The sequence below is a fragment of the Micrococcus sp. 116 genome (assembly GCF_902506395.1).
Taxonomy (GTDB): domain Bacteria; phylum Actinomycetota; class Actinomycetes; order Actinomycetales; family Micrococcaceae; genus Micrococcus; species Micrococcus luteus.
This window is the reverse complement of sequence record NZ_LR732370.1, coordinates 1,902,138-1,947,395: the sequence shown is the minus strand read 5'-3', so window position 1 is coordinate 1,947,395 and position 45,258 is coordinate 1,902,138. Positions and strand designations below refer to the sequence as shown.

The window sequence follows — 45,258 nt, the reverse complement described above, 5'->3', positions numbered from 1 at the left end:
GCCCACCACCGCACCACCCACGCCCGCACCCCGGAGAGGACCCGATGAGCCACGCCACCCTTGTCCCGAGCACCGTGCCCACCCGCGTGGACGACCTGACGTTCAGCATCCACACCACGCCGTTCGACGAGGACTACACGCCCGCCGCCAGCACGCGCGCCACCACGAACTTCGCGAACCTCGCCCGCGGTGCGGACCGGCGGGAGAACCTGCGCGCCGCCCTGGCCATGATCGACGGGCGCCTCAACGACCTCGCCCCCTGGGACAACCCGGAGCGGGACCGCTACACGGCACGGATCGAGATCGTCTCGATCGACGTGCACTTCACCGCCGACGACGGCGCGGATGTCGACTTCCCGCTCATGGAGATGCTCGACGTGCGGGTGGTCGAGCGTGCGACGGGCGCTGTGCTCGGCCGCAGTGTGGGGAACAACTTCTCCTCCTACGTCCGCGACCACGACTTCTCCGTGGTGCTGCCCGCGCACGCGGCGACGTCGCCGGGGACCGAGGAGCCCGACGGCTTCGGCGACCTGCACGGGCGGCTGTTCCGGCACCTGCTCGACTCGCAGGCGTACCGGGAGCGGTTCCCGCAGCCGCCCGTGATCTGCATCAGCGTGTCCACGAGCCGCACCTACCGGCGGCTGACGAACGAGCACCCGGTGCTCGGGGTCGAGTACCGCCAGGACGAGCCCTCCCGCACGGACCGCTACTTCGGCCGGATGGGCCTGGGGATCCGGTGCTTCCTGCCGCGCGGGGCCGTGGCGCCGCTGGCGTTCTACTCGCGGGGCGACCTGCTCAACGACCACGCGAACCTCTCCCTGGCCGGGCTGATCGCCACCATGGAGACCTTCCAGCGGATCTACCGGCCGGAGATCTACAACGCGAACGCCGGGGCCGGCGAGGTCTACCGGCCGCGCCTGGACCACGGCGACTTCTCGCAGACCCGGATCGCCTACGACCGCGAGGAGCGGGCCCGCCTCGGCCGGGAGCAGGGGGAGTACACGCAGGAGCACTTCGTGGGCCCGCACCGCGACCTGCTGGAGCGCTGGGCCGCCGCCCACGCCGCACGAGACACCGAGGAGACCCGATGACCACCCTGATCCCCACCGCCCTCGTCGGCAGCCTGCCGAAGCCCGGCTGGCTCGCCGAGGAGGAGACGCTCTGGTCGCCCTGGAAGCTCGAGGGGGAGCAGCTGCGCGAGGGCCAGCTCGACGCGCTCGCCCTCGCCGTGGCCGACCAGGAGCGCGCGGGCGTCGACATCGTCTGCGACGGCGAGCAGACCCGCCAGCACTTCGTCACCACGTTCATCGAGCACCTCGGCGGTGTGGACTTCGACCGGCGGGAGACGGTGCGGATCCGCGACCGGTACGACGCGAGTGTGCCGACCGTCGTCGGGGAGGTGGGCCGGCCGGCGCCGGTGTTCGTGGACGACGCGAAGGCTCTGCGCGCCCGGACGGACCGGCCCATCAAGTGGACCCTGCCCGGGCCGATGACCATGATCGACACCCTCGCCGACCGCCACTACGGCAGCCGCGAGAAGCTCGCGTGGGAGTTCGCGCGCATCCTCAACGAGGAGGCGCGGGAGCTGGCGGCGGTGGGCGTCGACGTCGTGCAGTTCGACGAGCCCGCGTTCAACGTGTTCTTCGACGACGTCCGCGACTGGGGCGTGGCGACGCTCGAGCGTGCGGCCGAGGGCCTGACGTGTGAGACGGCCGTGCACATCTGTTACGGCTACGGAATCAAGGCGAACAACGACTGGAAGGCCACGCTCGGGGAGGAGTGGCGCCAGTACGAGACGTCGTTCCCGCTGCTGCGCGAGTCCACGATCGACACGATCGCCCTGGAGCGGCACCACTCCCGGGTGCCGGCGGAGCTCATCGGCCTGCTGCGCGGCAAGAAGGTGATGGTCGGCGCGATCGACGTGGCGAGCGACGAGATCGAGACGCCCGAGGAGGTCGCGGCGACCCTCCGGGAGACCCTCGAGTTCGTGGACGCGGACAAGCTGATCGCGAGCACCAACTGCGGCATGGCGCCGCTGGCTCGCTCCGTGGCGCGGGACAAGACCGCCGCGCTCGTGGCCGGCGCGCGGATCCTCCGGGAGGAGCTGGGCGGGGAGTGAGGGGGGCCTGGTGGCCTTGCCTGGCCGGCGGGGCCCCGTCAGGATCGTCTGCATGGATCCTGATGCGAGCCCCCGTGTCCGGCTCACCGCTGACGATCCCCGGCCGGGCGGTCGTCCCGCGACGTCGACCGAGGGGCCCCACCGACAGCTTGATCAGCGATCATCGCCGGAGCTGTGGGGCCGTCTGGTCGCTGCGGTGTTCGCCCTCGACGGCGTCGAGGAGGGCCACAGCACCGTCTCGCCAGCAACGTCGCGCGCCGTCCACCTGACAGGCCGGCCGGAGGAGCGCACCCCGGAGGTCAACCTCTCACCAGGCCGGCGCTGGGAGCCGGTGCACCTGCATGGGGTGGACGACACGTCAGTGCACCTCGTCCTGGCGCCCGAGCGCGGCGTCCGTCTGGCCGAGCTCGGATGGCTCGAACCGCATGGCTACGCGGACTTCGGCACGGAGTGGATGCTCTACGGTCCGCGGGACGAGGCAGAGCTGGCCGTCGTCGTCGGGATCATCGAGGAGTCGCTCGCCTACGCGCGCGGCTGACGCAGCGCCCGGGGCGGGGGAGCGGAGGCGGGAGGAAACTGCGAATTTTTCGTTTTCGCGGGTAGTCTTGTTCCATGACTGCGACGGTGAATGACAAGCACACGGTGCTGCCGCCGACGGACCTCGAGGAGATGCTCGACGTCGGCAGGTTCCTCGACGGCCTGACGCAGCCGGCTGCCCTGGTCGGCCCTGATGGGCAGAAGGTCCCCCTGCCGCCAGAGGCTTTCAACGTCCTGCGGGACGTCGTCGAGGCGATGCGGGTGGGCAAGGCGATCACGGTGGCGCCCGTCGACCAGCTGCTCACGACGCAGGAGGCGGCGAACTTCCTCGGCATCAGTCGTCCCACGCTGGTGAGGCTGCTCGAGGAGGGCGCGTTGCCGTACGAGAGGACGACCGGTGGTCGGCACCGACGCATCCGGCTCCAAGACGTCGTGTCCTATCAGCGGCGAAAGCGTGGGGAGCGGCGCGCCTCGCTGAGCGACCTCGTCGGGGAGGCCTCGTCTGCGGGGCTCTACGACCAGAATGCGGAGTCCTACCGCGAGGCGTTGCGTCAGGCTCGCGCCGGCCTCCGGGGTGAGCGCGGGTAGTGGCTCGTGCCGGAGGCGCGCTCGGGCGTCTGCCTGCTCACCCCCACACGCCGGAACCGGCGATGAGCCGGACCGCGAGCACCGCCATGACCACCGCGATCACCACGTCCACCACGCGCCACGCCTTCGGGTCGGCGAGCACCCGGGCCAACAGGCGCGCACCGTAGCCCAGCCCGGTGAACCACAGCACCGAGGCGGCGACGGCGCCGGCGGCGAAGACCCACCGCGCGTCGGGACCGTGCTGGTTGGCGAGGCTGCCCAGCAGCACCACGGTGTCCAGGTAGACGTGCGGGTTGAGCCAGGTCAGCGCGAGCGTGGTGGCGATGACCGAACCCGCGGTGCGCGGCGCCTGCTCGGCGACGAGCCCCTGCGGGCGCAGGGCGGCACGCAGGGAGGAGACCGCGAACCAGAGCAGGTACAGGGCGCCGCCCCAGCGCAGCACCTCGAGCAGCCACGGCACGGCCTGCACGAGCGCGCCCACCCCGGCGGTTCCGGCCAGGATCAGCACGGCGTCCGAGGCCATGCACACCAGCACGACGGCGCCCACATGCTCCCGGCGCACGCCCTGGCGGAGCACGAAGGCGTTCTGGGCGCCGATGGCGACGATGAGGGCGAGTCCGGTGAGCAGGCCGGTGCCGGCGAGGGTCCACATGGGTGAGGACGCTAGAGCCCGGCCGGGCCTGAGCCAAACGAAGAGAACTGCAGGTGCCTAAGCTCTGCTTCATGAACCTGGATCAGCTGCAGGCGCTACGTGCGATCGCCGACGAGGGCTCGTTCGAAGCGGCCGCGTACGAGCTCGGCGTCAGCGCCTCCGCGGTCAGCCAGCGCATCCGCGCCCTGGAGCGGGAGGTGGGCCAGGTGCTGCTCCGGCGCGGCACACCCTGCGAGCCGACCGAGGCCGGCATCGGCCTGGTGCGCGTGGCCCGGCACATGCGGGTGCTCGAACAGGAGGCGTGGGCCGGGCTGGGCCGCACGGCGGCCGGGCGCAGCGTCACCTCCCTGGCCGTGCCCGCCGACGTGCTGGGCACGTGGTTCGGGCCCGTCCTGGCGGAGGCCGCCGACTGGGAGGACACGGTCCTCGACCTGCACGTCGAGGACCAGGACCACAGCGCCCGGCTGCTGCGCCGGGGCGAGGTGCTGGCCGCCGTCACCACGGAGCCGCAGCCGGTGCAGGGGTGTGCGGCGGAGCCGCTGGGGAGCATGCGCTACGTCCCGCTCGCCTCGCCCGCCCTGCTCGCCCGGCACGCGGCGGGCGACGTCGTCGACCTCGGCGCGATGCCCATGATGCGCTACAACGCGAAGGACGACCTGCAGCGCCTCGCGCTGAGCGGCGCCGGGCTGGACGTCGCCCCGCCCACGCACCTGGCGCCGTCGTTCGACGGGTTCCACCGGTCCGTCCGGGCCGGCCTGGGGTGGGGGATGCTCGTGGACGCCCAGGCCGTCGAGGACGTGCGCGCCGGCCGGCTGGTCCGCGTGCCCGGGCTCGACGACGTCCTCGTGCCCCTGTACTGGCAGGCGGCCACACTGCCCGTGACGCGCCTGGTGCGGCTCACGCGGGCGGTGCGGGAGGCGGCCCAGCGGACGCTCGAGCGGGGGTGAGGCGGCGCCGCGGGTCGCGGGCCGTCAGCGACGTCGCAGCGGTGCCGGCGCTTCCATGGACGCCTCGGCCAGCACGGGCCGGAAGCCCAGCGCCTCGTTGACGTCGAGCATGTGCCGGTTCTCCTCGGCGTTCCACGTGATGATCGCGCGGGCCCCGGGCAGCGCGTCGCGCACGGCGATGAGGTTCGCCGCCTTCACGCGCATGCCGAGGCGGTGGCCGCGGTGCTCGGGCAGCACGATGGTGTCCCACTGGTCGATGAGCCCGTCCGGGCGCGAGCGGGGCGCCACCAGCTCGCTCAGGGCAACGATCCGACCGGTGGCGCGGTGCCGCGCCACCGCGCGGAAGAGGCGCCCGGTCGTGAGGATCTGCTCGTCCATGCGACGCACGCGGGCCGCGTCCCACACCTGCTCCACCACGGTGCGTTCCCCGGAGGGCACGTCCGTGGCCATGCGGGCCTTGAGGACGGCAAGGTCGTCCTGCAGGGACGCGTCGGCCGCGCCCTCCCAGGCGTGGAGCTCGTAGTCCGACGAGACGCGTTCGGCCTCGGCCAGGGCGACGGCGGGGTCGATCCCCGGATCGGCGAAGTCATACCGGCTCACCCGCTCGATCTGGACGAGCGCGAAGCCGTAGGACTGGGCGAGACGCACACCCGGATGTTCGGCGGACACCGCGCCGGCGCCGTTGGGCGGGGTGAGCGTCCGTTGCCCGGCCACCGGCCGCGGCGTCAGCGGCCAGGTCTCGAAACGGGTGAGGCCGGCGGTGTCCAGGACGAGCCGCTCGGCCAGTGCCCGGCCGTGGCCGCGTCCGCGGTGCCGCGGGTGGACGTAGACGTTGAGGGCGGCCGCGTCAGGGTCGTCGACCTGGTTGATCAGGACGCGGGCGTAGCCGACCGCCTCGCCGTCGACGTACGCCAGGTAGCGGCGCAGCGTGTGGTCGGTCTCGGCGGCGGCCTGGATGAGCGCGTCCGTGGGGGTCTCGTCCCACTCGGTCGTGCCGATCAGTTCGTGGTTGTACTCGTCTCCGAGCTGGCAGTAGGCCCGCCAGTGGGGGTCGTCCGACGAGACGGGCAGGGGGAATTCGATGATGTCAGGCATGCGGTGACTGCTTTCTGAAGAAAGGGGTGGGCGCAGAGGCACCCGTCGAGCCGTGCTCGAGACGGGCGCGCGGGGAGGCCGGTGGTGGGTCGTCGGACCCACGGCGTCACTGCTGCTGCATCATGGGGTGAACTGTGTCACGATGCGGATCGGTGGGCAAGGGCCTTTGCTGTCGAGATGCAGGCAAGGTTCCACACGACGCGCGGTGGACTCTTCGCGTATCGGGCGGGATCCGGTCGGCGTGACACTGGGTGTCCAGGTGGGCGCCCCCGCGCACCCCAGGGCTCGCTCGAAACGTACGGACGGCTGCCGCTCTAGCGGGTTGGTTGTGGCGAGCCGTGCGGCGGGCGGGCAGGGCCGGAGGTGGCGCACACGGCGCATGGCGGGGCCCCTCGTCACTAACGACCGATTTAGCCGGATGAGCGTGCTCTGATCGACCGGACATCCTCAACCAGGCGGCTCGCCTGGTCGTGATCGTCCACTACGACGTTGAAGAGCGACCCGTCACGGGTCCGGATCGTGACGCGGGCCCGACCGCCGTTGTTGATGCGGACCCCGCCGGGGGCTGAAGCGCGGCCCGTGACGAACCAGTTGAGGAGTCCGTGGTTCATGCCGTCATCACTGGCTGAAGTGATGTCGGAGATCTCCGAGACGGGAATCGCTCGCCTGCAGAACGGCGCGTGAATCCGCACCTCTGGCGTCGGACCCTCAGGGACGTCGACAGTGATTCGAGCCCCTAGGCTCACCAAGCGGTTTCCACGGACTGTCACTCTCATGCGCCCACGATCCGGCATGATGCGGTTCCGACACCAGGGCGGAGGGCAACAACTCACCCGCCCCAACTTCTCCAGCTGAGGTTATGCCGGACAGCGATCTGTGCGAGATACCGGACATTCATCGGCGCAAGTCACACCGCCTAGCAGGCGACGTGGGGAGACTGCCGGAGACATCTGGGGCGCGTGCCACAAACGACCGATTGTGCCGCCTGGGCGAGCTTGCCGGACGGGCGGGGCGATCCGTCGGCGCCCCGATTCTCTGATGGTTTAGCTCTGGGCGGGTTCGATCGCCCCGTTGACGAGCCGCACGACCTCGTGGGGGTCCTCGACCGTGACCATCACGCGCTCGTACTCCTCCTCCGGGCTCAGGGTGAAGACGACGACCTTCTCGTAGCCTGAGATGTTCCAGAACTGCTTGTTCCCGCCAGCGTGGAAGGTGCCGGAGAGCTTGTTCGGCAGACCCAGTCCGGGGCCACGCCACCCCTTGGGCTCGTTGCGCAGGTCTGGATCGTAGGTCGCGCCCAGGACGTGCTCCAGGGGGAACTGCAGCTTGCCAGTGAAGGACCACAGCTTGTCTAGGCCGGTGGGCTCAATGGTCAGGGTGCCATCCTTGATGGTGACCGTGTTGTTGCTCATGAGGTGCTCCTTTTCTGCGGGGTCGAGATGCCGGCTCGGGTGAACAGGCGCTCGGCGAGGACGGCGGGGGTGATGTGGAAGCGGGCGAGGACGGCGGCGACCTTCTGCTGTATGCGCTCATCGGACGGAGCAAGATCGGTCAGCGCCACCAGGCAGAGGTCCAGTCGGGTGGCGGGGTCGACTTCTGGCTCGCATACGTGGTCGAGGGCGCGCAGGAACAGGCCTTGCTTGCTGCCGAAGACGCCGTAGAGGCTGCTGCGGTTCACGCCCGTGGCCCGCACGAGGTCCTCGACGGAGGTGGCGTGGAACCCGCGGTTGCAGAAGACGTCTACCGCCGCGGCAATGGCGGTCGCTTCGTTGAACTCTCTGGGCCTGGGCATGGTTACAGAATGATCGTTCCAGAACGATCAGTCAAGACCGGAATGGCCTAGGGCGTGTCTGAGAATAGATGCACGAGTCAGCTGAGACCCTGGGGACATGTCCCGGTTCCAGATGCTCTCCGACGCCCAATGGGAGTTGATCGCCCCGATGCTCCCGACCCGGACCGGCCGCGCCGGCAGGCCGTTCGCCGACGCCCGCGCCATGGTGGAGGCGATCATCTACCGGTACCGGTGCGGAATCGCTTGGAGGGACCGGCTCGTCGAAGGCCAGGCCGTCACGAACTGGAAGCAGGCCCTCGCCCAGCTCGCCGCGGCCTACCCCGACCGGATCAACCCCTACCTGTGACCACCCCGCTTACACAGACAAGTTGACACGCCCGACTGCCGCACGCTCTCCCCGTGAGCCCCCGGCCTCCTTGGAGGAGCCGGGGGCTATCGCGTCCGCCCTCGCCGCTACCGTGAAGGCTCCAGTACACAGCACGGCGGGGTAGTGACCCGCCACGACAGAACAGCGAGGTCTCGTGCGACCCACGATCTTCACCCTCCGCGTCCTGAACTACGTCCACACCAACGGCCTCGTCGGCCAGCACCTGCGGGACATCCCCACTGAGGTGTGCCCACCCGACCGTGTCCAAGTCGCCGCCCGAGAGCTCATGCAGCTCGAGATGATCCCCAAGAACACCCCCTTGGCTGGCTGTATCCCGATTGCTGTCCTGCCCCGGTGTGCCTTCGACGCCGAGCGGGTTGCTCGGGCATACCCGCGCGTCGAGGCCCAGTGGCTGCTTCTAGAAGCAGCCGAGGCATGTCCCAATGATGCCGGCGTCTACGACGACCTCCAGGCCCTGGACCTCACCGATCGCCAGATTCAGAAGGCGTCTTCGGACCTCGAGGCTCATGGTTACCTCGAGCCCGGTAGTACCAGTTCGTACCGGCCCGTACTCACGTCCGCAGGCCTTGATCTCGTGGCCGCCTACCAGACTCCCTTCGTGTGGCCGCCGGCAGAAAGCGGGTTCTCAGTGACCAACCACCACGACAACTCCGTTACTCAGAACGTCCAGACCGGCAACGGGTCGAACGTGGCCCTAGCCGGCCACAGGAGCAACGTCACCCTCACCGTCCAGAGCCAGGACCGCCCGGCGCTGGCGGGACAGTTCGAGCAGCTGCGCGAGGTGCTGCACGCGGAGGAGGGCCTCAGCGATTCTGACGCCGTACGTGACCTGCTGACGCGCGTGAACATGCTTGAGGAGCAGGTGGAGGACGGCGACGGCAAGATCCCAGCCAGCCTGCTCGAGCGCTTCCTAAACAAGGCCGTCGAGACCCTCGCGGACGAGTCTGCACAGCGCATCATCCCGGTCCTCAGCACGATCTACGTCCTGTTCGGTCTACCGCCGCTCCCTGCCTGACCGCTCATCCACCGGTGCCCGCCGCATGGCGCTACGGTGCTCCTCAGCGCGTCAGGACGATTCCCCTCCTGGTCAGCGCGCTTGGCCACCGATCCTGATCTCTCATGCAGGGTGGCTCCGTTGCCCGCGCTCGTCCTATTGGCCGTCGAGCCGGGTATACCCCTTTACACGCCCTGCCCTGTGGCTTCGTTCGCTTGGTGGCGGGGTTTTTGCAGCGCTCCGTGGCGGTCTTGTTGCCGCGATCACGCAGGACTGGCTGCAGGTAGGTGTCGCGGTCTGAACCGAGAGGGGTGCGCCCGGTCGGGGCCGTTTGGATCGCTGCCGCTACGTCAGAGTCCGAAGGCTCCGCCGCTGACGAGGATCACGATGCCGAGGCCGATGAGAACGATGGGGAAGAGGATGTTCNCTGTGGCTTCGTTCGCTTGGTGGCGGGGTTTTTGCAGCGCTCCGTGGCGGTCTTGTTGCCGCGATCACGCAGGACTGGCTGCAGGTAGGTGTCGCGGTCTGAACCGAGAGGGGTGCGCCCGGTCGGGGCCGTTTGGATCGCTGCCGCTACGTCAGAGTCCGAAGGCTCCGCCGCTGACGAGGATCACGATGCCGAGGCCGATGAGAACGATGGGGAAGAGGATGTTCTCCCAGCGTTCGAGCACTTCGGCGATCGGGGGGCGGGTGGCGACGAACTTTGCCAGGGCCACCAGGACCGCGACGAGCGCGAGGAAGACGATGCAGTAGGCGACTACTGCGAGAGGTTCCACGCTGAGGAAGACAGGGGTGTAGACGCCGATGTTGTCGCCGCCGTTGGCAAGGGTGACGCCTGCGACTGTCCACACGCCGACCTTCTTGCCGGCAACCTTGGCCTCGTCGTCATCGTCGTCATCGTCTCCGCGCCAGGCCTGCCATGCGGCCCAGAGGCCGAGGCCCAGAGGGATGAGGCCGAAGTACGGGATGGCTGCCGGGGGCAGGAATGCTCCGGCGCCGATGGTCACCAGGACCGCGGCACCGAGGATGCCGGCGAATCCGAGGTACTGGCCGGCCAGAATGCGGGCGGTAGTGCCGCGCTGGCCTGCCCCTCGCGCGAAGAAGAGGGAGAGCACGATGATGTCGTCGATGTTGGTCGCTGCGAACAGGCCCATCGCCTGCAAGACCGAGGTGAGGCTCATGCGCCCTCCCCAGCTGCGTCGCATCCGGGAAGCGAGCAGGCGGGATCGATGCACGGGGCGTCTTCGTCCACTGCCAGGGTGGCATCGACCAGTGCCGTCAGCGCCTGCGCCAGGTGCGAATCGGCGATCTCATATCGTGTCCGACGACCCTCGGGCTCGGAGACGACGATCCCGCAATCGCGCAGGCATGCCAGGTGGTTGGACACGTTCGGGCGTGTCAGGTCCAGATCTCGGGCCAGTTCCGCCGGGTAAGCGGGATGGTCGAGCAGGGTCAAGATGATCCGGGATCGAGTGGGGTCGGCCAGTGCACGACCCAGGCGGTTCAACACGTCGAGACGCGAAGCAATAGTCACCCTGAGGCTTTCAGCTGCTCGACCAGGTCCTGGCCCGAGGGCTCGCCTGGGTTCTTCTCGTCGATCATGGTCATGATTCTTACCGTTCCTCTCGGTACGGCTTACACAGACCATCTGACACGCCCCCCGCTCTGGGAGGCCGACGACCAGGCGAGATCCCTGCTGGCCAGCTTCGCCGCCTCCTTCCCCCTCCGGAAACCATCGGTGATCGACACCGAGGACATGGCCCGCTACCTGCTGGCCCGCAGCGAGGGCACCATCGGGGAGCTGGCCCACCTGCTGACCGCGGCCGCGGTGGCCGCCGTCGAGTCCGGCCTCGAGGCCATCGACCACCGGACCCTGACGATGGCTAACTACACCGGGCCGGCCGAACGCCGCCGGGTCTTCGAACGCGAGCTGCTGTGAGCACTCGGTGGCCGGTGCACCCGGCCCCGGTCACCGGTGAGGCACTCACCTCCTGGCTGCGCCGGATAGCCCACCGCTACGGGGCCGAGGTCGAGGACCTCGTTCTCGATACCGGGTTCTGCATCTCCCGCCCCGGGGACCTGGACGTGGCCGCCCCGGAGGAATTCATCAACCAGCTAGCCGGCCGCACCAGAACCGGAACCGACACCATACGGGCCATGACTCTCGGCGGGCAGACCCCCTGGCTGCTGGACCAACTCGAGCCAGCGGCGAAGGCCTACACCACCTATACCCGCCAGCTGGCGGTACTGCTGCCCCGGGGAAGGAGACGCGACCGTACCGTGGAGGACTGGCGGGCCTGGTTGCCCACGGATGCCGGCTGGCAACACCGGGCCTGTCCGCGCTGCACCATGGAATCCACCCCTCCCTGCCCCTACCAACTGGCGTGGCTGGTGCCCCTAATGCTCTCCTGCCCCGTCCACCACTGCCGACTCGAACGCCACAACGGCCCGGTGGGCTACCACGACTTCTGGCACGTCTCGCCGGGTAGGCCCGAGCCGCGACCGGTCGGGGCGGCGATCCGGAGCATGGACCAGCGGACCTGGCAGGCCCTGACCACAGGATCCGTCGCCCTTCCCCGACACCGGGTGCACGCAGGCCTCTGGTTCCGACTACTCAGGACGCTGCTCGACGAGCTCGGCGCGACCATCATCGAATGCGGCGCACCCGGCCGGCTGACACGACAGGTGTGGGACCGCACCGGCCACCCGGTCCGCGCCGGACAGGGCCCGTGGCGCCCCTACGAGGAACTCTCCGATCAGCGCCAACTCCAGTCCCTGGAAGCCGCCGCCACCGCGATACACCTGCTCGAAACCCGGGCCATGACCTGCCCCGGACGCGAAGCCGAGGTGTTCCTGCCCCAACCGGACATTTCCCGCGACCCCGGCAGCACCGAACAAACCACGGACCCCACCGCCATCCGTTGGCAGGAGATCAAAAAGAACTTTCAGGCCGTCGTCGAGGAAGCCCGGACCACCCCCGAGACCGCCCGCCAACTCTTCAACTTCTGCACGATGTACCGCCGCGACAACGACGAAGTGATCCAAGGCGTCCGGAGCAATTTCACCGAGCTCGGCATCCCTTCGGACTACCTGTCACCATAGCTGCGCCTTGACCGTCTGCGAGACGTAGAATAAATGACCGGTTACGTGACAATATTTCTCAACACCTCGCTCTGCGGGCCTCGTGTCACATAAACGATCGAATAAATGACAGGGGTGGTGGGCGGTGCTCGTGGGGTACATGCGGGTGTCTAAGGCTGACGGCTCCCAGGCCACCGACCTGCAACGCGACGCCCTGCTCGAAGCCGGCGTGGAACCGGAGGCTCTGTACGAGGACAAGGCCTCCGGCAAGAGCGATGACCGTCCCCATCTGGCCGCGTGCCTGAAAGCGCTGCGGGCCGGGGATACCCTGCTGGTGTGGAAGCTGGACCGACTCGGCCGGGACCTGCGCCACCTGGTCAACATCGTGCACGAGCTCACCGAGCGGGGCGTGGGCCTGAAGGTGCTCACCGGCCAGGGGGCGGCGATTGACACCACGACCGCCTCCGGCAAGCTGGTGTTCGGGATCTTCGCCGCCCTGGCCGAGTTCGAACGCGAGCTGATCTCCGAACGCACCAAGGCCGGCCTGGCCTCGGCCCGGGCCCGAGGCCGCAAGGGCGGCCGGCCCTACAAGATGACCCCGGCCAAGATCCGCCTGGCGATGGCCTCGATGGGGAACAAGGACACCAACGTCGGTGCCCTGTGTAAGGAACTGGGCATCACCCGCCAGACCCTCTACCGCCACGTCTCACCCACGGGGGAACTGCGCGAAGCCGGACAGAAGGTGCTGGCCCAACGCCGATGACCACCGCGGGCTGCGGAGCTGTGTGCCGCCGATGGTGACCCACCCGGGGGCGTGTCGTATGACGTGCCGTCGCGGGACGGACCACCGGACGGGTCATGCGGGATGTCCCTAGTGGCGTGCCACTGTTCATCCATGTCGGCTGCGGGTGTGTCCGGTGGGGGGTTCCTCCTGCGGACGCGTCTATTGCTCAACCAGCCCCACTGGGTCAGTGGTGGGTGGGGTGTTCGTGGTGGGCGTGGGCGGCGGGTTCGAGTTGGAAGGTGGAGTGGTCGATCGCCACGTCGAAGTGCTCGGCGACGCAGTGTTGGAGCTGGTCCAGGATCTGGGGGGCGTGCCCGTCGTGGAAGCAGTGGTCCTCGACGACGACGTGGGCGCTGAGCACGGGGACCCCGGTGGCGATCTGGGAGGCGTGCAGGTCGTGCACGGACACCACGTGCGGCACCGCTTCAAGGTGGTCCCGAACCTCGGCGAGGTCCAGGTCCCGGGGGGTGGATTCGAGCAGGATGTGCGCGGCCTCGGCCAGGATCTTCAGGGTGCGGGGCACAATCAACACGGCGATGAGCATCCCGGCCACGGCGTCGGCCTGCGCCCAGCCGGTGGTGGCGATGACCAGGGCGCTGGCGATCACGGCCACCGAGCCCAGCGCATCGTTGAGGACCTCCAGGAACGCGGCGCGCATGTTCAGGTTGGCCCCGCGGCCGGAGCCGAGGACGGCCAGCGAGGCGAGGTTACCGGCCAAGCCGAGGATCCCGAACAGCAGCAGAGGGCCGGAGGCTACCTCGGGCGGGGCGAACAGTCGCTGCAGGCCCTCGATGAAGGCGTAGAGACCCACGGCCAGCAGGATGGCGGCCTGGGCCAGGGCGGCCAACACCTCGGCGCGCAGGAACCCCCAGGTGCGCCGGGCCGTGGGCGGCCGGGCCATCAGGGTGGAGGCCAGCAGGGCCATCAGCAACCCGCCAGCGTCGGTGAGCATGTGCGCCGCGTCCACCAGTAGGGCCAGGCTGCCGGTGATCAGCGCCCCGGCCACCTCGGCCAGCAGCACCGCCGTGGTGATGGCGAAAGCGACCGCCAGCCGCCAGCGGTGCGCCGGCGAGGCGTGGTGGTGTGCACCCATTAACTGTGTCCTCCTTCTCCGGGACCGGGCTCAGGCCGCGGCGGGGCCGTCGGGGCCCGGGGTGCCGGAGTGTGGGCAGAGCTCGACCGCGTGCCCGGTGACCGTCAGCAGCCGCTCGGCGGCGGCCAGCACCTGAAGCAGCTCGGGCTCGGCGGCCAGGGCGTACAGCGAGGCCCGGCCCACCGGCCGGGAGGCCACCAACCCGCAGCCGGCCAGGCAGGCCAGGTGCGCACTGACCGTGGACTGGGCCAACCCGAGGTGCTCGGTCAGCTCGCGCACCTTGTGCTCCCCGGTGGCCAGGTGCCGCAGGATCGCCAACCGGGTGGGGTCGGAGAACCCGTGGAACAGCGCCGCCGCCGGGCCCAGGCCCGCCGCCGGGGACACCCCCGGCTCCTTAATCATCGTCATACGACGATGATAGCGCCTTCAGTCGATAATGGCGAGGTCGCGCCCCAGGACCGGTCAGAAGCCGGTGAAGGCGGGGAGGAACTGGACGAAGACCGAGCCGGCGACGGCGACGTAGGCGACGGCGATGAGGGTCCCGGCCCAGCCGGTGGCGAACCGGACCACCCCCGGCGGGGCGGGGATCACGCCGTGGGCGAGGTTGCGGGCGGTGAGCAGGAGGAACAGGGGGATCATGGCCGCCCAGACGATCATGCAGTACAGGCAGAGGATGTAGATCTCGTACAGGGCCTGGAACCACAGCCAGGCCACGAACCCTATCCCGAGGGTGACCCCGGCCTGCAGCCCGAGCCAGTACCCGCGGCCGGGCCGGGCCCCGGAGAGCACGACCATCGCGGTGGAGATCACCACGGCGAAGGCGACGATGCCGATCAGCGGGTTGGGGAAGCCGAACAGCTCGGACTGCCAGGTGCCCATGACCCGTCCGCAGGACACCCAGGGGTTGATGTCACAGCTGGTGGTGTGGCCGGGGTTCTCGTAGAGGGCGAGGCGTTCGAGGACCAGGGTCGCCGAGGCGATCCAGCCGACGGCGCCGGTGACGAGCAGCACCAGGCCGAAGGCCCGGCGCCCGGTGAACCACGCCGGGGCCGGCGCCGGGCCGGCTGCCGATACTGGGGAGGCGGCGCTCGGGGCGGTGGGCTCGGTGAGCCGGTCGGTCATGGGAAGTCCTTTGCTCTCGGTCCTCTGCTCTGGCCCGGGTGGCCGCGGATGGTCCGGGCGGTCAGTCCTGGGTGGCGGCCTCGACGGCGGCGGTGAACTCTTCCAGGCTGTTCACGGTGAGCGGCTCACCGTCGAGGTAGAAGGTCGGGGTCCCGGCCACGCCCAGGGCGGTGCCGTCGGCCACGTCCAGCTCGACCCGGTCCCGGGTGGCCGGGTCGGCCACCGCGGCATCGTAGGCGGCCATGTCCAGGCCCAACTCTTCGGCGTAGGCCCGGAAGACCGGGCTGCGGTCCTCCGTGGTGTGGCTCCACTCGGTCTGGGTCTCGAACATCTTCTGGTACATCGACTCGTAGGCGCCCTGCTGGGCAGCGGCCTCCACGGCGATGGCCGCGGTGACCGAGTTCGGGTGGCCCGGCAGCGGGAAGTACCGGTGCACGAAGGTCACGGTGTCCGCATACTCGGCGCGCAGGTCCTCCACGAAGGGGTAAGCCGCCGCGCAGGCCTCGCACTCGAAGTCCAGGAACTCCACCAGCACGGCCTTCTCATTGGGGGCCTGCGAGAGCACCCGGCTATTCTCCCGCACCAACTGACCGGCAGACCCAGTCGACTGCCCGGTGGACTGGGCGGTGGACTGGTTGGGGTCCTGCTGCTGGGCGGTGGCGGTCCCGCGGGCCACAAGGTAACCGATGAGGGCGGCGGCCACGACCAGGCCCAGCAGCACCCAGACCACGATCTTGGCCCGGCGCTGCCGGGACGGGGTGGAAGCGGTGGGGTCAGGGGAAGTCACGAGCGGTCCAATCCGTGAGGTGGGGGGCGTGTGCGGGCGGGGTTAGACGGGGGTGGTGAAGGTGCCGGCCAGGTTCTGCAGCTGGTAGATCCACAGGGTCCAGATCCCGGTGACCATCAGCACCCCGACGAGCACCAGCAGTACCCCGCCGATGATGTTGAAGGCGCGGATGTGGCGGCGGACGAAGCCCAGCGTTCGGGTGACCCAGTCCAGGCCCATCGCCACCAGCACGAAGGGGATGCCCAGGCCCAGACAGTAGAGGAAGCCCAGCAGGGCCCCGCGCCAGGGGTCCCCGGTGGTGGTGCTCAACGCCAGCACGGCGCTGAGGGTCGGGCCCATACACGGGGTCCAGCCCAGGCCGAAGACCACCCCGAGCAGCGGGGCCCCGGCGATCCCGGTCCTGGGCTGGAAGGACATCCGCCGGGTGTTCTGCAGGAACGGCAGCCAGCCGATGAGCACCAGGCCCATCAGGATCACGAACACCCCCAAGGCCCGGATCAGCGCGTCCTGCCACTGCAACAGCCACCCGCCGATCACCCCGAAGGCGGCCCCGTAGAGGGTGAACACCGCGGCGAAGCCCATAATGAACAGTCCCACCCCGGTCATCACCCGGCGCCGGTTGTCCGCCCGGCGCGGGTCGGCCAGCCCGGAGACATACCCCAGGTATCCGGGCACCAGCGGCAAGATGCACGGGGAGAGGAAGGACACCAGCCCGGCGACCACGGCCAGCGGCATCGCCACCAGCAGTGCCCCGGACTGGACCATCTCGGCGAAGAACCCACCCAGGCTCATGGCCGTCCTCCTCGGCCCCGGCAGCGGCGATGCGGGAAGGTGGGGCAGCAACGGGCAGTCACGGAGGGTCCTCACTGATTCAATCGATCGGGGTCGCCCGGCCCGGGCGAAACCCCGCAAGAGACTACAGTGCAGGCTGTATAGTTCACCACATGCTGACGATTGCGACACGGTTGGACGTGATGAACCGGCTGGGCCGGGCGATGGCCGACCCCACCCGATCCCGGATCCTGCTGTCCCTGCTGGAGGGCCCCGGGTATCCGGCCGAGCTGGCCCAGGCCCTGGGGCTGAGCCGGTCGAACGTGTCGAACCACCTGGCCTGCCTGCGGGACTGCGGGATCGTGGCCGTCGAGCACCAGGGCCGCCGCACCCGGTACGCGATCGTCGATGCGCACCTGGCCCGGGCGCTGAGCAGTCTGCTCGAGGTGACCCTCGCGGTGGATGCCTCCGCGCCCTGCCTGGACCCGGGCTGCCCGGTACCCGGGTGCTGCGACACGGCGGAGGTGGCCTCGTGAGCGCCGCCTGCGGCTGCGAGGCCCCGACCCCCACTCCCGGTGCACCCGAGGAGCACGAGGAGCACCGGCCGTGGTGGCGCGATGCAGCCATCCTGCTCCCGGCGCTCTCCGGGCTGGCGTTCCTCACCGGGCTGGTCCTGGAATGGTCCGGGGCCGGTCTCGTGGCCACGGTGGTGTTCTGGGTCGGGCTGGTGCTGGGCGCCTGGACCTTCGTGCCCGGGGCGCTGCGCGGATTGTTCACCCGGGGCCGGCTCGGGATCGGACTGCTGATGACGATCAGCGCCATCGGCGCGGTGATCCTGGGCTACATCGAGGAGGCCGCCGCCCTGGCGTTCCTGTACTCCATCGCCGAGGCCCTGGAAGACAAGGCCATGGACCGGGCCCGGGCGGGCCTGCGCGCCCTGCTGAAACTGGTGCCCGAGACCGCGACCATCCGGGCCGGCGGGGCCACGGTGGAGGTCGAGGCCAAGGACCTGCGACCCGGGCAGGTGCTCGTGGTCCGGCCCGGGGAACGGGTCGCCACCGACGGGATCGTGCGTACCGGGCGCAGTTCCCTGGACACCTCGGCGATCACCGGCGAGTCCATCCCGGTCGAGGTCGGCCCGGGAGACACCGTCTCGGCCGGGTCGATCAATACCGCCGGGGCCCTGGAGATTGACGCCACCGCCGCCGGCACCGACAACTCCCTGACCACCATCGTGCACCTGGTCGAACAGGCCCAGGCCGAGAAGGGGGACCGGGCCCGGCTGGCCGACCGGATCGCGAAGCCCCTGGTGCCCGGGGTGCTCATCCTGGCCGTGCTCGTCGCGGCCCTCGGGTCCCTGCTCGGGGACCCGGAACTGTGGATCACCCGCGCCCTGGTGGTGTTGGTGGCCGCCTCCCCCTGCGCCTTGGCCATCGCGGTCCCGGTCACGGTGGTCTCCGCGATCGGCGCGGCCAGCCGGTTCGGGGTCGTCATCAAGTCCGGGGCCGCCTTCGAGCGCCTCGGCGGGATCCGCCACCTGGCCGTGGACAAGACCGGGACCCTGACCCGCAACCAGCCCACCGTCACCGCCGTGCTCACCACCCCCGGCCTCACCGAGGATCAGGTGCTGGGCTGGGCCGCCGCGCTGGAACAGCACAGCACCCACCCGCTGGCCGCGGCCATCATCGCCGCCGCCCCCGACGCACCCGGGGCCAAGGCCGTCACCGAGACCGCCGGGCACGGCATCACCGGCCGTATCGACGGGGCCACGATCACGGTCGGCAGCCCCCGCTGGCTCGACCCCGGGCCCCTGGCCGCCCAGGTCCAGCAGCTGGAGGACCAGGGCATGACCGTGGTCATCATCCACCGCGACGGGACGGTCGCCGGAGCGATCGGGGTCCGTGACGAACTGCGCCCCGAGGTCCCCGCCGTCGTGACCACCCTGACCGGCCAGGGCATCGGCCTGACGATGCTCACCGGGGACAACGCCCGCACCGCCCGGGCGATCGCTGCCCAGGCCGGCATCGGCGACGTTCGCGCCGAGCTGCGCCCCGAGGACAAGGCCGCCGCCGTCGGTCAGCTGACCGGCACCCGGCCCACCGCGATGATCGGGGACGGCATCAACGACGCCCCCGCCCTGGCCGCCGCCGAGGTCGGCATCGCCATGGGCGCCACCGGCTCGGACGCGGCCATCGAGTCCGCGGACGTGGCCTTCACCGGTCACGATCTGCGCCTGATCCCCCAGGCCTTGGCCCACGCCCGCCGCGGCCGGGCCATCATGAACCAGAACATCGTCCTGTCGCTGCTGATCATCGGAGTGCTGCTGCCGTTGGCCATCACCGGCATGCTCGGCCTGGCCGCCGTGGTCCTGGTGCACGAGGTCGCCGAGGTCATCGTCATCGGCAACGGCCTGCGTGCGGCCACCACCCGACGCACCGCCCTGGCATCCCTCACCGACCGGCAGGCCCAACGCTCCACCGTGGGATGAGCTCCCACCGTGCCTGCGGGGTAGATGCTCCGCAGGCACGGTGAGACCCGGCCTGCCCGCGCCGTCCGGTACCTTCCAGTGACTGCGTAGGTCGTGCGGAGGTCGGTCAATCCACTGAGGCGCCGGGAAACGGGCGCACCGCGAAAGGACACGAATGAACCATCGGCGCAGGTACCCCCTGGTGCTCTTGACCATTGCGATCGGGGCCGGCGTAGTGGTCCTGGACCAGGTGACCAAGTGGTGGGCGGAGAACAGCCTGTCCACGGGCGAGCGAGTCCCGCTCCTGGGTGAGCTGCTCGGGCTCCAGCTGGCCTACAACCCCGGGGCGGCCTTCTCGTTCGGGGCCAACTCGACCTGGATCTTCACCATCATCTCGGCGGTGGCGGTCGCCGCGGCGATCTGGTTCACCCTCCGGGTCCGTACCGTGTCCTGGGCGATCGTGATCGGGTGTCTCGGCGGCGCGGTGACTTCCCACCTGGGTGACCGGCTCCTGCGCCCACCGTCATTCGGGCAAGGCCACGTGGTGGACTTCCTCGCCTACGGGAACTGGTTCATCGGCAACATCGCGGACATCTTCATTGTCGGCGGGGCGCTGGCCGCGGTCCTCCTGACCGCCACGGTGCCCGACCGGGGCACCGTCGACGCCGCGCGATAACCACTACTAGGACTCCCCTCCGCGGCCCGCTGCAGTCGGTCCCCCCTAGGGAGTCAACCTGCCGGCGCCGTACGAGACCACACGGTGATCTTGGCGGGGTGGGGCGGTGCGACAGGTGGGTGGCACGCCTCGACGCCGGTCGGCGATGGAGCAGAAGCCCCGGCCCTGGGAACGACAGACCATATCCGCGTCCCGACCCCGGTGCTCCTGACCCCTGTGGTCAAGGGGCCGATCGTGCACAGGCCGACGGCCGAGGGAGGGACTGACGCACGTACAGGTGACATACGATCTGTGGTGTTCCCACACCAAAGGGAAGGATGTGCACCATGCCCGCCCCCTACCCCAAAGAGTTCCGCGATGATGTCGTCCGGGTCGCGCAGAACCGTGAGCCCGGCACCCATCTGAAAGACATCGCGAAGGACTTCGGCATCTTCGAGTCCTGCCTGACGAACTGGATTCGCCAGGCCGATATCGAAGCAGGCAACATCCCAGGCACCACCAAGGCCGAGGCCGAAGAACTCCGCGCAGCCCGCCGCAGGATCCGGCTCCTCGAGCAGGAGAACGAAGTCCTACGCCGCGCCGCGGCCTACCTCTCCCAGGCGAACCTGCCGAAAAAATGATGTACCCGCTCGTGTCCGAGCTCGCCGCCGACCAGATCCCGGTCGCGGTGTCCTTGCGGGTCCTCAAGCTCGCCCGCCAGCCCTACTACCGCTGGCGGGACCAGCCCGTCGCCGTTTCTGAGGTGGAGCAGGCCTACCGGGCCAACGCCCTGCACGCCGCTCACCTGAACGATCCGGAGTTCGGGTACGGGCTGCTGCGGGACGAGGCCGAGGCGGCCGGGGAGCGAATGGCCGCCCGTACTGCCTGGCGGCTCTGCCGCCAGAACGGGTGGCACTGCGGGTTCGGGGCCAAGCGTGGCAAGTACGGGACCCGCCCAGGCCCACCCGTGCACGACGACCACGTCCGCCGGGACTTCTCTGCCGAAGCTCCGAACCGGCTGTGGCTGACCGACATCACCGAGCACCCCACCAGTGAGGGCAAGCTCTACCTCTGCGCGATCAAGGATCTCTACGCCGGCAGGATCGTGGGGTACTCCATGGCCGGGCGTATGCAGGCCTCGTTGGCCGTGAACGCCCTCGAGCAGGCCGTGGCACGCCGCGGCGGCACCGATGCGGTGGCCGGGTGCATCGTGCACTCGGACCGCGGCTCCCAGGGTGGATTCAATCGGTCGTCGCAACACCCTCTCGGAATCACTGGAGGTATGGGCGATGGCAAGCAAGGACTGGGCGAGGAAGATCAGTGACGTGCCCGAGGGGACACGGCGGCAGTGGAGAGCGGATCGGGCCTTGCGGGCCCCGATGCGCTCTCCTGGCAGGCCGCAGCCCTCACGGGAGGTCCAACGCCAGTTCTGGCGTGTGATCGCCACCGGTGTCACCACGGTCGAGGCATCCCTGACTGTGGGCGTGTCCTGGCCCGTCGGGGCGCGCTGGTTCCGTCACGCTGGCGGGATGACCCCGCTGTCCTTAGCCGAGCCCACCGGCCGGTAGATCTCGGGCCAGTTCCGCCGGGTAAGCGGGATGGTCGAGCAGGGTCAAGATGATCCGGGATCGAGTGGGGTCGGCCAGTGCACGACCCAGGCGGTTCAACACGTCGAGACGCGAAGCAATAGTCATCATGGACTGAACTATACAGTGCGAACTGAACACTCGGTCACAGGCGTCAGCCCAGATCGCATGCCCGTAAGGGGATCCTTCACCGTACGTCGAGCGAGCTCAGTCCTCGAGTCATTTTCAGAAGTCGACTGCGCTCTCGGGCCCGTCCTCTCGGGGGTGGTGTCGTCGACTCCCGAGCCCTGGTCGTTCAGTAGTCCTGTGCACTAGCGTCGCATCTGCTCAGTAGTCCTGTTCTCTATGAGGAGGCGGGCGTGGACGGCGACCAGGATGAGATGGCTGGACCGGGCGTGCTTGCGGTGCCCGAGCGTGAGTGGGAGCAGGCCCGGTTGCGGGCCGGGGTGATCGGTCGCCTGGCCGAGCACGATCCAGTGGGACTGGCTGTCGTCGACGAAGCCGCGATGGAGCTGGGGATCTCCCGGCGCCGGGTGTACGTGCTGCTGGAGCGGTACCGGCGGGGCTCGGGCCTGGTCACTGATCTTGTCCCCCGGCGATCGGATGGTGGCAAGGGTGGGGGCCGGCTGACGGAGCCAGTGGAGCAGATCATCCGTGAGCTGGTGCGCCAGCGGTACTTGACCCGGCAGAAGCGCAGCATTGCCTCCCTGCATCGGGAGATCACGCGGGCCTGCGCCGTGTAGGGGCTGCCGGCTCCGGCACGGAACACGGTGGCCGCGCGGATCGCTCGGATGAATCCGGTCGAGGTGGGCCGGCGGCGCGAGGGGGCCGAGAGCGTCCGGCCGTTGCAATCGGCCGGGGACGAGGTTCCGGTAGTCGAGTCGATCCTGGACCAGGTGCAGATCGATCACACGGTCATGGATCTGATCGTGGTCGATGACCGTGACCGTCAGCCGATCGGACGGCCGTATCTGACGGTGGCCATCGACGTGCGCAGTCGGTGTCTGGTTGGAATGGTGGTGACCTTGGAGCCGCCCTCGGCGGTGTCGGTGGGGTTGTGCCTGGCCCATGCGGCCGGTGACAAGCGGCCCTGGCTGGAGCGGCTCGGAATCGACGCGGCCTGGCCGATGAGTGGCAAGCCGAAGGTCCTGTATGTGGACAATGCTCGGGAGTTCAAGAGCGAAGCGCTCACCCGCGGGTGCGACCAGCACGGTATCAGCCTCGACTACCGCCCGCTGGGCCGGCCGCATTACGGCGGGATCGTCGAGCGGGTCATCGGCACGGCCATGCGACAGATCCACGAGCTGCCGGGGACCACGTTTTCGAACCCAGTCGAGCGTGGAGCGTACGACGCCGAGAAGATGGCCGCACTGACGATTGCCGAGTTGGAGCGGTGGCTGGTGTTGGCTGTGGCGACCTACCACGGCACGGTGCACTCCACGCTGGGCCAGACCCCGGCCGGACGGTGGGTCGAGTCGGTCGCAGCGACCAGTACCCCGATGACGACGGCCAACCCAACGGCGTTCTTAGTGGACTTTCTGCCCGTGTTCCGCCGCAAGCTCACGCGCACCGGGTTTGTTCTAGACCATGTCCACTATTTCGCCAATGCGCTCAAGCCGTGGATCGCACGCCGCGAGGCCCTGGAGCGGTTCCTCATCCGGCGGGATCCGCGCGATATCAGCCGCATCTGGGTGCTGGACCCCGAGGGCACCGCGTACATCGAGGTCCCGTATCGGGCGTTGTCGAACCCGGCGGTCAGCGTGTGGGAGCACCGGCAGGCTCTGGCCCGGCTGCGCGAGCGTGGGGCCACCGAAGTCGACGAGTCGGGCCTGTTCCGGATGATCGAGCAGATGCGCACCATCTCCGAGACCGCCCAGAAGACCACCAAGCACACCCGCCGCGAGAGGCAACGCCGCACCCAGACCGGGACGACCACTACGAGGCCGACGCCCCCGGTGCCGGAACCACCGGTCGTACCAACGGACTTGGATGTGGTGGCCCGGTTCGGGGAGATCGAGCAATGGTGAATGCCAACGAGTACGAGCCGCTGGAGCTGTCCCACTTGCACCCGGCCGCGCAGCCGGTGGCGCGATTGCCGGCGGCCGAGCGGGTCCAGCGGATCCGCGCGGACCGCTGGATCGGCTACCCGAAGGCGGTCGAGGCCGTCGAGCGTCTGGAGACCATGCTCGGCTGGCCGGCGAAGCAGCGCATGCCCAACCTGCTACTGGTGGGCCCGACAAACAACGGCAAGTCGATGATCATCGAGCGCTTCCGCCGGCAGCACCCGCCCAGCTCCGAACCGGACCGGGAGCAGGTCCCGGTGGTGTGCGTGCAGATGCCCTCGGAACCATCACCCTTGCGGTTCTACACCGCGATCCTGTCCGTCCTGGGCGCACCCCTGCGGCCCCGGCCTCGTCTGGTGGAGCTCGAACGCCTCGCCTTGTCCCTGCTGCGCGAGGTCGGGGCGCGGATGCTGGTCGTTGATGAGCTGCACAACGTGCTGGCCGGTCGCGGGGACACCCGTCGGGAGTTCCTGAACCTACTGCGGTTTCTGGGCAACGAACTGCGCATCCCGCTGGTCGGGGTCGGCACCCGCGAGGCCTACCTGGCGGTGCGCTCCGATGACCAGTTGGAGAACCGCTTCGAACCCTTCGTGCTCCCGCTCTGGGCGTGTCAACTTGTCTGTGTAAGCGGGGTGGTCACAGGTAGGGGTTGATCCGGTCGGGGTAGGCCGCGGCGAGCTGGGCGAGGGCCTGCTTCCAGTTCGTGACGGCCTGGCCTTCGACGAGCCGGNCTGACCCCCACTCGCCGTGGCAGCGGCCGACGAACGAGAACACGAACGGGGTGCTGCGGCAGTACTTCCCCAAGGGCACGGACCTGTCGAGATGGTCGGCCGAGGACCTCGCAGCAGTCGCGTACACGCTGAACAACAGGCCCAGGAAGGTCCTGGACTGGAAGACTCCCGCGGAGGTCTTCGCCGAGCAGCTACGCTCGCTCTCAACGCACGGTGTTGCAACGACCGGTTGAACCCGCCCAGTTCCGCTCGGCCCTATTCCAGGACGCCCTCACCACCCACGGGCTGATCGGGTCCATGGGTCAGGTCGGTGCTGCCGGGGACAACGCGGCTATGGAGTCCTTCTTCGCGTTGCTGCAGAAGAACGTGCTGGACCGACGCGACTGGGACACCCGGGACGAGCTGCGGGCGTGTCAACTTGTCTGTGTAAGCGGGGTGGTCACAGGTAGGGGTTGATCCGGTCGGGGTAGGCCGCGGCGAGCTGGGCGAGGGCCTGCTTCCAGTTCGTGACGGCCTGGCCTTCGACGAGCCGNCCGCTCGAGCGCGGCCTTGACCAGCGCGGGCACGAACCCGCCGTCACCGGTGAGCTCGACGCCGCCCGCGTCGATCTGCGCGAACAGGGCATCAAGCTGCCCTGAGGCTTTCAGCTGCTCGACCAGGTCCTGGCCCGAGGGCTCGCCTGGGTTCTTCTCGTCGATCATGGTCATGATTCTTACCGTTCCTCTCGGTACGGCTTACACAGACCATCTGACACGCCCCGAGCTGCGGGCCGGGATCATCACCTGGATCGAGCGAACCTACCACCGCCGCCGCCGGCAGGTGCGCCTGGGCCGATTGACGCCGGTCGAGTACGAGTTGATCATGGACCACACGCCCGCAGACGCGGCGTGAAGACGACTGTCACCTACACGTGCACCAGTCCCTCCTTCCTCTGGTGTACAGCCGGCCATCGGGTGAGAATCCAAACATCACCGGCGTGCGCAGGCAGAGGAGACCCACATGAGCCAAGAGCAACCACCACCCCGGCATCGTCTCCATGAACCCCAGCAGATCAAGCAGGCCTTGTTCTCAGACCCTGCTGACGACGCCCCAGCCACCTATCTCTGGTCCAAACCAAAGAGAGGCCGTTGCCGACGCTGTCGACTGCCGATCATCTGGATTTACACCGAACGCGAAGCACCCTGGCCCTTCCAGCCGGAAGAGTACGAGAGCGCTGGATTGCCCCCTAAGGCTCAGTGGCGCCTTCCTCGACGTCGGAAGATCATCGCCATCCAACGCCCCGCAGAACGCCCCACCGACAAGGTGCTCATCCCACACACGCATGTCTGCCCCTTCGATGAGGACTCAGACTCTCCGGCCTTGCTCCGCATCCAGAACGAGCTGCGTGCCAGCCTCGAGGAAAGCGACACGGAGGAGAAGCTCTCCTGAACAAGCAGAATCCCCACTTGGTGGACAACACGGAGCTCACGCTCTGCCACACGGAGGAGGAGCCATCACCAGCTCCCGCCCTGGCCAACGCGATATGTACGCCTAGGCCCGAGGGATTGCAGTACCGCACTAACGCATCACCGCGTGCGGCACTGCGTTAGTGCGGGTTATCCTGCCCTCATGGCACCAGCTCCTGTCACCATCGCGTTCATCGCCTCCAAGGGAGGCGTGGGCAAGACCATGGGAACCATCTGCCTCGCCGCCGCCCTGACCCACACCGGCCACAGCGTCGAAGTCCTCGACGCCGATCCCCAGGGCTCGGCCAGCGAGTGGCTGGAGATCGCAGCCGAAGAACGCCCCACAGGCTCGCCCATCCCCTTCACCTACCGGGCCGTGAACCTCTCCGACCTCAAACGGCTGCGCCCGAGCACGGACTTCGTCGTGATCGACACCCCACCGGGCACCCCCGACGTCCAGTCCGCCGCTGCCGCAGCGGCCGACCTGGTCATCATCCCCACCACTCCCAGCGCCGACGACATCGCCCGCACCTGGGCCACCGTCGACGCCCTGGGCCCCACCGTGCGCCTGGTGGCCCTGCTGAACCAGGCCAACCCCCGCACCAAGCTCTTCACCCAGGTCGTGGACCTGCTGGCCGCCGAGAACGTCCCGCAGCTGGCCACCACGATCCCCACCCGCGAGAGCTTCAAGCACACCCACGGCACCTACCCCACCCGTACCGCGCTCGGCCCCTGGCTCCAGGTCGCCGAGGAGATCCAGGAGATGACCCGCCCGTGAGCACCAAGCCCACCCCCGGCGCNGAACATCCTCTTCCCCATCGTTCTCATCGGCCTCGGCATCGTGATCCTCGTCAGCGGCGGAGCCTTCGGACTCTGACGTAGCGGCAGCGATCCAAACGGCCCCGACCGGGCGCACCCCTCTCGGTTCAGACCGCGACACCTACCTGCAGCCAGTCCTGCGTGATCGCGGCAACAAGACCGCCACGGAGCGCTGCAAAAACCCCGCCACCAAGCGAACGAAGCCACAGCCCCGTCGCATCCCGGACGCCCGCCACAAACGACCGTTTGTGCCGGGGCGCTAGGTGTGGGTGCTGCTTCAGTCTTCATGGGCAGGGGTCGCCGGTGGATCGGTCGTGGTCTAGGTTTCTTTTGGCGTACTCGTAGAGCCCTCGTAGCTGGGCTCTCGTGCCCAACCCATCCGCCCTTGAGCTTCGGAGATCACCCGATGATCGAATCCACCCCAGCTGGCCGGGTCTCGGGGCGGTCCGCAGCGCAAGTGGTCCTGGGGCTCGTGCTGCTGGTGCTCATCGTTCCCGTGGCCATAGCCGTCTTCATGGCCGCCTACGCCGTCGCGGAGTTCGCCCAGGGCAGCCACGCTCCCGTGGGGGCGCCTTCCTTGCTCGTCAGCGTGGGGCAGCTCCTCGTCGTCGCATGCGCGGCCGTCTGCGGCGTCCGGTTCGCTCGATCCAGATCCCCTCGCTCTCGGTGAGGCTGGACGGCCGCGGTGGTTGCTCTGTTGGTGCTGGCCGCCTGGCCTGTCCTGGTGGGAGGGATCGGCCTGGTGGAGCGAGAGGCGTGTGAAGTCCGCCCGGCGCCGTTCTGGTGTGAGTGAGCCTGCAACCGCAAGGGGCCGGCGCCAGGGCGCAGCTGTCCCCAGGGGGGCTATCCGGGTACGAGGACTCGTTCCTACCCTGGGGCGATGACTGCACCGGATGCCCTGCCGCCCTCAGAGTTGCCGTCCACGCCTGAGGTGCGCCGGGTGATGTCCGCGCTGGTCCAGAGGTACTTCAGTCGTGAGACTCACGCGCGTCTCCTCGACGCCGACGTGACCGGGGAGGTGCTCACGGTGGTGGCCTGGCAGGCCGGACCTTCCCCGGAAGACCCGCGACGGGTGATCGCCCACCGCACGGACCTGGGGATGCGTCTGGCCGAGTGCGAGGGGGATCTGGAGGCGGTGCTCCTGGATGCATTGCAGTTCCAGGTATTCGAGCCGAGCGCGCCGGGCTGGGCGGCGTCCAGGCGGGTATACCCCAGCGGGGTGGCACAGAACGTCGTGCCGTCCCGCTGTTTGCTCATCGGCCGACGGAGAGCTCGATCAGTTGCGGGCTGCTGCAGCAGGCGTCGCCGGCTGGGGCTGGGGCGTCGCAGCTGCCGCCGAGGTCGGTGGTGCATACGCCGGTCTCGGGTAGTTCGAGGTGGACTGCGTCGGCTGCTTTGCGGTCGCCGGCCAGGGCTGCTGCGATGGAGCGGACCTGTTCGTAGCCGGTGGCCATGAGGAAGATGGGGGCGCGGCCGTAGCTCTTCATCCCCACGATGTAGAAGTTCGTCTCCGGGTGGGCGAGGACTCGCTCACCGTGAGGCTCGACGGATCCGCAGGAGTGGAACTCGGGATCGATCAGCGGCCCCAGCTGGGACGGTGCTTCGACGGCCGGGTCCAGGGCCAGGCGGAGTTCGGAGAGCATTCCGAGATCAGGGCGGAACCCGGTGGCGGGCACCAGCACATCGACGCTCACTTCTCGCTCCCCGTCCGGGGTCACAGCGTGGACGGTCAACGTGTCGTCGGCTCTGAAGCGAGTGATGGTGAAGGAGGTGAGGACCTCGATGCGTCCGGAGTCGACCAGCTGGCGCAGTCGCGAGCCGAGCGCTCCTCGGGCTGCGAGTTCGTCCTGGTCGCCGCCCCCGTAGACGCGGGTGAGGTCTGCGGTGCGAGCGGCCCAAATGATGGTGGTGTCGGCCTCCAGGCCTGCGAGGTCCAGCAGGGTATTGGCGGCTGAGTGGCCGGCACCGGTCACCATGACTCGCTTGCCGGCGAAGCGGTCACGGTCGCGGCCCTGCACGTCAGGCAGCGGCGCGGTGATGTGGCCCGCGGCGCGGGCCTGCTGCTCGCCGGGAGCAAGGAGCCCGGCCTGTCCGAGGGGGTTGGGCGTGGACCAGGTGCCGGAGGCGTCGATGACCGCGGAGGCGAGCACGTCTTCGCTGTGCCCGTCGGTGGTCTGGATCCGGACGAGGAAGGGGGTCTCCTCGCGGCGTGCGGTGCGGGTCTTGTCGATGCCGGCGCGGGAGACGGCGGTGACCCGCGCCCCGCAGCGGATCGACTCGGCGAGCTGGGGAAGCTGCGCGAGCGGTTCGAGGTAATGCTCGCGCAGTTCGTGACCGGTCGGGAGAACGTCGGCGTCGGGTGCGGTCCAGCCGGCAGCTTCGAGGAGACGCTGTGCGGCGGCGTCGAGGTTGTACTGCCACGGCGAGAAGAGCCGCGTGTGCCCCCACTCGGCGATCGCGGCTCCTGCCGCGGTCCCGGCCTCGAGGATCAGGAACGGCAGGCCGCGCTCAGAGAGGTGGGCAGCGGCGGCAAGGCCGATGGGGCCAGCGCCGATGACGACAATGGGATGTGAGTTCGTTGCGGTGGTCACGATGATGAGTCTCCTTGCTGCGGGGCGGTCAGTTCGCGGTGCCGGTGAGGTCGGTCAGGAGCTTGCGGACGTGGGTGTCGATGTCGTCGCGGACCAAGCGCATCCGCTCCATCCCTTCGATGCCGCGCTGAGAGGGCTCATCGGTGTGCCAGGTCGTGACCGGCGCGGTCATGCCCTCGACGGGTTTGATGACGGCTTCGTCGCCGATGACGATCACGTGGTCGACGCTTCGCAGCAGCTCGGGGGTGACCGGCTGCGGGACGGCGGAGGACATGTCCGCGCCGACCTCGGCGATCGCCTCCGCGGACTGGGCGTTGATGGCGGTGCCCGGGCGGGTGCCGGCGGAATGCACGTCGACCTCATCCCCGGCGTGATGGCGCATGAGGGCGGCGGCCATCTGGGACTTGCCGCCGTTCTTCACGCAGACGAACAGGACTGAAGGGCGCTTCGTGGTCATGGCGAGGGGATCCTTCTGTGGGGTCATCGGGTGGGGGCGGTGGTGTCGCCGGGGAACAGGCGCCGCCCCATAGCGAGGGCGACGTAGACGAGGGCGACGAGGACGGGGACTTCGATCAGCGGGCCGACGACGCCGGCGAGGGCCTGGCCGGAGGTGACTCCGAAGGTGCCGATGGCGACGGCGATGGCGAGCTCGAAGTTGTTGCCCGAGGCCGTGAACGCGACGGTCGTGGACTTCGCGTAGTCGAGGCCGATCGCGCGGCCGAGCAGGAAGGACCCCAGGAACATGACGACGAAGTAGACCAGCAGCGGCAGGGCGATGCGGGCCACGTCTCCCGGTGCGGAGATGATCGCGTCGCCCTGGAGGGCGAACAGCAGCACGATGGTGAACAGCAGCCCGTACAGCGCCCAGGGACCGATCTTCGGGAGGAACCGCTCCTCGTACCAGGTCCGGCCCTTGGCTCGCTCACCGAGGATGCGGGTCAGGAACCCTGCGACCAGCGGGATCCCGAGGAAGATCAGCACGCTGAGGACGATCGCACCGATCGAGAACTCGGCCGACGTGGTCGGCAGCCCCAGCCAGGACGGCAGCGCCTGGAGGTAGAACCAGCCCAGGGCACCGAAGGCGATCACCTGGAAGACGGAGTTGATCGCGACCAGCACCGCGGCTGCTTCTCGGTCACCGCAGGCGAGGTCGTTCCAGATGAGGACCATCGCGATGCAGCGTGCGAGCCCGACGATGATCAGGCCGGTGCGGTACTCCGGAAGGTCGGCCAGGAAGATCCAGGCCAGGGCGAACATGAGTGCCGGGCCGACGATCCAGTTCAGCACCAGCGAGGTCACCAGCAGGCGTCGGTCCGCGCCGATACGCCGGGTCTCGTCGTAGCGGACCTTCGCCAGGACCGGGTACATCATCACCAACAGTCCGATCGCAATGGGCAGGGACACGGATCCGATCTTCACCGCCTCCAGCGCGGTGTTCAGGCCGGGGATGAACCGCCCCAGCAGGAGACCCACTGCCATGGCGGCCAGGATCCACACCGGGAGCCAGCGATCGAGGAAGGACATCTCCTTCATCACGCGGGGCTGCTCCACATCCTTGGTGGTCGTACTCATGAGGGGGGCCGAACCTTCCATCGACGGATATCGATGCGAACGCTATGCTTCACATCGATGACTGTCAATGTAAGGTGGGGGCATGTCCACGACGACCGCGATCACAGCTGCCGGGCTCGAGACGATGAACGGCCCTGAGGAGTGCTGCACGCTCTCAGCGGGGCCCGTCGACAGCGTCGAGGCCGAGAGGATCGCGTCCTTGCTCAAGGCGCTTTCCGACCCGACCCGTCTCCGGCTTCTGTCCCATGTCGCTGCTCAGGGCTGCAATTCGGTCTGCGCCTGTGATCTCACCGAGCCGCTGGGCATCAGCCAGCCGACCGTGAGTCACCACATGAAGAAGCTCGTCGACGCTGGCCTGCTCACGCGCGAGCAGAAGGGCCGCTGGGCGCACTACTCCGTCGTGCCGTCGGCCTTCGCCGAGCTCCGTTCCTTCCTCGACATCGCCTGAACCCCCGCCGCCGACTTTGGAGATCCTCCTGACCGCACGGCCCAGTGTCCAGGTCGTCTGCGTCCACAACGCCGGTCGCTCGCAGTCCGGTTAGCCGGCGACGCGTTGGTCCGCTGCCACCGCCGGGTCCAGCAGGACCTGCATGGCCACCGCGGCCGCACGGGCGACCCGCTCTACTCCGCCCGTCGAACCCTGCACGCCGGAACCGGGTTGCTCACCGACAAGCAGAGGGCCCGGCTCGAGGCCACTTGGGGGACCTGCCAGCGGATGATCAGCGCCTACCGCGAACCCGACAGGGCTCGAGGAAAGGAGTCGATGGATGGCGTGCACAGGTTCAGGAGGAGGTGACAGGCAGGTCCTTCGGAGACTTGCGCTGACCGGAGCGCTGCCCGGACTGCCCGGACCGACCGGGCTGCGCCCTGGGGCAGGGTCACAGCATTTCCAGTGGTCGCGGTCCGCTCGGGGGCGGAAACGCACGGTCCAGAGCATCCAGGTCTTCGCGGGTCAGCTCCACGTCCAGTGCTGTGGCGTTGTCGCGCACGTGCTGCGGGCTGCTCGCCTTGGGGATCGTGCAGAGCGAGTCGCGGCGCAGCACCCAGGCGAGGGCCGCCGCCGCGGGGCTGACGCTGTGACGGGCCGCGACGTCGTTCAGCGTCGTGTCGTGAAGGATGCGGCCCTGCTCGATCGGCGAGTACGCCATGACCGGCAGCTGGTGGTCGGCGCACCACGGCAGCAGGTCGTACTCCGGTCCTCGCCGCGACAGGTTGTACAGCACCTGATCCGTGGTCAGCCCGCTGGTGCCCGGCACGTCCTGCAGGTCGGCGAGGGCCCGGTGGTCGAAGTTGCTGACGCCCCAGTATCGGATTTTCCCGTCCTCGACGAGCTGTTGGAAGGCCGCGACGGTGTCCTGCAGCGGGTACCTGCCCTGCCAGTGCAGCAGGTAGAGGTCGATCCGATCGGTGCCCAGGCGTTTCAGGCTGCGTTCGCAGGCCGCGATCGTGCCGGAACGGGAGGCGTGGGACGGCATGACCTTGCTGACCACGAACGCCTCGTCGCGGCGACCCGCCAATGCTTCACCAACCACCTCCTCCGCACCGCCGTCGGCGTACATCTCGGCGGTGTCGACCAGCGTCATGCCCAGCTCGAGGCCGGCGTGCAGCGCGGCGACCTCGTCGCCGCGGCGGCCGGGGTCCTCACCCCAGCCCCAGGTGCCCTGGCCCAGCACAGGGATGGACTCCCCACTCGGCAGCGTCATCCGTCGCATCCGCGATCACTTCCTTCTGGTTGTCCTGGGGTGGGACGTGGGCTGAGATCCTCGAAGGGCCGGCGCGTCCTCGACCGGTGCTGGCTTATAGGAGGGCGGCGGGTGCCGAGGTGCCGGGTGTCGGGCCGGTAGTCAGCCCCGCCTGCGCCATGTGGCGTACCGGGCTGCTCACGAGCGGTTTCCGGCGTCGGTGGGCTGGACAGTACCACCACGGCGGAACAGAAGGCAGAGGTCATCGGGTGAGCGGCTGGTGTCCAGGTTCCCGTCTCGGGCCGCATACCTCGTTCCTGCTGATCGCCGGTCAGCACAACGCCCAAGCCGCCCACAGTCTCGCCTGTCACCCTGGCAGCGCACCCCGGCCGCCCACACCTCCGCCCCTGCAGTAGACTCCTGAACACTGTTCAACTCGTCGGGCCCTCGCCATGCGCCCCGCGCCTCGGCAGCGCCCCCTCGCACTCGCTTCCGCACCAGGAGTCCCTCCATGAGCACTTCCGTGCCCTCGTCCCACGACGGCCACGTCCGCCCCGCGGCCACCACGACGGCGGACCGCCCCGCCGACGCCGGCCGCCCCCGTCACGGTTCCGCCGGCGGCAGCCTCGCGCGCATCGCCGTCATGACCGCGTTGATGGCCGTGCTCGGTCTGGTGCCGCCGATCGCCGTCGCCGGTGTGCCCGCCCCGATCGTGCTGCAGAACATCGCCGTGATCCTGGCCGGTGTGATCCTCGGCCCGTGGCGCGGGGCCGCCTCGATGGCGCTGTTCAACGCGCTCGTGGCGCTCGGCCTGCCCCTGCTCACCGGTGGTCGCGGGGGTCTGGGTGTGTTCGTGGGCCCGTCGGTCGGCTTCATCCTCGGCTGGATCCCCTCGGCGATGATCGTCGGCCTGATCTTCTGGGCTCTCACCTCCCGCTCCCGCCCCGGCCTGAGCGCCGGACGGATCGCGCTGGCGGCCGCCGTGGCCGGTCTGATCGGCGGCGTGATCATGGTGTATGTGTTCGGTGCGTTCGGCTTCGTCGGTGTCCAGGGCATGGAGTTCGGCGCCGCGATGCTCTCCATGGCCGTGTTCGTGCCCGGCGACCTCACCAAGCTCGTCATCGCCGTCCTCCTTTGCACCGGCCTGTGGAAGGCCTACCCGCGCGCCTTCCGGTGATCCCTCCGGTGCGCCTGCCCCCGTCCGACGACGACGTCGCCCCCGCCGTCTCCCGCCTCGCCCCGCTGCGGGGCGCGGACCACGAAGCCGTGCTGCGCCGGGCGCTGGAGGCCCGGACTGCCGGGCTGGTCCCGCTCGTGGGCGACGAGCGATGGTCCGTGGCGCAGTGGCAGGCCGGCGTCGGGCACGCCGAGGCGCTGCTGGCCGAACTGACCGCGCGGGCTCCCGACCGGGCCGCCCGGATCGGCTGGGCGGCCTTCACCTCCGGAACCACGGGACGGCCCCGCGTGATCCTGCGCACGGCCGACTCCTGGCGGACCGGCCACCGGCTCGTCGAGGACTGGCTCGGCCTGGAGCCGGGTGAGAGCCTGCTCGTCCCCGTGCACCCGGTGTCCTCGATGGCGGTCAACGCGGCGGACCTGTGCGCGCATGTCGGTGCACGGCTGCTCGTGCCCAGCCGCGCCCGGCTGCGCGCGGCGGACGTCACGGGCGGGGCCGCGGCGGTGCACTGCACGCCCGCACAGCTGGCCGACCTCTGCGATCTGCTGGCCGCGGTCCGGGCCGCCAGCGCCCCCGCTGGCCCGCGCGTCGTCCTGGTGGGCGGGGACCGTCTGCCCGGTCAGTTGCGCGAGCGCGCCGCCGCCCTGGGCCTGCGCGTGGTCCACTACTACGGGTCCGCCGAGGCCAGCTTCGTGGCCGTGGACCCGGACGGCTCCGGCCTGCGTGCCCTGCCCGGCGTGCGTCTCGAGATCCGCGAGGGCGTCCTGCACGTGCGCTCGGACCAGCTCGCCGAGCCCGACGGCACCCGCCTGACCGACGGCACACCCCGCTGGGGCGCCGACGGCTGGCTCTGCACCGGGGACCGGGCCCAGATCGACGACGACGGCGTCCTGCACCTGCGCGGTCGCGCCGACGACGCCATCCTCACCGGCGGAGCCACCGTGATCCCGGCCGAGGTGGAGGCCGAGCTGCTGCGCGCCACGGTCCGTCGCGAGAGCACGGCCTCCGGCGGGGACTCCGCTCCCCACGCGGTCCCGGTGTGCACCGCCGTGCTCGTCCAGGGCGAGCCCGCCCCGCGGCTGGGGAGCCTCGTCGTCGCCCACGTGGAGCCGGCACCCGGCCTGCCCGCCGACGTCGTGCTGGCTGCCCTCAAGGAGCACGCCCGCACGCACCTGCCCCCGGCCGCGCGGCCGCGACGTTGGCAGGTGGTGGACCGGCTCGAGCGCACCGGCAGCGGCAAGATCCGCCGGATGGCCCCCGACGTCGCCGCATTCCCCGACCCGCCCGGAGGCAGCGCATGACCACCACCCCGGGGTTGTGGATCACCGCCGCCGCCCGGACCGCGTTCACGGCCCGCTCCCGCGGGCAGGCCGGTCTCGATGCCGGCGCGCTGTCCGCCCAGGCCGTGGCCGCGGTGACCGGCCCCGCCGCTGCGGACGTGGCCGCCGTCGTGCTCGGAAACTGCACAGGGCCCGGTGGCAACCTCGGGCGGATAGCCGCGCTCGCGGCCGGTCTGGGCGAACACACCCCGGGGTGGTCCGTGGACGCCCAGTGCGGCGCCGGGCTGGCCGGGGTGCTGCAGGCCGCCCAGCACGCCGCGTTCACCGGCCGGCCGTGCGTGGGTGGCGGCGTCGAATCCCCGTCCACCGCTCCGCAGCGCAGCCGGGACGGGGTGCCCTACACGCAGGCGCCCATGGTCCCGTCCGGCTGGCCGGACCCGGGCATGACCGCCGCCGCTGACGCCCTCGCCGCCGCGGACGCGATGCCGCGCGCCCGCCAGGAGGCGTTCGCCGCGCGCTCCCACGCCCTCGCGCTCGCCGCGGCCGGACTGCGTCGCATCGAACGGGTGCCCGGCGCTCCCGACGACGACGGTCCGCGCCGCCTCGACGCCCGCGCCCTCGCCCGCTTCACGCCCGTCCACCCTGACGCCGACCCGGCCGCCGCGGTCACCGGGGGCACCGCCGCGCGGATCGCCGACGGCGCGGCCGCCGTGCTGGTGGTGCCGTGCGAGCGGTCGCCGGTGGGGCGGGACGAGCCCGCGGGTGGTCTGCGTCCGGTGCGGATCGTGGGGGCGGAGATCCGGGGCGGGGACCCGGCTCTGCCCGGCATCGCCCCCGTGGCCGCCGTCGAGCGGGCTCTCGCCGCGGCCGACTGGAGGCTGGGGGAGGTCGCCGTCGTGGAGGTGGTGGAGGCCTACGCCGTGCAGGCGCTGGCTACCCTGGACCGGCTCGGCCTCACCGACCACGCGCGGCCGGGGCCGGCCTCCCTGGGCTCGGACCGCCAGGGCCTGGACGACTGGGGCGTGGACCGGCGCGTCAACGCGGCCGGGGGAGCGCTCGCGCTGGGGCACCCATGGGGCGCCTCGGGCGCGGCGGCCGTCGTGCGGGCTGTGCACCGATTGCAGGGGCAGCCGCCCGGGGCGCGCGCCGTGGTCGCCTGCGCCGTGGCCGGAGGGCTCGGGATAACGATGCTGCTGGAGGTGGCGTGAGGTGACCGTGCTGGGGCATGAAGGGCATCCGCAGGTCCATCCTGGGCGCACGAGTACCGCGCGGGTGGCCCGCCTGGGCGCACTCATACCCCAGAATCGGCCGGGAACGTGGCAGAAGTGCGCCCGGGCAAGGTGGGGGCGCGCCGGGTTACACTCTTGAACGCTGTTCAGCCAACGCTGCTCCACACCGGAGCGCACACCGGCTCCGCACGGCCCACACCGCCCCCCGCCCAGCCCGGAGGACTGCGGATGACCCTGCTCCTGGAGGTGACCTGCACTGACCGTTCCCAACCGCACATCCAGCACGCCGCAGGACCGTTCCGTCACCCTCACGGGCGTCCGCGTCGAGGCCGACGGCCCCGAGGGCGTCGTCGTGCTCCTCGACGGCGTGGACCTCACCCTCACGGCCCCGCGCGTGGCGGTGATCGGGGAGAACGGCTCCGGCAAGTCCACGCTGGCCCGCGCGATCGCCGGACTGGCCGACGTCGTCGCCGGGGAGGTGAGCGTGCACGGGGTGGACGCCGTCCGGGACGTGAAGGCGCTGCGCCGCACCGTCGGCTTCGTGTTCGCGAACCCGGCCGCGCAGATGGTCATGCCCACCGTCCGGGAGGACGTGGAGCTGACCGTGAAGTCGTTCAGGGACGACGCCGGCCGCCGCCTGACCAAGGACGACGTCGCCGCGCGCGTGGCCGCGGCGCTTCAGGAGCACCGGCTCACCGCGCTCGCGGACCGGGCGTGCCTGTCCCTGTCCTCGGGACAGGCGCAGCGACTGGCGATGTGCTCGGTGATGACCGCCGGGCCGTCCCTGGTGATCGCCGACGAGCCGACCTCCCTGCTGGACGGCCGGCACCGGCGGATCGTGGCCGACCGGCTGCTGGCCGCCGACCCCTCCGCCCCGGACGGGTTCCAGCTGCTGCTGGTGACCCACGACCTCGAGCTGGCCCGTGCGTGCGACGAGGCGGTGTGGATCCACGGCGGCCGTGTGGAGCGGACCGGCCCGGCCGGGGACGTGGTCGAGGCGTACGAGCGCTTCCTGGACCACGCCGTGGCGGCGGAGCTGCGCTGATGCTCTCCCTGTACGTCCACGGCGACTCGCCCCTGCATCACGCCCGTGCCGGCCTCAAGACGGGCCTGTTCGCGGTGTGGGTGCTGGCCCTGACCCTGCTGCCGCTGTCCCTGTGGGCCGCGGGCGCCGCCGTCGTGGGCGCCGTGACCGCGTATCTCGTGGGCTTCGGGCTGCGGCGCGGGGCGGCGATGATCGCCTCCGACCTGCGCGCTCTGTGGCTGTTCTACGTGGTCCTGTTCGCGGCGCAGTGGATCTTCACCGACGCGTTCGCGGCCGGACTCATGGTGGCGCGCGTGCTCGGGCTCGTGCTCACCGCGCAGGTGTTGACGCGCACCACCCGGATCGCGGACATGACCGGGGTGGCCGAGGCGGTGCTGCGGCCGGTCGAGCGGATCCCGTGGGCGGGGCCACGCCTGGCGCGGGCGGGGTTCCGCGCCGACCGCGTGGGCCTGGCGATGGGCCTGGTGCTCTCCTCGATCGGCCACCTGCGCGCCCTGGCCGAGCAGATCCGGCATGCGCAGGCCGCCCGCGGGGTGCGGATGGCGCCGTGGGCCTGGGCGCTGCCGCTGCTGGTGCTCAGCTTCAAGCACGCCGACGACGTCGGGGACGCCCTGGCCGCCCGCGGCATCGACTAGAGCCGCCCGGCCCTTCCGCGTTGGGGGCGGAACTCGGCGGTATTCGGGGTGGGGATCCCCGAGTTCCGCCCCCGGACCGCGTGGGGTGGCGGGCCGGCTCAGAGGGGGCCGTCCAGGGGCAGACGGTCGCGGTCGTAGGTGATCTCGGTGAAGCCGTGGGGCACGGGCTTGCCGTCCTCGCCCAGGGACACGAACACGATCTTGTCGATGGTCAGGATCATCTCGCCGGTCACGATGTTCCGCACCTTCGCCCGCATGGTCAGGGACGTGCGCCCGAACTCGGTGGCGCGCAGGCCCATCTCGATCATGTCGCCCTGCTTCGCCGAGGCCAGGAAGTTGATCTCCGAGATCAGCTTCGTCACGCACCGCGGGTTGCCCAGCTGCAGGGTCGCGTAGATGGCCGCCTCCTCGTCGACCCAGCGCAGCAGCGAGCCGCCGAAGAGGGTGTTGTTCGCGTTGAGGTCCTCCGGCTTGACCCACTTGCGGGTGCGGAAGTTGACGTCGTCGTGGGCGGCGCGGTCGGCCGAACGGGTGAAGAGCGTGGAGTCCATGGCTCAACGGTAGAGCGACGGCGACGCCGGCACGAGGGAGGGCGCCCGATGCGCAGACGTGCTCGACCGGGCCGTAGGGTCGCCGGAAGGGATCCGCAACGGAGCACACAGGAGGGACCCGACCGATGACCATCCGCCCCCACCCCGACCCCGCCGCACCCGACGCCACCTGGCGCGATGTGCCGGTGGTCGGCTTCACGGTCGCCGCCGGCATCGCCGTCCTGTTCTGCCTGGTCTGGCTGCTCCGGGACGGGCTCACCACCGACTACACGTGGGGGCTGCTGCTGGCCCCGGTGCTCATGGGCGTGGCCGGGGTGGCGGTGATGGTCCTCTGGGAGCGGCTCCTCGTCCGCGTCCCGCGGCTGGCCGCCACGCTGGTGGCCGGCGGCGCCCTCCTGGCCTTCGTGCTGGTGCTCGCCTGGTGGCTCGTGGAGGTGAACGCGCCGACGCACCTGTTCACCGGGAGCACGTTCTGGCTGCTCGCCGTCGCCCCGGTCTGCGCGGGCCTCGCCTGGCTCGCACACCGGCTGCTCCCGGCGGCCCGCCGTCCCGTGGAAGAGCCCCCCGCCGCCCTCGACGACGACGCCTGGGCCCGCCGCCTCGCCGGCGTCCTGCGGCTGCGCAAGGACCTGCCCGACGCGCGGGTGGGCGAGATCGTCCGTGACGCGCGGGCACGCGGGGCCGCGGCCGGGCGCCCGCTGGCCGAGGAGCTCGGCTCCCCGGAGTCGTACGCCGCGGGCTTCCAGAAGGACCGGGTCGCCGCGCCCCGCCGGCGGGCCTGGGCGGTCACCGCGTTCGTGGTGCTCATCCTGGCCACCCGTCTCCCGGGCGTGGTGGCCGGGGAGCGGCTCAGCGCGTGGGACGTCGCGTACCTGCTGGTCGCCGTCGTCGTGCTGGTGTGGACGTGGCTCGACTACCGGGCCGCCGTGCGTCGCGCCCGCCGCTGAGGGGTCTCAGGCCCCCGCGGCGGCCAGCACCCTCGCCACGTGGCGGCGGTGCACCTGGTGGATGACCTCGATCAGTCCGCACCCGAGCGCGGCGACCACCAGCGCGGCCACGAGCACGTCCGTGGGCGGGACCTCCATCCGGTGGTACCAGCGGGAGGCCGGCACCAGCACGACGGCGGCCAGCACCGCGTACATCGCCAGGATGAGGACCACCACGCGCGCGCTCAGCGGCCGGGACATCACGCTGAGCACCCACAGGCCCAGCAGGGTCAGGGTGATCATGAACGCGGCCTGCTGGCGGGCCAGGTCGATGTCGCCGGCGGTGAGGCGCACGTACGAATGCAGGGCCACCATGGACAGCAGGATCACCGCGCCGGAGGGGATCGCGAACCGCAGCGCCCGCCCCAGGAATCCGGGCACGTAGCGGCGCGGGTTCGGCAGCAGCGCGAGGAAGAACGTGGGCGCGCCGATCATGATGAAGTCCACGGTGGAGGCCTGCCGCGGCAGCAGCGGGAACTGCCACGCGAACAGGGAGAACACCACGCCGAACAGCAGCGCGTACGTCGTCTTCGTCAGGTAGATGTGGGCGAGCCGCTCCATGTTCGCGATCACCTGGCGGCCCTCGCCGAGCACGCGCGGCAGGCGGTCGAAGCGCCCGTCCAGCAGCACCATCCGGGACACCGCCTTGGTGGCCGGGGCCGCGTTGCCCATGGCGATGCCCAGGTCCGCGGTCTTCAGGGCCAGGGCGTCGTTCACGCCGTCGCCGGTCATGGCCACCACGTGCCCGCTCGACTGCAGCGCCTGCACCATCGCCTTCTTCTGGTCCGGGCTGACGCGGCCGAACACGTCGTGCTCGGCCATCACGTCGGCGAGCTCCCCGGGCTCGTCCGGCAGGGTGCGCCCGTCGTAGGCCTGGCCCGCCACCTCGAGGCCCACCTCGCGGGCCACGGCGGCCACGGTGCGCGGGCTGTCCCCGGAGATCACCACGGTCCGCACGCCCTGGGCGTGGAAGTAGTCGAGGGTCTCGGCGGCGTCCGGGCGCACGTTCTCGCGGAACGTCACGACGGCGACCGGGACGCCTCCGGAGGGCAGCGCATCCCCGATCAGGGGCTCGTCCGTGCGGGCCAGCAGCAGCACGCGGCGGCCGGCGTCCGCGTCGGCGTGGACCTGGGCGCGGACGGCCTCGGCGGCGTCGGGGCCGAGGAGCCGCTCGTCCACGAGGGCCTCGGGCGCGCCGAGCAGCCACGTGCCGGCCGCCGCCCCGGCCTCGGGGCCGAACGCGACCGCCGACCACCGGCGCGCGGAGGAGAACGCCACCTGGGCCGCGGGGTCCACGGGCGGGACGGCCGTGAAGGGCTCGCGCAGGGCCGCCGCGGTGGGGTTCACGTCCGGGTCCGCGCCGAACCAGGCGAGCACGGCCCGAGCCCCGTCGCCGACCTCGGCCGGGGCGCCGTCGTCGTGGGTGTCCGGGGACGCGTCCGCCGAGGCGGGTGCGGTGAGCCGGTCGAACCGGACGCCGCCCTCGGTGAGGGTGCCGGTCTTGTCCAGGCAGACGGTGTCCACGCGGGCCAGGACCTCCACGGCGGGCTGCTCCTGGATGAGGACCTCCTGCTGGGCCAGCTTGAGCGCGGACACGGCGAACGCGATGGTGGTCATGAGCGCCAGGCCCTGCGGGATCATGCTGGTCACCGCCGCCACGGACGCGATCAGCGCGGGCTCCAGGGCGGCCTCGCGCGGCTGGGAGAGGGCGAGGGACCAGCCGCCGACCGCCGTCATCTGGCCGTGCACGATCACCGCGATGATCGGCACCAGGGCGATCGTGAGCCCGCGGGCCACCTTCTCCAGGGCGCCGCGCAGCTCCGAGCGGATGGCGGAGTAGCGGCGGGCCTCGGCGCTGAGCCGGGCCGCGTGCGAGGCCGAGCCCACCGCCGTCGCGCGCACCAGGCCCGCGCCGGCCACGACGGCTGAGCCCGAGAGCACGGCGTCCCCGGGGGTCTTGGGCACGGGGTCGTTCTCCCCGGTGAGCAGCGCCTCGTCCATGTCCAGGCCGTCCGAGACGAGGACCTCGCCGTCCACGGGCACCTGGTCGCCGCGGCGCAGCACCACGACGTCGTCCCGCACGATCTGCGCCATCGGCAGGGGCACGCGCGCCCCGTCCCGGATGACGACGACGTCGTCCTGGTGCAGCAGCGCGATCCGGTCCAGCTTCCGCTTGGCCGAGTACTCCTGGAGCACGCCGATCACCACGTTGGCCACGGCCGCCAGCGAGAACAGCAGGTCCAGCCAGCGGCCCATCAGGATCACGACGACGGCGCACAGCGCGATCGCCAGGTTGAACAGCGTGAACACGTGCACGCGCAGGATCTGACCCAGCGAGCGGGACGTGTCCCGCGACTGCACGTTGACCAGGCCCGCGGCCTCCCGCTCGGCGACCTCGGCGGCGGTGAGCCCGGTGATCCCCGCCGCGCCGGTGAACCCCAGGCCCGTCCCGCTCTCGGGGGCGGACGGGTGCGCGGACGCAGGGGAGGGGGAGGCCATGGCACAGAATCTACCCAGCCGGCGCGGGGCCGGGCATCCGACGTGGGGATGAACCCGGGTGCGACCGTGGGCGGGACTGCGGGTGGGGCGGGCTCACTCGCCGGCCTGGCCGTCGATCCCCTCGCGCAGCAGGTCGGCGTGGCCGGCGTGGCGGCCGTACTCCTCGATCATGTGGGTGAGGATCCACCGCAGCGAGACCGGGTCCCGCCCCTCCCGGATCCGGTGGGCGCGGGCCAGGGCCGCGTCGCCGTCGTCGCCGTCCGCCGCGAGCAGGTCCACCACGATCTGCCGGGAGCGCTCCACCTGGCCCTGCCAGAGGGCGCGCAGGTCCGCCGCGGAGTCCTGCGCCGCGCTGTGCCAGTCCCAGTCGGGGTCGGCGTCGAAGTCCGCTCCCACCCAGGGCGCCGAGGTGGGCTCGCCGAGGGCGACGGCCTCGAACCACCAGAACTCGACGAACGCGAGGTGCTTGAGCAGGCCGCCGAGCGTCATCGCGGACGGGTGCCCCGGCAGCCGGCGGTGCAGCGCCGCCGTGTCCAGGTCCGCCGTCTTCCACTCGATCGTGGCGCGCAGGAAGTCGAGGAAGCCCAGCAGGGTGGCGGCCTCGCCCGCGGCGAAGGGCGGCTCGGGGCGGCCCTGGTCGTCGTAGAACACGGTGGTCATGGCGGCCAGGCTACGCCCCACCTCGCGTTTTCGTTCGGGAAACGGCGCGTGCGGGGGCGGGGGCGGGGTATGAGCGCACTTTGCAGGCTCAGAGCGCCCGCGGACCTGGAACGCGTGCGGTCGCTCTGAGCCTGCAAAGTGCGCTCATACCGACCGCAGGCGTTCCCGGAACGGGCGGGCCGGCGTCGTGGCCACCCAGGAGGACCCGGAGGAGCTCGTCGGGGTCAGCGAGGACTGGGCGGCGCAGGCGTACGCGGACGCCGCCGCGGTGGGCGGCGATCCTGCTCACCGCGGCGGATCCACCACGAGCCGCACCCGCGGGCTCGCCTGTTCGGCGGCGCCCTCCTGGGTCTCGGCGATCCGGCGCCAGATGCGGTCCGCCGACGGGTCGACCATCAGGTGCCCCATCTGCCGGATGACGGTGCCGAACACGGACGTCGGCATGCTGCGCCGCGGGGCGAAGCCGGACCGGCGCAGGCGCTCGGTCTGTTCCGTGGTCAGGTCCACGAGGCGCTCCAGCAGGGACTCGGTCTCCCCGCCGGCCTCCAGCAGCGAGCGGCGCACGTAGGCCCCCACCACCGGGTGGTCGGCCAGCAGGTCCGCGAACGCCGCGTCGCGGGCCGCGGACACCTCCTGTGGGGTGCCCACGAGCGGGACCTCGTCGAGGGTCGCGGCGATCAGGCGCAGCACGTCGTCGTCGACGGCGCGGGTCAGCCCCGCCTTGCTGCCGAAGTGGTGCCGCACCAGCCCGGGGGCGACGCCGGCCCGTTGCGCTATCTCGCGGACGCTGGCCATCTCGACCCCCCGCTCGGCATACAGCTCGAGGGCCGCCAGGCGCAGGCGCGCGGGGGAGGCGAGGTCGTCCTGGTCGAAGGGCAGGAGGGTGTTCATCGGGTCCTCGGGGCTGGGTCGGCGGATGGGATGGCCCGTGGTCGGGAGACGAGGATGCGGGGGCTCGCTGAACCCTACGGCAGGGATCGAAACGCCCCCCCGCACCCTTCTTGCACGCTAGTGCAACATCGTGCTTGAGTGTGCAACATCAGCTCAGTGAGGCATGTCACAGACGACTGCCGCCCGCCTCCGCGACCACCACACCTCCCAGGGGGACCCATGCAGACCACCGACACCGTCCTCGGCACCCCGTCCACCATGGGCGACGACGAGCAGCTCACCACCACTCGCCTCCTGCGGGACGCCGCCCGGACCTTCGGGGATCAGCAGATCATCCACACCCGCGGCGGCGGCTCCCCGTGGCAGACCACCACCTACGCGGCCGTGTGGGAGCGGGTGCGCCGCATGGCCGCGGCCCTGCGCGCCGAGGGCGTCGGGCCGGGGGACCGGGTCGGCCTGCTGCTGTGGAACGACGTCCGCCACCTCGAGTCCTACTTCTCCGTCCCGCTGCTGGGCGCGACCATGGTGCAGCTCAACCTGCGCCTGGCGCCCACGGACCTGGCCTACGTGATCACCCACGCGAAGGTGGGGACGATCGTCGTGGACGAGACCCTCCTGGAGCTCGCCGCCGCGCTCGAACCGCACCTGCCCGACGGCGTCCGCTGGATCGTGGCCGGCGACGGCGAGCTCCCTGCCGACTGGGCCGGTCGCGGCGACGTCCTGTCCTACGAGGCCCTCCTCGACGGGCACGAGCCGCTCGAGACAGCGGGCCTGCCGAACGTGAGTGAGCGCTCCGCCTCCGGCGCCTGCTACACCACGGGCACCACCGGCCGTCCCAAGGGCGTCTTCTACTCGCATCGGGCCACCTGGCTGCACGCGCACGCCGTGGTGTCCACCCTGGGCATGACCATGGCGGACACCGCCCTGATGCTGACCCCCATGTTCCACGCGCAGTGCTGGGGCCTGCCGTTCGCCGCCGTCGCCGTGGGCGCGCGCCTGGTGCTGCCGGGCCGGTTCAACCTCACGGACACCCCGTGGCTGACCTCCACCCTTGTGGACCACGGCGTCACCGTGGCCCCGGCAGCACCCGCGATCCTCATGCCGATGCTCCACCACCTCCGCACCCTCGAGACGCCCCCACGGATGGACGGCGTGCGCCTGCTGTGCGGCGCGACCGAGCCCCCCGTGGCCATGATGCGCGGCTTCGACGAGCTCACCGGCGCGGAGGTCATCCACGCCTACGGCGCCACGGAGACCTCGCCCATCGTCTCCCTCAACCGCATGAAGCCGAGCCTCATGGGCACCCTCTCCGAGGACGAGCGGTGGAACCTCAAGCGGTTCCAGGGCCTCGTCGTCGTCGGGGTGGACGTGAAGATCACCGACCCCATGGGCGAGCTGCTGCCGCCCGGCGAGGAGAACGTGGGCGAGATCCGCCTGCGCGGGCCCTGGGTGACCGCCTCCTACGCGGACAACGCCGAGGCCACCGACGCCGGCTTCGACGAGGAGGGCTACTGGCGCTCCGGGGACCTGGGCTACCTCTCCCCGGAGGGCTACCTCAAGGTCACCGACCGCCTGAAGGACGTGGTCAAGTCCGGTGGCGAGTGGATCTCCTCGATCGACCTGGAGAACCACATCATGACCGTCCCCGGGGTCCGCGACGCCGCCGTGATCGGCGTCCCCCACCCCGAGTGGGAGGAACGCCCCCTGGCCCTCGCGGTGCGGGACGAGGGCTCCGACGTCGACCAGGACGCCGTCCTCGCCGCACTCGCCGAGCGCTTCGCCACCTGGCAGCTGCCCGACGAGGTCCGCTTCGTGACGGAGATCGACCGGACCGGCGTCGGGAAGGTCAACAAGCGCAAGCTGCGCGCCGACTACGCCGACGCCCTCACCTCCGGCCGCTGACCGGCCCACCACCTCCCCAGACCCACCCCAACCCCAGGAGAC

The 45,258-nt window shown here is 70.6% G+C and carries 43 protein-coding genes and 10 pseudogenes; 32 read left to right on the top strand and 21 right to left on the bottom strand.

All coding sequences use genetic code 11. The annotated features are described in order from the left end of the window. Nucleotides 1-44 precede the first annotated feature (44 nt). From CITRIK5_RS09060 to CITRIK5_RS09045, 4 genes are all read left to right on the top strand, one after another. Nucleotides 45-1,091 carry a DUF1852 domain-containing protein gene (locus tag CITRIK5_RS09060; protein ID WP_049145680.1) on the top strand — a complete coding sequence of 349 codons (1,047 nt, stop codon included), beginning with the start codon at nucleotides 45-47 and terminating at the stop codon, nucleotides 1,089-1,091. Further along, nucleotides 1,088-2,119: a methionine synthase gene (locus CITRIK5_RS09055; RefSeq protein WP_020626564.1), complete on the top strand. Its 1,032-nt coding sequence runs from the start codon at nucleotides 1,088-1,090 to the stop codon at nucleotides 2,117-2,119. The genes CITRIK5_RS09060 and CITRIK5_RS09055 overlap by 4 nt, the downstream gene beginning before the upstream one ends. Before the next feature lie 196 nt (nucleotides 2,120-2,315). Beyond that, nucleotides 2,316-2,657 (top strand): luciferase family protein, encoded by a 342-nt coding sequence (locus CITRIK5_RS09050; RefSeq protein WP_010080039.1) that lies wholly within the window; start codon nucleotides 2,316-2,318, stop codon nucleotides 2,655-2,657. Between the two features lie 74 nt (nucleotides 2,658-2,731). Next, the gene (locus CITRIK5_RS09045; protein WP_049145677.1) at nucleotides 2,732-3,244 is read left to right on the top strand and encodes a helix-turn-helix domain-containing protein; all 513 of its coding nucleotides are present in this window, start codon (nucleotides 2,732-2,734) and stop codon (nucleotides 3,242-3,244) included. A gap of 37 nt (nucleotides 3,245-3,281) precedes the next feature. Here the strand turns inward: CITRIK5_RS09045 and lysE are convergent, their stop codons facing one another. Continuing rightward, the gene (lysE, locus tag CITRIK5_RS09040; RefSeq protein ID WP_101963159.1) at nucleotides 3,282-3,896 is read right to left on the bottom strand and encodes an L-lysine exporter; all 615 of its coding nucleotides are present in this window, start codon (nucleotides 3,894-3,896) and stop codon (nucleotides 3,282-3,284) included. A gap of 71 nt (nucleotides 3,897-3,967) precedes the next feature. On the opposite strand from lysE, the gene CITRIK5_RS09035 reads away from it, so the two are divergent. After that, the gene (locus CITRIK5_RS09035; RefSeq protein ID WP_135101530.1) at nucleotides 3,968-4,843 is read left to right on the top strand and encodes an ArgP/LysG family DNA-binding transcriptional regulator; all 876 of its coding nucleotides are present in this window, start codon (nucleotides 3,968-3,970) and stop codon (nucleotides 4,841-4,843) included. Between the two features lie 24 nt (nucleotides 4,844-4,867). On the opposite strand, the gene CITRIK5_RS09030 is transcribed toward CITRIK5_RS09035, so the two are convergent. From CITRIK5_RS09030 to CITRIK5_RS09020, 3 genes are all read right to left on the bottom strand, one after another. After that, on the bottom strand, nucleotides 4,868-5,938 hold the full coding sequence (locus tag CITRIK5_RS09030; RefSeq protein WP_010080043.1) for a GNAT family N-acetyltransferase: 1,071 nt from the start codon (nucleotides 5,936-5,938) through the stop codon (nucleotides 4,868-4,870). Nucleotides 5,939-6,981: 1,043 nt separating this feature from the next. Beyond that, nucleotides 6,982-7,350, bottom strand: coding sequence for a hypothetical protein (locus CITRIK5_RS09025; RefSeq protein WP_044659264.1), 369 nt, complete (start codon nucleotides 7,348-7,350; stop codon nucleotides 6,982-6,984). Beyond that, complete coding sequence (locus tag CITRIK5_RS09020) at nucleotides 7,347-7,730, bottom strand: TetR/AcrR family transcriptional regulator (RefSeq protein WP_044659263.1); 384 nt, start codon at nucleotides 7,728-7,730, stop codon at nucleotides 7,347-7,349. Before CITRIK5_RS09020 ends, CITRIK5_RS09025 begins: the two co-directional genes overlap by 4 nt. Before the next feature lie 97 nt (nucleotides 7,731-7,827). Between CITRIK5_RS09020 and CITRIK5_RS09015 the strand changes: the two are divergent. Beyond that, nucleotides 7,828-7,971, top strand: a pseudogene (locus CITRIK5_RS09015) (transposase); the annotation flags it as partial. 280 nt (nucleotides 7,972-8,251) lie between these two features. Beyond that, nucleotides 8,252-9,133, top strand: a complete 882-nt coding sequence (locus CITRIK5_RS09010; RefSeq protein WP_049147382.1) for a hypothetical protein — start codon at nucleotides 8,252-8,254, stop codon at nucleotides 9,131-9,133. Nucleotides 9,134-9,690: 557 nt separating this feature from the next. Here CITRIK5_RS09010 and CITRIK5_RS09000 read toward each other — a convergent pair. Together CITRIK5_RS09000 and CITRIK5_RS08995 are read right to left on the bottom strand one after the other, a co-directional pair. Further along, nucleotides 9,691-10,293: a cadmium resistance transporter gene (locus CITRIK5_RS09000; RefSeq protein ID WP_036341590.1), complete on the bottom strand. Its 603-nt coding sequence runs from the start codon at nucleotides 10,291-10,293 to the stop codon at nucleotides 9,691-9,693. Then, nucleotides 10,290-10,646, bottom strand: a complete 357-nt coding sequence (locus CITRIK5_RS08995; protein WP_201294452.1) for a helix-turn-helix transcriptional regulator — start codon at nucleotides 10,644-10,646, stop codon at nucleotides 10,290-10,292. The genes CITRIK5_RS09000 and CITRIK5_RS08995 overlap by 4 nt, the downstream gene beginning before the upstream one ends. Nucleotides 10,647-10,772: 126 nt before the next feature. Here CITRIK5_RS08995 and CITRIK5_RS08990 point away from each other — a divergent pair. The 3 genes and pseudogenes from CITRIK5_RS08990 to CITRIK5_RS08980 form a co-directional block, all read left to right on the top strand. Continuing rightward, nucleotides 10,773-11,051 (top strand): annotated as a pseudogene (locus CITRIK5_RS08990) (transposase); the annotation flags it as partial. A 14-nt stretch (nucleotides 11,052-11,065) separates the two neighbouring features. Then, complete coding sequence (locus tag CITRIK5_RS08985) at nucleotides 11,066-12,214, top strand: TniQ family protein (protein WP_159833557.1); 1,149 nt, start codon at nucleotides 11,066-11,068, stop codon at nucleotides 12,212-12,214. A 124-nt stretch (nucleotides 12,215-12,338) separates the two neighbouring features. Then, nucleotides 12,339-12,956 (top strand): recombinase family protein, encoded by a 618-nt coding sequence (locus CITRIK5_RS08980; RefSeq protein ID WP_036313821.1) that lies wholly within the window; start codon nucleotides 12,339-12,341, stop codon nucleotides 12,954-12,956. Nucleotides 12,957-13,161: 205 nt separating this feature from the next. On the opposite strand, the gene CITRIK5_RS08975 is transcribed toward CITRIK5_RS08980, so the two are convergent. The 5 genes from CITRIK5_RS08975 to CITRIK5_RS08955 all read right to left on the bottom strand — a co-directional run bounded on the left by CITRIK5_RS08975 (nucleotide 13,162) and on the right by CITRIK5_RS08955 (nucleotide 16,771). Then, the gene (locus CITRIK5_RS08975) at nucleotides 13,162-14,070 is read right to left on the bottom strand and encodes a cation diffusion facilitator family transporter (RefSeq protein ID WP_036313825.1); all 909 of its coding nucleotides are present in this window, start codon (nucleotides 14,068-14,070) and stop codon (nucleotides 13,162-13,164) included. 30 nt (nucleotides 14,071-14,100) lie between these two features. After that, nucleotides 14,101-14,478 (bottom strand): helix-turn-helix transcriptional regulator, encoded by a 378-nt coding sequence (locus CITRIK5_RS08970; protein WP_036313828.1) that lies wholly within the window; start codon nucleotides 14,476-14,478, stop codon nucleotides 14,101-14,103. 54 nt (nucleotides 14,479-14,532) lie between these two features. Next, nucleotides 14,533-15,192, bottom strand: a complete 660-nt coding sequence (locus CITRIK5_RS08965; RefSeq protein WP_036313831.1) for a vitamin K epoxide reductase family protein — start codon at nucleotides 15,190-15,192, stop codon at nucleotides 14,533-14,535. 61 nt (nucleotides 15,193-15,253) lie between these two features. After that, entirely contained in the window at nucleotides 15,254-15,979 is a 726-nt protein-coding gene (locus tag CITRIK5_RS08960) for a thioredoxin domain-containing protein (RefSeq protein WP_081097719.1), read from the bottom strand. 42 nt (nucleotides 15,980-16,021) lie between these two features. Further along, entirely contained in the window at nucleotides 16,022-16,771 is a 750-nt protein-coding gene (locus CITRIK5_RS08955; protein WP_036313837.1) for a cytochrome c biogenesis CcdA family protein, read from the bottom strand. Between the two features lie 152 nt (nucleotides 16,772-16,923). On the opposite strand from CITRIK5_RS08955, the gene CITRIK5_RS08950 reads away from it, so the two are divergent. The 6 genes and pseudogenes from CITRIK5_RS08950 to CITRIK5_RS08925 all read left to right on the top strand — a co-directional run. Then, nucleotides 16,924-17,286 (top strand): helix-turn-helix transcriptional regulator, encoded by a 363-nt coding sequence (locus tag CITRIK5_RS08950; RefSeq protein WP_060775722.1) that lies wholly within the window; start codon nucleotides 16,924-16,926, stop codon nucleotides 17,284-17,286. Then, nucleotides 17,283-19,238, top strand: a complete 1,956-nt coding sequence (locus CITRIK5_RS08945) for a cation-translocating P-type ATPase (RefSeq protein WP_199727645.1) — start codon at nucleotides 17,283-17,285, stop codon at nucleotides 19,236-19,238. Before CITRIK5_RS08950 ends, CITRIK5_RS08945 begins: the two co-directional genes overlap by 4 nt. 181 nt (nucleotides 19,239-19,419) lie before the next feature. Further along, complete coding sequence (locus tag CITRIK5_RS08940; protein ID WP_227718746.1) at nucleotides 19,420-19,893, top strand: signal peptidase II; 474 nt, start codon at nucleotides 19,420-19,422, stop codon at nucleotides 19,891-19,893. A 326-nt stretch (nucleotides 19,894-20,219) separates the two neighbouring features. Continuing rightward, nucleotides 20,220-20,513, top strand: coding sequence for a transposase (locus CITRIK5_RS08935; protein WP_060973960.1), 294 nt, complete (start codon nucleotides 20,220-20,222; stop codon nucleotides 20,511-20,513). Between the two features lie 11 nt (nucleotides 20,514-20,524). Next, nucleotides 20,525-21,196, top strand: a complete 672-nt coding sequence (locus CITRIK5_RS08930; protein ID WP_159833555.1) for a DDE-type integrase/transposase/recombinase — start codon at nucleotides 20,525-20,527, stop codon at nucleotides 21,194-21,196. Beyond that, nucleotides 21,162-21,437: pseudogene (locus CITRIK5_RS08925) on the top strand (IS30 family transposase); the annotation flags it as partial. The gene CITRIK5_RS08930 and the pseudogene CITRIK5_RS08925, both read left to right, overlap by 35 nt. Here CITRIK5_RS08925 and CITRIK5_RS12235 read toward each other — a convergent pair. Continuing rightward, nucleotides 21,438-21,569, bottom strand: a pseudogene (locus CITRIK5_RS12235) (transcriptional regulator); the annotation flags it as partial. A 248-nt stretch (nucleotides 21,570-21,817) separates the two neighbouring features. Here CITRIK5_RS12235 and CITRIK5_RS08920 point away from each other — a divergent pair. The 4 genes and pseudogenes from CITRIK5_RS08920 to CITRIK5_RS08900 all read left to right on the top strand — a co-directional run. Beyond that, a pseudogene (locus CITRIK5_RS08920) lies at nucleotides 21,818-23,485 on the top strand (Mu transposase C-terminal domain-containing protein). Then, nucleotides 23,479-24,150, top strand: a pseudogene (locus tag CITRIK5_RS08915) (TniB family NTP-binding protein); the annotation flags it as partial. The pseudogenes CITRIK5_RS08920 and CITRIK5_RS08915, both read left to right, overlap by 7 nt. A gap of 102 nt (nucleotides 24,151-24,252) precedes the next feature. Next, on the top strand, nucleotides 24,253-24,485 hold a 233-nt coding region (locus CITRIK5_RS08905; protein WP_370462591.1), incomplete at its 5' end, for a transposase. Nucleotides 24,486-24,489: 4 nt separating this feature from the next. Further along, nucleotides 24,490-24,660 (top strand): annotated as a pseudogene (locus CITRIK5_RS08900) (IS3 family transposase); the annotation flags it as partial. A gap of 125 nt (nucleotides 24,661-24,785) precedes the next feature. On the opposite strand, the pseudogene CITRIK5_RS08895 reads toward CITRIK5_RS08900, so the two are convergent. Next, nucleotides 24,786-24,953, bottom strand: a pseudogene (locus CITRIK5_RS08895) (IS256 family transposase); the annotation flags it as partial. Nucleotides 24,954-25,002: 49 nt separating this feature from the next. Here CITRIK5_RS08895 and CITRIK5_RS08890 point away from each other — a divergent pair. The 3 genes and pseudogenes from CITRIK5_RS08890 to CITRIK5_RS08880 all read left to right on the top strand — a co-directional run. Continuing rightward, a pseudogene (locus CITRIK5_RS08890) lies at nucleotides 25,003-25,143 on the top strand (IS3 family transposase); the annotation flags it as partial. A gap of 108 nt (nucleotides 25,144-25,251) precedes the next feature. Beyond that, nucleotides 25,252-25,680, top strand: coding sequence for a DUF6083 domain-containing protein (locus CITRIK5_RS08885; RefSeq protein WP_127435416.1), 429 nt, complete (start codon nucleotides 25,252-25,254; stop codon nucleotides 25,678-25,680). Between the two features lie 180 nt (nucleotides 25,681-25,860). Then, a complete protein-coding gene (locus CITRIK5_RS08880) occupies nucleotides 25,861-26,475 on the top strand; it encodes a ParA family protein (RefSeq protein WP_065423796.1) in 615 nt (204 codons plus the stop codon). Nucleotides 26,476-27,769: 1,294 nt separating this feature from the next. Here CITRIK5_RS08880 and CITRIK5_RS08870 read toward each other — a convergent pair. The 3 genes from CITRIK5_RS08870 to arsB are packed head-to-tail and all read right to left on the bottom strand — an operon-like array spanning nucleotide 27,770 to nucleotide 30,679. After that, nucleotides 27,770-29,107 (bottom strand): FAD-dependent oxidoreductase, encoded by a 1,338-nt coding sequence (locus CITRIK5_RS08870; protein ID WP_159833551.1) that lies wholly within the window; start codon nucleotides 29,105-29,107, stop codon nucleotides 27,770-27,772. 28 nt (nucleotides 29,108-29,135) lie between these two features. Beyond that, nucleotides 29,136-29,564: a low molecular weight phosphatase family protein gene (locus CITRIK5_RS08865; RefSeq protein ID WP_002855764.1), complete on the bottom strand. Its 429-nt coding sequence runs from the start codon at nucleotides 29,562-29,564 to the stop codon at nucleotides 29,136-29,138. Nucleotides 29,565-29,587: 23 nt separating this feature from the next. Beyond that, nucleotides 29,588-30,679, bottom strand: a complete 1,092-nt coding sequence (arsB, locus tag CITRIK5_RS08860; RefSeq protein WP_036381392.1) for an ACR3 family arsenite efflux transporter — start codon at nucleotides 30,677-30,679, stop codon at nucleotides 29,588-29,590. Between the two features lie 82 nt (nucleotides 30,680-30,761). On the opposite strand from arsB, the gene CITRIK5_RS08855 reads away from it, so the two are divergent. Both CITRIK5_RS08855 and CITRIK5_RS08850 read left to right on the top strand, forming a co-directional pair. Continuing rightward, nucleotides 30,762-31,127 carry a helix-turn-helix transcriptional regulator gene (locus CITRIK5_RS08855; protein WP_010080056.1) on the top strand — a complete coding sequence of 122 codons (366 nt, stop codon included), beginning with the start codon at nucleotides 30,762-30,764 and terminating at the stop codon, nucleotides 31,125-31,127. Nucleotides 31,128-31,211: 84 nt separating this feature from the next. Then, nucleotides 31,212-31,448, top strand: a pseudogene (locus CITRIK5_RS08850) (ISL3 family transposase); the annotation flags it as partial. 109 nt (nucleotides 31,449-31,557) lie between these two features. On the opposite strand, the gene CITRIK5_RS08845 reads toward CITRIK5_RS08850, so the two are convergent. Next, nucleotides 31,558-32,382 carry an aldo/keto reductase gene (locus CITRIK5_RS08845; RefSeq protein ID WP_236557170.1) on the bottom strand — a complete coding sequence of 275 codons (825 nt, stop codon included), beginning with the start codon at nucleotides 32,380-32,382 and terminating at the stop codon, nucleotides 31,558-31,560. Nucleotides 32,383-32,872: 490 nt separating this feature from the next. Here CITRIK5_RS08845 and CITRIK5_RS08840 point away from each other — a divergent pair, with 490 nt between their 5' ends. The 5 genes from CITRIK5_RS08840 to CITRIK5_RS08820 all read left to right on the top strand — a co-directional run bounded on the left by CITRIK5_RS08840 (nucleotide 32,873) and on the right by CITRIK5_RS08820 (nucleotide 37,727). Continuing rightward, a complete protein-coding gene (locus tag CITRIK5_RS08840) occupies nucleotides 32,873-33,538 on the top strand; it encodes a biotin transporter BioY (protein ID WP_095353715.1) in 666 nt (221 codons plus the stop codon). A gap of 8 nt (nucleotides 33,539-33,546) precedes the next feature. Next, nucleotides 33,547-34,839 (top strand): class I adenylate-forming enzyme family protein, encoded by a 1,293-nt coding sequence (locus CITRIK5_RS08835; protein WP_159833549.1) that lies wholly within the window; start codon nucleotides 33,547-33,549, stop codon nucleotides 34,837-34,839. Beyond that, on the top strand, nucleotides 34,836-36,026 hold the full coding sequence (locus CITRIK5_RS08830) for a thiolase C-terminal domain-containing protein (RefSeq protein WP_041104673.1): 1,191 nt from the start codon (nucleotides 34,836-34,838) through the stop codon (nucleotides 36,024-36,026). The genes CITRIK5_RS08835 and CITRIK5_RS08830 overlap by 4 nt, the downstream gene beginning before the upstream one ends. A 373-nt stretch (nucleotides 36,027-36,399) precedes the next feature. Beyond that, nucleotides 36,400-37,092: an energy-coupling factor ABC transporter ATP-binding protein gene (locus tag CITRIK5_RS08825; RefSeq protein WP_236557169.1), complete on the top strand. Its 693-nt coding sequence runs from the start codon at nucleotides 36,400-36,402 to the stop codon at nucleotides 37,090-37,092. After that, nucleotides 37,092-37,727, top strand: coding sequence for a CbiQ family ECF transporter T component (locus CITRIK5_RS08820; protein ID WP_095353718.1), 636 nt, complete (start codon nucleotides 37,092-37,094; stop codon nucleotides 37,725-37,727). The genes CITRIK5_RS08825 and CITRIK5_RS08820 overlap by 1 nt, the downstream gene beginning before the upstream one ends. Nucleotides 37,728-37,825: 98 nt before the next feature. Here the strand turns inward: CITRIK5_RS08820 and CITRIK5_RS08815 are convergent, their stop codons facing one another. Then, on the bottom strand, nucleotides 37,826-38,278 hold the full coding sequence (locus tag CITRIK5_RS08815; RefSeq protein WP_010080066.1) for an acyl-CoA thioesterase: 453 nt from the start codon (nucleotides 38,276-38,278) through the stop codon (nucleotides 37,826-37,828). Between the two features lie 125 nt (nucleotides 38,279-38,403). On the opposite strand from CITRIK5_RS08815, the gene CITRIK5_RS08810 reads away from it, so the two are divergent. Further along, the gene (locus CITRIK5_RS08810) at nucleotides 38,404-39,225 is read left to right on the top strand and encodes a hypothetical protein (protein ID WP_095353719.1); all 822 of its coding nucleotides are present in this window, start codon (nucleotides 38,404-38,406) and stop codon (nucleotides 39,223-39,225) included. A 6-nt stretch (nucleotides 39,226-39,231) separates the two neighbouring features. Here CITRIK5_RS08810 and CITRIK5_RS08805 read toward each other — a convergent pair whose 3' ends face one another. The 3 genes from CITRIK5_RS08805 to CITRIK5_RS08795 all read right to left on the bottom strand — a co-directional run bounded on the left by CITRIK5_RS08805 (nucleotide 39,232) and on the right by CITRIK5_RS08795 (nucleotide 43,314). Next, entirely contained in the window at nucleotides 39,232-41,763 is a 2,532-nt protein-coding gene (locus CITRIK5_RS08805; RefSeq protein WP_144825151.1) for an HAD-IC family P-type ATPase, read from the bottom strand. Nucleotides 41,764-41,856: 93 nt separating this feature from the next. Beyond that, entirely contained in the window at nucleotides 41,857-42,423 is a 567-nt protein-coding gene (locus CITRIK5_RS08800) for a DinB family protein (protein WP_100059152.1), read from the bottom strand. A gap of 285 nt (nucleotides 42,424-42,708) precedes the next feature. Then, on the bottom strand, nucleotides 42,709-43,314 hold the full coding sequence (locus tag CITRIK5_RS08795; protein WP_095353721.1) for a TetR/AcrR family transcriptional regulator: 606 nt from the start codon (nucleotides 43,312-43,314) through the stop codon (nucleotides 42,709-42,711). 219 nt (nucleotides 43,315-43,533) lie between these two features. On the opposite strand from CITRIK5_RS08795, the gene CITRIK5_RS08790 reads away from it, so the two are divergent. Next, entirely contained in the window at nucleotides 43,534-45,216 is a 1,683-nt protein-coding gene (locus tag CITRIK5_RS08790; protein WP_095353722.1) for a long-chain-fatty-acid--CoA ligase, read from the top strand. Nucleotides 45,217-45,258: the final 42 nt, after the last annotated feature.

What these genes read in the sequence shown, in the direction of transcription:
- CITRIK5_RS09060 (WP_049145680.1), top strand. Translation starts at nt 45, where the DNA reads ATGAGCCACGCCACCCTTGTCCCGAGCACCGTGCCCACCCGCGTGGAC.
- CITRIK5_RS09055 (WP_020626564.1), top strand. Translation starts at nt 1,088, where the DNA reads ATGACCACCCTGATCCCCACCGCCCTCGTCGGCAGCCTGCCGAAGCCC.
- CITRIK5_RS09045 (WP_049145677.1), top strand. Translation starts at nt 2,732, where the DNA reads ATGACTGCGACGGTGAATGACAAGCACACGGTGCTGCCGCCGACGGAC.
- lysE (WP_101963159.1), bottom strand. Translation starts at nt 3,896, where the DNA reads ATGTGGACCCTCGCCGGCACCGGCCTGCTCACCGGACTCGCCCTCATC.
- CITRIK5_RS09035 (WP_135101530.1), top strand. Translation starts at nt 3,968, where the DNA reads ATGAACCTGGATCAGCTGCAGGCGCTACGTGCGATCGCCGACGAGGGC.
- CITRIK5_RS09030 (WP_010080043.1), bottom strand. Translation starts at nt 5,938, where the DNA reads ATGCCTGACATCATCGAATTCCCCCTGCCCGTCTCGTCGGACGACCCC.
- CITRIK5_RS09025 (WP_044659264.1), bottom strand. Translation starts at nt 7,350, where the DNA reads ATGAGCAACAACACGGTCACCATCAAGGATGGCACCCTGACCATTGAG.
- CITRIK5_RS09020 (WP_044659263.1), bottom strand. Translation starts at nt 7,730, where the DNA reads ATGCCCAGGCCCAGAGAGTTCAACGAAGCGACCGCCATTGCCGCGGCG.
- CITRIK5_RS09000 (WP_036341590.1), bottom strand. Translation starts at nt 10,293, where the DNA reads ATGAGCCTCACCTCGGTCTTGCAGGCGATGGGCCTGTTCGCAGCGACC.
- CITRIK5_RS08975 (WP_036313825.1), bottom strand. Translation starts at nt 14,070, where the DNA reads ATGGGTGCACACCACCACGCCTCGCCGGCGCACCGCTGGCGGCTGGCG.
- CITRIK5_RS08970 (WP_036313828.1), bottom strand. Translation starts at nt 14,478, where the DNA reads ATGACGATGATTAAGGAGCCGGGGGTGTCCCCGGCGGCGGGCCTGGGC.
- CITRIK5_RS08965 (WP_036313831.1), bottom strand. Translation starts at nt 15,192, where the DNA reads ATGACCGACCGGCTCACCGAGCCCACCGCCCCGAGCGCCGCCTCCCCA.
- CITRIK5_RS08955 (WP_036313837.1), bottom strand. Translation starts at nt 16,771, where the DNA reads ATGAGCCTGGGTGGGTTCTTCGCCGAGATGGTCCAGTCCGGGGCACTG.
- CITRIK5_RS08950 (WP_060775722.1), top strand. Translation starts at nt 16,924, where the DNA reads ATGCTGACGATTGCGACACGGTTGGACGTGATGAACCGGCTGGGCCGG.
- CITRIK5_RS08935 (WP_060973960.1), top strand. Translation starts at nt 20,220, where the DNA reads ATGCCCGCCCCCTACCCCAAAGAGTTCCGCGATGATGTCGTCCGGGTC.
- CITRIK5_RS08885 (WP_127435416.1), top strand. Translation starts at nt 25,252, where the DNA reads ATGAGCCAAGAGCAACCACCACCCCGGCATCGTCTCCATGAACCCCAG.
- CITRIK5_RS08880 (WP_065423796.1), top strand. Translation starts at nt 25,861, where the DNA reads ATGGCACCAGCTCCTGTCACCATCGCGTTCATCGCCTCCAAGGGAGGC.
- CITRIK5_RS08865 (WP_002855764.1), bottom strand. Translation starts at nt 29,564, where the DNA reads ATGACCACGAAGCGCCCTTCAGTCCTGTTCGTCTGCGTGAAGAACGGC.
- arsB (WP_036381392.1), bottom strand. Translation starts at nt 30,679, where the DNA reads ATGAGTACGACCACCAAGGATGTGGAGCAGCCCCGCGTGATGAAGGAG.
- CITRIK5_RS08855 (WP_010080056.1), top strand. Translation starts at nt 30,762, where the DNA reads ATGTCCACGACGACCGCGATCACAGCTGCCGGGCTCGAGACGATGAAC.
- CITRIK5_RS08845 (WP_236557170.1), bottom strand. Translation starts at nt 32,382, where the DNA reads ATGACGCTGCCGAGTGGGGAGTCCATCCCTGTGCTGGGCCAGGGCACC.
- CITRIK5_RS08840 (WP_095353715.1), top strand. Translation starts at nt 32,873, where the DNA reads ATGAGCACTTCCGTGCCCTCGTCCCACGACGGCCACGTCCGCCCCGCG.
- CITRIK5_RS08830 (WP_041104673.1), top strand. Translation starts at nt 34,836, where the DNA reads ATGACCACCACCCCGGGGTTGTGGATCACCGCCGCCGCCCGGACCGCG.
- CITRIK5_RS08820 (WP_095353718.1), top strand. Translation starts at nt 37,092, where the DNA reads ATGCTCTCCCTGTACGTCCACGGCGACTCGCCCCTGCATCACGCCCGT.
- CITRIK5_RS08815 (WP_010080066.1), bottom strand. Translation starts at nt 38,278, where the DNA reads ATGGACTCCACGCTCTTCACCCGTTCGGCCGACCGCGCCGCCCACGAC.
- CITRIK5_RS08810 (WP_095353719.1), top strand. Translation starts at nt 38,404, where the DNA reads ATGACCATCCGCCCCCACCCCGACCCCGCCGCACCCGACGCCACCTGG.
- CITRIK5_RS08805 (WP_144825151.1), bottom strand. Translation starts at nt 41,763, where the DNA reads ATGGCCTCCCCCTCCCCTGCGTCCGCGCACCCGTCCGCCCCCGAGAGC.
- CITRIK5_RS08800 (WP_100059152.1), bottom strand. Translation starts at nt 42,423, where the DNA reads ATGACCACCGTGTTCTACGACGACCAGGGCCGCCCCGAGCCGCCCTTC.
- CITRIK5_RS08795 (WP_095353721.1), bottom strand. Translation starts at nt 43,314, where the DNA reads ATGAACACCCTCCTGCCCTTCGACCAGGACGACCTCGCCTCCCCCGCG.
- CITRIK5_RS08790 (WP_095353722.1), top strand. Translation starts at nt 43,534, where the DNA reads ATGCAGACCACCGACACCGTCCTCGGCACCCCGTCCACCATGGGCGAC.